The organism is Afipia sp. GW821-FHT14H12, from assembly GCF_058803465.1.
Genome location: NZ_JBXAOZ010000001.1, coordinates 1,337,501 through 1,393,690 on the forward strand (window position 1 = coordinate 1,337,501; position 56,190 = coordinate 1,393,690).

Annotated in this window: 52 protein-coding genes and 1 tRNA gene (2 of these 53 only partly in view); 32 read left to right on the forward strand and 21 right to left on the reverse strand. The window is 62.4% G+C overall.

Annotated features, from left to right (window positions below; translation table 11 throughout):
- Positions 1 to 77 carry the 5' portion of an HdeD family acid-resistance protein gene (locus AC1RNA_RS06625; protein WP_492950547.1) on the reverse strand. Its footprint begins 487 nt before the window's first position, so 77 of the gene's 564 nt are visible here — the first part of the coding sequence; it begins with the start codon at positions 75 to 77; the stop codon falls past the left edge of the window.
- 485 nt (positions 78 to 562) lie between these two features.
- Here AC1RNA_RS06625 and AC1RNA_RS06630 point away from each other — a divergent pair, with 485 nt between their 5' ends.
- From AC1RNA_RS06630 to AC1RNA_RS06645, 4 genes are all read left to right on the forward strand, one after another.
- Complete coding sequence (locus tag AC1RNA_RS06630) at positions 563 to 1,915, forward strand: substrate-binding protein (RefSeq protein ID WP_009337476.1); 1,353 nt, start codon at positions 563 to 565, stop codon at positions 1,913 to 1,915.
- A gap of 156 nt (positions 1,916 to 2,071) precedes the next feature.
- Complete coding sequence (locus tag AC1RNA_RS06635; RefSeq protein ID WP_009337474.1) at positions 2,072 to 2,947, forward strand: branched-chain amino acid ABC transporter permease; 876 nt, start codon at positions 2,072 to 2,074, stop codon at positions 2,945 to 2,947.
- Between the two features lie 13 nt (positions 2,948 to 2,960).
- Positions 2,961 to 4,829, forward strand: a complete 1,869-nt coding sequence (locus AC1RNA_RS06640) for a branched-chain amino acid ABC transporter ATP-binding protein/permease (protein ID WP_009337471.1) — start codon at positions 2,961 to 2,963, stop codon at positions 4,827 to 4,829.
- Positions 4,826 to 5,524 carry an ABC transporter ATP-binding protein gene (locus AC1RNA_RS06645; protein WP_492950548.1) on the forward strand — a complete coding sequence of 233 codons (699 nt, stop codon included), beginning with the start codon at positions 4,826 to 4,828 and terminating at the stop codon, positions 5,522 to 5,524. The genes AC1RNA_RS06640 and AC1RNA_RS06645 overlap by 4 nt, the downstream gene beginning before the upstream one ends.
- A 74-nt stretch (positions 5,525 to 5,598) precedes the next feature.
- Here AC1RNA_RS06645 and AC1RNA_RS06650 read toward each other — a convergent pair whose 3' ends face one another.
- Both AC1RNA_RS06650 and AC1RNA_RS06655 read right to left on the reverse strand, forming a co-directional pair.
- Entirely contained in the window at positions 5,599 to 6,024 is a 426-nt protein-coding gene (locus AC1RNA_RS06650; protein WP_040297979.1) for an HIT domain-containing protein, read from the reverse strand.
- 31 nt (positions 6,025 to 6,055) lie between these two features.
- Complete coding sequence (locus tag AC1RNA_RS06655) at positions 6,056 to 6,736, reverse strand: substrate-binding domain-containing protein (protein ID WP_009337464.1); 681 nt, start codon at positions 6,734 to 6,736, stop codon at positions 6,056 to 6,058.
- Between the two features lie 279 nt (positions 6,737 to 7,015).
- Here AC1RNA_RS06655 and AC1RNA_RS06660 point away from each other — a divergent pair, with 279 nt between their 5' ends.
- The 7 genes from AC1RNA_RS06660 to AC1RNA_RS06690 all read left to right on the forward strand — a co-directional run bounded on the left by AC1RNA_RS06660 (position 7,016) and on the right by AC1RNA_RS06690 (position 12,753).
- Entirely contained in the window at positions 7,016 to 7,615 is a 600-nt protein-coding gene (locus AC1RNA_RS06660) for a superoxide dismutase (protein ID WP_009337462.1), read from the forward strand.
- Between the two features lie 121 nt (positions 7,616 to 7,736).
- Positions 7,737 to 8,111 (forward strand): fluoride efflux transporter CrcB, encoded by a 375-nt coding sequence (gene crcB, locus AC1RNA_RS06665; protein WP_492950549.1) that lies wholly within the window; start codon positions 7,737 to 7,739, stop codon positions 8,109 to 8,111.
- A gap of 363 nt (positions 8,112 to 8,474) precedes the next feature.
- Complete coding sequence (locus tag AC1RNA_RS06670; protein ID WP_492950550.1) at positions 8,475 to 9,233, forward strand: metal ABC transporter ATP-binding protein; 759 nt, start codon at positions 8,475 to 8,477, stop codon at positions 9,231 to 9,233.
- Positions 9,230 to 10,096, forward strand: a complete 867-nt coding sequence (locus AC1RNA_RS06675; RefSeq protein ID WP_492951186.1) for a metal ABC transporter permease — start codon at positions 9,230 to 9,232, stop codon at positions 10,094 to 10,096. The genes AC1RNA_RS06670 and AC1RNA_RS06675 overlap by 4 nt, the downstream gene beginning before the upstream one ends.
- A gap of 124 nt (positions 10,097 to 10,220) precedes the next feature.
- Entirely contained in the window at positions 10,221 to 11,318 is a 1,098-nt protein-coding gene (locus AC1RNA_RS06680) for a CobW family GTP-binding protein (RefSeq protein ID WP_492950551.1), read from the forward strand.
- Between the two features lie 10 nt (positions 11,319 to 11,328).
- Positions 11,329 to 12,351, forward strand: coding sequence for a WD40 repeat domain-containing protein (locus AC1RNA_RS06685; protein WP_492950552.1), 1,023 nt, complete (start codon positions 11,329 to 11,331; stop codon positions 12,349 to 12,351).
- 75 nt (positions 12,352 to 12,426) lie between these two features.
- Positions 12,427 to 12,753 (forward strand): hypothetical protein, encoded by a 327-nt coding sequence (locus AC1RNA_RS06690; RefSeq protein WP_009337448.1) that lies wholly within the window; start codon positions 12,427 to 12,429, stop codon positions 12,751 to 12,753.
- A 54-nt stretch (positions 12,754 to 12,807) separates the two neighbouring features.
- On the opposite strand, the gene AC1RNA_RS06695 is transcribed toward AC1RNA_RS06690, so the two are convergent.
- From AC1RNA_RS06695 to AC1RNA_RS06720, 6 genes are all read right to left on the reverse strand, one after another.
- Complete coding sequence (locus AC1RNA_RS06695; RefSeq protein WP_492950553.1) at positions 12,808 to 14,253, reverse strand: homospermidine synthase; 1,446 nt, start codon at positions 14,251 to 14,253, stop codon at positions 12,808 to 12,810.
- 145 nt (positions 14,254 to 14,398) lie between these two features.
- Complete coding sequence (locus tag AC1RNA_RS06700; RefSeq protein WP_492950554.1) at positions 14,399 to 15,403, reverse strand: cation diffusion facilitator family transporter; 1,005 nt, start codon at positions 15,401 to 15,403, stop codon at positions 14,399 to 14,401.
- Between the two features lie 92 nt (positions 15,404 to 15,495).
- Positions 15,496 to 15,900, reverse strand: a complete 405-nt coding sequence (rnk, locus tag AC1RNA_RS06705) for a nucleoside diphosphate kinase regulator (RefSeq protein ID WP_492950555.1) — start codon at positions 15,898 to 15,900, stop codon at positions 15,496 to 15,498.
- A gap of 307 nt (positions 15,901 to 16,207) precedes the next feature.
- Entirely contained in the window at positions 16,208 to 16,597 is a 390-nt protein-coding gene (locus tag AC1RNA_RS06710; protein ID WP_492950556.1) for a RidA family protein, read from the reverse strand.
- A 53-nt stretch (positions 16,598 to 16,650) separates the two neighbouring features.
- The gene (locus AC1RNA_RS06715) at positions 16,651 to 17,241 is read right to left on the reverse strand and encodes a GNAT family N-acetyltransferase (protein WP_492950557.1); all 591 of its coding nucleotides are present in this window, start codon (positions 17,239 to 17,241) and stop codon (positions 16,651 to 16,653) included.
- 124 nt (positions 17,242 to 17,365) lie between these two features.
- Positions 17,366 to 18,508 (reverse strand): type III PLP-dependent enzyme, encoded by a 1,143-nt coding sequence (locus AC1RNA_RS06720; protein ID WP_009337439.1) that lies wholly within the window; start codon positions 18,506 to 18,508, stop codon positions 17,366 to 17,368.
- Between the two features lie 105 nt (positions 18,509 to 18,613).
- Between AC1RNA_RS06720 and AC1RNA_RS06725 the strand changes: the two genes are divergently transcribed.
- Complete coding sequence (locus tag AC1RNA_RS06725) at positions 18,614 to 18,784, forward strand: hypothetical protein (protein ID WP_181903288.1); 171 nt, start codon at positions 18,614 to 18,616, stop codon at positions 18,782 to 18,784.
- Positions 18,785 to 19,170: 386 nt separating this feature from the next.
- Here AC1RNA_RS06725 and AC1RNA_RS06730 read toward each other — a convergent pair whose 3' ends face one another.
- Positions 19,171 to 19,431: a hypothetical protein gene (locus AC1RNA_RS06730; protein WP_009337438.1), complete on the reverse strand. Its 261-nt coding sequence runs from the start codon at positions 19,429 to 19,431 to the stop codon at positions 19,171 to 19,173.
- A gap of 128 nt (positions 19,432 to 19,559) precedes the next feature.
- Here AC1RNA_RS06730 and AC1RNA_RS06735 point away from each other — a divergent pair, with 128 nt between their 5' ends.
- From AC1RNA_RS06735 to AC1RNA_RS06750, 4 genes are all read left to right on the forward strand, one after another.
- Positions 19,560 to 21,662 carry a M3 family metallopeptidase gene (locus AC1RNA_RS06735; RefSeq protein WP_492950558.1) on the forward strand — a complete coding sequence of 701 codons (2,103 nt, stop codon included), beginning with the start codon at positions 19,560 to 19,562 and terminating at the stop codon, positions 21,660 to 21,662.
- Positions 21,663 to 21,732: 70 nt separating this feature from the next.
- Positions 21,733 to 22,758 carry a ferrochelatase gene (hemH, locus tag AC1RNA_RS06740; RefSeq protein ID WP_492950559.1) on the forward strand — a complete coding sequence of 342 codons (1,026 nt, stop codon included), beginning with the start codon at positions 21,733 to 21,735 and terminating at the stop codon, positions 22,756 to 22,758.
- 127 nt (positions 22,759 to 22,885) lie between these two features.
- Positions 22,886 to 23,875 carry an SPFH domain-containing protein gene (locus tag AC1RNA_RS06745; protein ID WP_492950560.1) on the forward strand — a complete coding sequence of 330 codons (990 nt, stop codon included), beginning with the start codon at positions 22,886 to 22,888 and terminating at the stop codon, positions 23,873 to 23,875.
- 10 nt (positions 23,876 to 23,885) lie between these two features.
- Positions 23,886 to 24,329, forward strand: a complete 444-nt coding sequence (locus AC1RNA_RS06750) for an NfeD family protein (RefSeq protein ID WP_492950561.1) — start codon at positions 23,886 to 23,888, stop codon at positions 24,327 to 24,329.
- Between the two features lie 3 nt (positions 24,330 to 24,332).
- Here the strand turns inward: AC1RNA_RS06750 and AC1RNA_RS06755 are convergent, their stop codons facing one another.
- On the reverse strand, positions 24,333 to 25,343 hold the full coding sequence (locus AC1RNA_RS06755) for a KpsF/GutQ family sugar-phosphate isomerase (RefSeq protein ID WP_009337433.1): 1,011 nt from the start codon (positions 25,341 to 25,343) through the stop codon (positions 24,333 to 24,335).
- Positions 25,344 to 25,562: 219 nt separating this feature from the next.
- Here AC1RNA_RS06755 and AC1RNA_RS06760 point away from each other — a divergent pair, with 219 nt between their 5' ends.
- The 5 genes from AC1RNA_RS06760 (at position 25,563) to AC1RNA_RS06780 (ending at position 32,201) form a co-directional block, all read left to right on the forward strand.
- On the forward strand, positions 25,563 to 27,185 hold the full coding sequence (locus tag AC1RNA_RS06760; RefSeq protein WP_492950562.1) for an outer membrane beta-barrel protein: 1,623 nt from the start codon (positions 25,563 to 25,565) through the stop codon (positions 27,183 to 27,185).
- Between the two features lie 168 nt (positions 27,186 to 27,353).
- On the forward strand, positions 27,354 to 28,832 hold the full coding sequence (locus AC1RNA_RS06765) for a sensor domain-containing diguanylate cyclase (protein ID WP_492950563.1): 1,479 nt from the start codon (positions 27,354 to 27,356) through the stop codon (positions 28,830 to 28,832).
- A gap of 31 nt (positions 28,833 to 28,863) precedes the next feature.
- The gene (locus AC1RNA_RS06770) at positions 28,864 to 29,622 is read left to right on the forward strand and encodes an SGNH/GDSL hydrolase family protein (RefSeq protein ID WP_492950564.1); all 759 of its coding nucleotides are present in this window, start codon (positions 28,864 to 28,866) and stop codon (positions 29,620 to 29,622) included.
- Between the two features lie 15 nt (positions 29,623 to 29,637).
- Complete coding sequence (locus AC1RNA_RS06775; RefSeq protein WP_492950565.1) at positions 29,638 to 30,660, forward strand: ABC transporter substrate-binding protein; 1,023 nt, start codon at positions 29,638 to 29,640, stop codon at positions 30,658 to 30,660.
- Positions 30,661 to 31,376: 716 nt separating this feature from the next.
- Positions 31,377 to 32,201 (forward strand): three-Cys-motif partner protein TcmP, encoded by an 825-nt coding sequence (locus tag AC1RNA_RS06780; RefSeq protein ID WP_492950566.1) that lies wholly within the window; start codon positions 31,377 to 31,379, stop codon positions 32,199 to 32,201.
- Here AC1RNA_RS06780 and AC1RNA_RS06785 read toward each other — a convergent pair.
- Positions 32,198 to 32,944, reverse strand: coding sequence for a DUF5131 family protein (locus AC1RNA_RS06785; protein WP_492950567.1), 747 nt, complete (start codon positions 32,942 to 32,944; stop codon positions 32,198 to 32,200). The two genes, AC1RNA_RS06780 and AC1RNA_RS06785, sit on opposite strands and share 4 nt — an antisense overlap.
- 66 nt (positions 32,945 to 33,010) lie before the next feature.
- Positions 33,011 to 33,883: a UTP--glucose-1-phosphate uridylyltransferase GalU gene (gene galU / locus AC1RNA_RS06790; RefSeq protein WP_492950568.1), complete on the reverse strand. Its 873-nt coding sequence runs from the start codon at positions 33,881 to 33,883 to the stop codon at positions 33,011 to 33,013.
- Between the two features lie 263 nt (positions 33,884 to 34,146).
- Between galU and AC1RNA_RS06795 the strand changes: the two genes are divergently transcribed.
- From AC1RNA_RS06795 to AC1RNA_RS06805, 3 genes are all read left to right on the forward strand, one after another.
- Positions 34,147 to 35,505 (forward strand): lytic murein transglycosylase, encoded by a 1,359-nt coding sequence (locus AC1RNA_RS06795; RefSeq protein ID WP_492950569.1) that lies wholly within the window; start codon positions 34,147 to 34,149, stop codon positions 35,503 to 35,505.
- 84 nt (positions 35,506 to 35,589) lie between these two features.
- The gene (locus AC1RNA_RS06800; protein WP_492950570.1) at positions 35,590 to 37,155 is read left to right on the forward strand and encodes an SGNH/GDSL hydrolase family protein; all 1,566 of its coding nucleotides are present in this window, start codon (positions 35,590 to 35,592) and stop codon (positions 37,153 to 37,155) included.
- A gap of 195 nt (positions 37,156 to 37,350) precedes the next feature.
- Positions 37,351 to 37,731, forward strand: a complete 381-nt coding sequence (locus AC1RNA_RS06805; protein ID WP_197083236.1) for a DUF1236 domain-containing protein — start codon at positions 37,351 to 37,353, stop codon at positions 37,729 to 37,731.
- A 67-nt stretch (positions 37,732 to 37,798) separates the two neighbouring features.
- On the opposite strand, the gene AC1RNA_RS06810 is transcribed toward AC1RNA_RS06805, so the two are convergent.
- Positions 37,799 to 39,256 carry a glutamate synthase subunit beta gene (locus tag AC1RNA_RS06810; protein ID WP_492950571.1) on the reverse strand — a complete coding sequence of 486 codons (1,458 nt, stop codon included), beginning with the start codon at positions 39,254 to 39,256 and terminating at the stop codon, positions 37,799 to 37,801.
- A gap of 130 nt (positions 39,257 to 39,386) precedes the next feature.
- On the reverse strand, positions 39,387 to 44,156 hold the full coding sequence (gene gltB / locus AC1RNA_RS06815; protein WP_492950572.1) for a glutamate synthase large subunit: 4,770 nt from the start codon (positions 44,154 to 44,156) through the stop codon (positions 39,387 to 39,389).
- A 479-nt stretch (positions 44,157 to 44,635) separates the two neighbouring features.
- Between gltB and AC1RNA_RS06820 the strand changes: the two genes are divergently transcribed.
- Entirely contained in the window at positions 44,636 to 45,433 is a 798-nt protein-coding gene (locus AC1RNA_RS06820; RefSeq protein WP_492950573.1) for a hypothetical protein, read from the forward strand.
- A gap of 42 nt (positions 45,434 to 45,475) precedes the next feature.
- Here AC1RNA_RS06820 and AC1RNA_RS06825 read toward each other — a convergent pair whose 3' ends face one another.
- The gene (locus AC1RNA_RS06825) at positions 45,476 to 45,934 is read right to left on the reverse strand and encodes a carboxymuconolactone decarboxylase family protein (RefSeq protein WP_492950574.1); all 459 of its coding nucleotides are present in this window, start codon (positions 45,932 to 45,934) and stop codon (positions 45,476 to 45,478) included.
- 106 nt (positions 45,935 to 46,040) lie between these two features.
- On the opposite strand from AC1RNA_RS06825, the gene AC1RNA_RS06830 reads away from it, so the two are divergent.
- Positions 46,041 to 46,913 carry a sigma-70 family RNA polymerase sigma factor gene (locus tag AC1RNA_RS06830; RefSeq protein ID WP_009337420.1) on the forward strand — a complete coding sequence of 291 codons (873 nt, stop codon included), beginning with the start codon at positions 46,041 to 46,043 and terminating at the stop codon, positions 46,911 to 46,913.
- A 61-nt stretch (positions 46,914 to 46,974) separates the two neighbouring features.
- Here AC1RNA_RS06830 and AC1RNA_RS06835 read toward each other — a convergent pair whose 3' ends face one another.
- Positions 46,975 to 47,439, reverse strand: a complete 465-nt coding sequence (locus AC1RNA_RS06835) for an Hsp20 family protein (RefSeq protein ID WP_009337419.1) — start codon at positions 47,437 to 47,439, stop codon at positions 46,975 to 46,977.
- Between the two features lie 274 nt (positions 47,440 to 47,713).
- Here AC1RNA_RS06835 and AC1RNA_RS06840 point away from each other — a divergent pair, with 274 nt between their 5' ends.
- Positions 47,714 to 48,658: an alpha/beta fold hydrolase gene (locus AC1RNA_RS06840; RefSeq protein ID WP_040297733.1), complete on the forward strand. Its 945-nt coding sequence runs from the start codon at positions 47,714 to 47,716 to the stop codon at positions 48,656 to 48,658.
- 15 nt (positions 48,659 to 48,673) lie between these two features.
- On the opposite strand, the gene AC1RNA_RS06845 is transcribed toward AC1RNA_RS06840, so the two are convergent.
- Positions 48,674 to 49,429 (reverse strand): sulfite exporter TauE/SafE family protein, encoded by a 756-nt coding sequence (locus tag AC1RNA_RS06845; protein WP_492950575.1) that lies wholly within the window; start codon positions 49,427 to 49,429, stop codon positions 48,674 to 48,676.
- A gap of 96 nt (positions 49,430 to 49,525) precedes the next feature.
- Here AC1RNA_RS06845 and AC1RNA_RS06850 point away from each other — a divergent pair, with 96 nt between their 5' ends.
- Complete coding sequence (locus AC1RNA_RS06850; protein WP_040297975.1) at positions 49,526 to 50,422, forward strand: LysR family transcriptional regulator; 897 nt, start codon at positions 49,526 to 49,528, stop codon at positions 50,420 to 50,422.
- Between the two features lie 4 nt (positions 50,423 to 50,426).
- On the opposite strand, the gene hisN is transcribed toward AC1RNA_RS06850, so the two are convergent.
- Complete coding sequence (gene hisN / locus AC1RNA_RS06855) at positions 50,427 to 51,209, reverse strand: histidinol-phosphatase (RefSeq protein ID WP_009337415.1); 783 nt, start codon at positions 51,207 to 51,209, stop codon at positions 50,427 to 50,429.
- 569 nt (positions 51,210 to 51,778) lie between these two features.
- Positions 51,779 to 52,666, reverse strand: a complete 888-nt coding sequence (locus AC1RNA_RS06860; protein WP_197083237.1) for an N-formylglutamate amidohydrolase — start codon at positions 52,664 to 52,666, stop codon at positions 51,779 to 51,781.
- 187 nt (positions 52,667 to 52,853) lie between these two features.
- Between AC1RNA_RS06860 and cpdR the strand changes: the two genes are divergently transcribed.
- Entirely contained in the window at positions 52,854 to 53,222 is a 369-nt protein-coding gene (cpdR, locus tag AC1RNA_RS06865) for a cell cycle two-component system response regulator CpdR (protein ID WP_002718512.1), read from the forward strand.
- A 3-nt stretch (positions 53,223 to 53,225) separates the two neighbouring features.
- Here the strand turns inward: cpdR and AC1RNA_RS06870 are convergent, their stop codons facing one another.
- Entirely contained in the window at positions 53,226 to 53,678 is a 453-nt protein-coding gene (locus AC1RNA_RS06870; protein WP_492950576.1) for a DMT family transporter, read from the reverse strand.
- Positions 53,679 to 53,825: 147 nt separating this feature from the next.
- Here AC1RNA_RS06870 and AC1RNA_RS06875 point away from each other — a divergent pair.
- From AC1RNA_RS06875 to AC1RNA_RS06885, 3 genes are all read left to right on the forward strand, one after another.
- Positions 53,826 to 53,900: transfer RNA gene (locus tag AC1RNA_RS06875), tRNA-Val, on the forward strand.
- Between the two features lie 520 nt (positions 53,901 to 54,420).
- Positions 54,421 to 55,548: a copper-containing nitrite reductase gene (gene nirK, locus AC1RNA_RS06880; RefSeq protein ID WP_009337412.1), complete on the forward strand. Its 1,128-nt coding sequence runs from the start codon at positions 54,421 to 54,423 to the stop codon at positions 55,546 to 55,548.
- A gap of 7 nt (positions 55,549 to 55,555) precedes the next feature.
- On the forward strand, positions 55,556 to 56,190 hold the 5' portion of the coding sequence (locus tag AC1RNA_RS06885; protein WP_492950577.1) for an SUMF1/EgtB/PvdO family nonheme iron enzyme. Its footprint extends 307 nt past the window's final position; 635 of the gene's 942 nt are visible here — the first part of the coding sequence; it begins with the start codon at positions 55,556 to 55,558; its stop codon lies beyond the right edge, outside the window.

Here is a 56,190-nt window from a genome sequence, read left to right on the forward strand (position 1 = left end):
AGAACCCATCCCCACTTTGCGCGAAGGGAATGCAGAGCGCTGCCAAGACTGTGATGTGATCCGTCTGAAATGCTCATGGTCTGTCTCCCAGGTGAGAGACGCCATGTTACCGCTTGCCTGGGGCGGAACAATATCGGACTCGCTTTCGCGGGACGCACGTTGGTGAGGCATCGGCCGCGAAAATTGCCGCTTCGATCGGGAAGATAATCGCCTTGTCAGGAAGAGAATAATCTTCTGAACGGTCGCAACACGACTAAAAACAGGGGGGAATGCGGCACCGGAGCGCATCATCCTTACGGATAAGCATGAGGTGCGCGGTTTGCATTCAAGTTACAGAAAAATTCTCTGAAGTTGGCTTTTTATGCTGCTTTCTCGAAGTGCATGCAGATACGCGCATATCCTTAACGGCGCCCGGCACAGGACCGTTCGACCAAAGTGACATTGACAGAATTGGGATGAAAGGAATTCAAAGGAACCGGCATAAATATAAACGAGAGCTGCGGAATTTCATCTGCTTTCGCCAGCTCATCATAAGCCGCAACAATGTTTTGGGAGGTTACTGATGACGAAGATCAATGAAATTCTCTATTCTGGGTTGTCGCGCCGTGCATTGTTGCAGGGCAGTGCGGGTCTGATCGGCGGCGCTGCGCTGTCCGGCGGATTGTCGATGCCAGCCTTCGCAGCAGATCATCCGGCGATCGGCACCTATCCGGCAGGTTCGTCCGGCAGCACCATCACCTTCGGCGCCGCAGTGCCGCGCACCGGCACCTACGCCGTGCAGGGCGAAGACGAACTCAAGGGTTGGGAGCTCGCGGTCGAGCACATCAACCAGGGTCACGACCTCGTCAAGAAAATCTCGCCGAAGACCAGCAAGGGCATTCTCGGCAAGGAAGTGAAGCTCGTCGTGGCCGACAGCGGCGCCAAGCCGAACATCGCGGTGCAGGCGGAGCAGCGCTTCATCACCGAGAACAAGGTTGTGCTGATGACCGGCTCGACCTCGTCGGCGGTGGCGGTTGCGCTGAACAAGCTCGCCCAGCGCGAAAAGGTGATGTACCTCGCCGGCATTTCGGGCTCCAACGACACCACCGGCAAGGACTGCGTCCGCTACGGCTTCCGCCAGAACTTCTTCGGCCAGACCGCCGCTGCGGCGATCGGTCCTCAGCTCGTGAAGGTGTTCGGCAAGAACAAGAAGGCGGCGTACATGACGCCGGACTACACCTACGGCCACACCGTCACCAAGTCGATGCAGGACTACCTCGCAACGGCCGGCTGGACCACCGTGACCAACCAGGTTTCGCCGCTCGGCGCGCCTGACTACTCGTCCTACCTGCTGAACGTCGCCAACTCCGGCGCTGACGTGCTGATCAACGTCAACTGGGGCCACGACGCGGTTCTCTCCACCCAGCAGGCCAAGCAGTTCGGCATCTTCGACAAGATGAAGCTCGCCGTGCCGTACCAGATTCCGTTCCTCGCTCCTGAAGTCGGCGGCAATCTGCTCGCCGGCGTCTATGCGGCGACCGACTACTGGTGGACGATCGAAGACAAGTATCCGCTTGCCAAAATGTTCAACGAAGCCTTCAGCAAGAAGTATGGCTACCAGCCCGAGTGGGGCGCGGAAAATGCCTACATCAGCTTCGTTCATTGGGCTCGCATGGCCGAAGAAGCCAAGAGCTTCTATCCGCCGGACATCATCAAGACCTACGAGAAGGAAGAGAAGATTCCTTCGCTCGTGGGTGAGGTCTACTACCGCAAGGAAGACCACCAGTGCATTCGTCCGGTCATCATCGTGCGCGGCAAGAAGTCCGCGGACATGAAGAACAAGGAAGACTACTGGGATGTTGTCGAAATCGTCCCCGGTGAAGGGCTGATGCAGAAGCCGGACGCGTTCGGCTGCAACCTCGGCGATTACACCTGATCGCGTAAGTCTCGTTGAACGCCGGCACCTGATGCGACGTCGTGTCAGGTGCCGGCTTTAACGGTCTCGGTTCATAACTCAACAGGCGCTGATGCCGGGTCGCAGGACGAAAGCTCAGCGGTTGAAAAAAAGAAATTTTTCGCGGGCTGGAAACAAGTGATCAATTGGGCAAATTTCGTTTCACAGCTGTTCAACGGGCTCGTGCTCGGTGCGCTGCTGGCGCTGATCTCATCGGGTCTGACGATCATCTATGGTACCCTCGGCGTTCTGAACCTCGCGCATGGTGCGATGTTTATGCTGGGCGGCTATGCCGGATACGTGGCCTTCACCTATACGGGCTCCTTCATCATCGCGGTTCTGGCTGGTTCGCTGTTCGTCATGCTCGCCGGCGTGGTGATGGAAAGAGTCATCATCCGGTATTTTTACGGGCGTCCCGACGAGGATCAGTTGCTGGTGACGTTCGGTATCGGCATCTGCATCGTTGAAATCGTGCGCTTCTTCTTCGGCAGCCTGTCGCTGACGGTGCCTGCGCCGAAGATTTTCAGCGGCATCACCTCGCTCGGCTTCATGTACTATCCGACCTATCGTCTTGCCCTCGTGGGCATCGTGACGGTCGCGCTTCTTGCTCTGTATCTCGTGCTGTACCGCACGCGCCTCGGCATGATCGTCCGCGCCGGCATCGAAGACTCGATGATGGTGTCCACACTCGGCATCAACGTCTTTCGCGTTTTCATGATCGTGTTCGGTATCGGCGCGATGGCAGCCGGTTTCGCGGGCATCGTCAACGCTCCCGTGGTGTCGCTGACCCCCGACATGGGCGAAGCGATCCTGGTGCAGACCTTCGTCGTCATCGTGATCGGTGGTGTCGGCTCGTTCCCGGGCGCCATTCTCGGCGGCCTGATCGCAGGCGAGATCATCAGCATCACTTCAATGATCAATCCAGGCTACGCCTACGTCATGCTGTTCGCGGCAATGACGCTCGTGCTGGTGCTACGCCCGCACGGGCTGTTTGGCTCGCAAAGCCGGGCATAGGAACGGTTTATTCATGATCAAGCAACGCCCCTTTCTGATCGAGACGCTGACGGCCATCGGCCTGATCATCGCTCCCTTCATTCTGCCGCACCTCGGATTCGCGCCGAACACCGTCAACCGCATTCTGGTGTGGGGCCTGTTCGGAATCGGCTTCGATATCCTGTTCGGATTCACCGGCCTCCTCTCGTTCGGTCAGTCGGCGCTTTACGGCACCGGCGGCTTCGTCGCGGCCTATCTTCTGACCATCGCCGGCTTCCCCCATGTGATAACGGCTTTGTTCATCGGCATGGTTGCCGCCGCCGCGGTTGGCTACCTTGTCGGCCTCGTCGCGCTGCGCAGCACCGGCATCTATTTCGCCATGATCACGGTGGCGATCGCGGAAGTGTTCTTCTTCGTCGAGTTCAATCCGCTGTCGGACTGGACCGGCGGCGAGAACGGCTTGCCGGGCGTGCCGAGCCCCAGCCTCGATCTCGGCTTCATCCATATGCATTTCACGACCGGCTGGTCGCTGTATGGCTTCCTGGCGTTCTGGTTCTTCATCGGCATCGTGCTGGGCCTGCGGATCGTGCGTTCGCCAGTTGGCGCGGTGCTGCGGGCGATCCGCGACAATCCGCTGCGCGCGGCTGCGGTCGGTCACAATGTTCACGGCTACAAGCTCACGGCCTTCGTAGTCGCGGCGGCCTATGCCGGCTTCGCGGGCGGTCTGCTTGGCGTCATGCAGGCATTCATGCCGCCGGATGCCTTCATGTTCGACACGTCGGCGCAACTCGTGATGATGACCGCGATCGGCGGCACCGGCACGCTGTTCGGCCCGCTGCTCGGCGCGACGGTGTGGCTGTTCCTGCAGGACTTCCTGCAGGCGGCGCTCGGTCTTGGTGCGGCATGGAAGCTGGTGCTGGGCGTCATCTTCGTGTTGCTGGTCTGTTTCCTCCGCCGCGGCCTCATCGGCGGCATCTATGATCTCTACAATCTGATCTTCGCGCGCCGTTCTGCGTCGGAGCCGAAAGAGGATGCGCCTGTTCCCGGTATGACGGCCGAACAGGAGCAGGAGATCGCGGAGGCCGAAATCGCGCGTGAGCCGGTTGCGCCGCCGATGCCACCGCGCGATCGCGCCCTTGATGGCTATCAGGGGCCGATCCTGCAGGCGACGGGCCTCACCAAGCGCTATGGCGGTCTGGTTGCCAACAGTGACATCAACTTTACGGTGAACCACGGCGAGTTGCGCGGCATCATCGGCCCCAACGGCGCCGGCAAGTCGACTTTCTTCAAGATGCTGACCTGCGAAGTGACGCCGACCTCCGGCAGCATCGTGTTCGAAGGTCACGACATCACCGGCAAGACCGTGACCGACGTCTGCCAGCTTGGCCTGACCAAGAGCTATCAGGTCAACCAGTTGTTCACGCGCCTTACCGTTCGCGAGAATCTGATCATCGCCGTGCTGGGCGATCTGCGCGGCAAGTTCCGTCTGGATCTTTTCAAACGGATCAGCAGTGTGAAGGGATTGGATGAGCAGGTGGATCACGTGATGGCCATGGTGAACCTCACCGACCGCGCGGATGTGCCGGTGTCGGAACTTGCCTATGGTGAAAAGCGGCGCCTTGAGATCGGCCTCGCGCTGGCCAATTCGCCGAGCCTGCTGCTGCTCGACGAGCCGCTCGCAGGCATGAGCCCGCGCGAGCGCGTGGAGACGGTCAAGCTTCTGAAGTCGATCGCCAAGGGCCGAACCATGATCGTGATCGATCACGATATGGATGCCTTGTTCGAGCTGGCTCAGAAGGTCACGGTTTTGCAGGAGGGTCGTGTGCTGGTTGAAGGCACGCCGGACGAGATCAAGAACAATCCGAAAGTTCAAGAAGCCTATCTCGGGGGAGTTCTCGAATGAGCCTGCTCGAGGTCAAAGGTCTGAATTCGTTTTACGGCGACTCGCACATCCTGTTTGACGTGTCGCTGAATGTGAACCGCAACGAGGTCGTGGCGCTGCTCGGCCGCAATGGCGCGGGCAAGAGCACGACGCTGAAAAGCCTGATGGGCGTGGTGACGCCGCGCTCGGGCAATATCATGTTCAACGGCCATGATGTGGCCGGCAAGAAGAGCCACGTCATCGCCCAGGCCGGCATGCAGCTGGTGCACGAGGATCGCCGCATTTTCGGCAGCCTCAATGTCGAGGAAAACATCATCCTCGCGGGCATCACCGCGCCGAAGCGCTGGCCGCTCGATCGCATCTACGAGATGTTCCCGCGACTCAAGGAACGGCGCGGCAACCGCGGCACCGATCTGTCGGGCGGCGAGCAGCAGATGCTGGCGATCGCGCGTGCGCTGGTGCGTGACCCGGAGATCATCCTGCTCGACGAGCCGTTCGAAGGCCTCGCGCCGGTGATCGTGCGCGATCTTGTCAACGCCTGCCGCGATCTTGCGGCCGCGGGGCAGACCATCGTGTTGGTGGAGCAGAACCTCGCCGCGACGCTGGCGCTCGCGCAGCGCGTCTACATCATCAACAACGGCCACATCGTCCACGAGGGGCCGGCGCTGGAGATCAAGAAACAGCCGGAAGTGCTGCAGCGCTATCTCGGCGTGTAAGCCGGAATTCTCGAACATAAAAAGCGGGACGGCTTGGCCATCCCGCTTTTTTGTTTGTCCGCCTTAAGGGGCGCTTATGCTTTCAGCGCCGCGATCAGCTTTGCCGCGTGGTCTTCCAGCACCTTTGGGTCTTCCTTGCGGGTTTGCGGCGGCAGCAGCGCAACCCCTTCCTTCACCGGCATGATGTGCATGTGCAGGTGGAATACGACCTGACCGCTCGCGGGCTCGCTGAATTGCTGGATGATGATGCCGTCGGCGGCAAACGCCTTCATCGCGGCGCGCGCGATGGTGCGGGTGGTGCGGGCGACCTCCATGAAATCCTCCTCGCGGATGTCCAGGAGGTTGCGCGCACCCGCGCGCGGGATCACGAGCGTGTGGCCCGGAGAGCGCGGCATGATGTCGAGGAAAGCGAACGTGCGATCGTTCTCGTACACTTTCAGGCAGGGCAGTTCGCCGCGCAGGATTTTCGCGAAGATGTTTTGATCGTCGTAAGTTGCCATCTGGATATCCCCCGGATTGACCATTGAAAGGTTAGTGCGGAATTTCGAATCCCTCATGCCGCCAGACGGCGCGGTTCTCGGGAGCTGCGAGAAAGCGGATCAATTCCCGCGCCGGTCCAGGAGCCTTGCTCGTGGCTGCCACCGCGCCGCCGTAAACCAGAGTGAGTTGCAGCGGCTCGGGCAGGGGACCGAGCGAAGTCACACCGTCGACATGGACGACTTCGCTCGCCGGATAGATTCCGATGGCGACGCGGCCGTCGGCCACCATGCTGACGCCGCCTTCCAGCGCTGGGCGATAGGTCACCTTGCGCTCGACGATGTCGGAGATCCCGAGCTCGGAGACCATGCTGGCCATGTGCGCGCCGCTCGGGGTCGAAGCCGGCGTCGAATAGACGACCGAGGGGGCGTCCACCAGGGCGCGGCGAAAGGCATCGACGCTTGAGATGTTCGGGCGAGGCGCGCCGTTTTTGACGATTGCGACAAGTTTGAGAATTCCGTACGCGGCACGATCCTCTGGTCGGATTTTGTGCATCGTCGCGAGATTGTCGAGAGCCGAGGTCGGCATCAGCAGAACGTCGGCACTTTCCCCGGCCAGAATTTTTTGCCGCAATGCGGAAATCAGGACATGCTGTGTGATCACGCGATGGCCGGTCGCTTTTTCAAACTGCGGGATGAGCGTGATCAGCACGTCCTTCGGAGCGCCTCCGCTCATGAGGAGGATGTCCGTGGCATTTGCAGCCAGCGGAAACTGGGAAATACAAACGGCGAGTGCAACCAAGACACGTTTCATGAGCGTTTCGTCGTCCCCAGGGGCCCGTCAGCACGGCGAAAAGAAGCTGTCGAAACAAGGCTATCGCATGATTTGCGCGCGGCGTCATGCCCCGTGGGCGGAGCATCCCCGCGCCCGAAGGTTCTATGTTCCGGAGAGGAAACCTTCTATAGTCCGCGCCGTTAAGTTTCGTACTCTCTCTCACGATCGTGGATGTATCCTATGACCTTTACCCTTCCGGACCTGCCGTATGCTCATGACGCGCTCCAGCCTTACATGTCCAAGGAGACGCTCGAGTATCACCACGACAAGCATCATCAGGCCTACGTCACCAACGGCAACAACCTGCTCAAGGGCACCGAATTCGAGGGCAAGTCGCTCGAAGAGATCGTCAAGGGTTCGTTCGGCAAGAACGCTGGCTTGTTCAACAATGCCGCGCAGCATTACAACCACACCCTTTTCTGGAAAATGATGAAGCCCAAGGGTGGCGGCACCAAGCTGCCGGGCAAGCTCGCCAAGAAGATCGACGAGGATCTCGGCGGCTTCGAGAAGTTCAAGGCCGATTTCGCAGCCGCCGGCGCGGGCCAGTTCGGCTCCGGCTGGGCCTGGCTCTCGGTGAAGAATGGCAAGCTCGAAGTCACCAAGACGCCGAACGGCGAAAACCCGCTGGTTCATGGCGGAAGCCCGATCCTCGGCGTCGACGTATGGGAGCACTCCTACTACATCGACTATCGCAACCGCCGTCCCGATTACCTCAAGGCGTTCATCGAGAACCTTGTGAACTGGGAATACGTGGAAGAGTTGCTCTCGAAGGCCTCGTGAAGGTTGCGGGAAACCTCAAATTCAATAAGCAAGGGGCGGCCATGTGCCGCCCCTTCATTTTGTGCGGCTGTGGTCCTGCCCGAGGCCGGAGGCAGCCGGTTGAGACGGATATGAGGCTCGGATGAACTACCTGCTGGTTTTCATTGGCGGCGGGCTCGGTGCGTCGCTGCGCCACGCTGTCAATCAGCTCTGCGCCCGGCTGTTCGGCACGGGCTTTCCCTTTGGCACCTTCGTCATCAACGTCACAGGCTCGCTGGTGATGGGGTTGATCGCGGGCTACCTCGCCTTCAAGGGGCAGGCGGCGCAGCCCTGGCGGCTGTTCGTGATGGTCGGCATCCTCGGCGGCTACACCACGTTTTCATCGTTCTCGCTCGATGCGGTGACGCTGTACGAGCGCGGTGCCGGGCTGGCGGCCTTGTCCTATGTCGTGGGATCGGTCCTGCTGGGCCTCGCGGGCCTCGTGGCGGGACTTGCTCTCGTGCGTCATTTCTCTTGACGTGGGGCCGGGGCCGGGCGGCGGCCCTTGCTATTCGAAAATATGTTATAATATAACGTTTTAACTGGCCAGCGGTGCTGCCGGATATGAGGCAATTTCCATGGCCCAAGGCTCAGTTGAAGGTTCAGTTCAAGGCTCCATTCATGGTCCGGCCCACGGCCAAACGTGTGGCCATGACCATGCCGGAACGCCCCTGAGAGCGCCCCAGGCGGCCGCAGGGCATCACCATGCGCCCTCCAGGCCCCATCCGACGCAGGCCGTGCCGTGGTCGCTCCTGCGCATGGGGCTGGCTGCCCGGCTGGGCGGGTCGCTCCTGCTGGTGGCGGTGCTCTGGATCTTCGTTATTGTCGCCGTGAGGCCTCTGTGACCGCCCGGATCACCTTTCGCGACCTGACGCTTGGCTACGAGCGCCACCCTGCCGTCCACCATCTCAATGGTACGGTCGAGGAGGGCGCGTTGCTGGCGGTGGTGGGCCCGAATGGTGCGGGCAAATCGACGCTGTTTCGCGGCATCGCCGGCCTTCTCAAGCCGTTGTCCGGCGGCATCGATCTTGGCGGGCTCGATCCGCGCCACATCGCCTATTTGCCGCAGAGCGCCGACATCGACCGGGATTTTCCGATTTCGGTGTTTGATTTCGTCGGCCTGGGATTATGGCGGCGCAAGGGTGCTTTCGGCGGCTTCAAGGAAGCCGACCGGAAGTCCATCGAGGCGGCGATCACGACCGTCGGCCTGAGCGGATTCGAACGCCGGCCTATCGGTACGCTGTCGGGTGGACAGATGCAGCGGATGTTGTTCGCGCGTGTCATTCTGCAAAATGCACAGCTGATTTTGCTCGACGAGCCGTTCAACGCCATCGACCCCGGAACAGCCGCCGATCTCATGATGCTGGTGCGGGAATGGCACAGCGAGCGGCGCACCGTGCTGGCGGCGCTGCACGACTTTGCCGAGGTGCGGGCGAATTTTCCCGAAACGCTGCTGCTGGCGCGCACGCCGGTGGCGTGGGGTGCCACGCATGACGTGCTGACGGCCGAACACCTCTCGCGCGCGCGGCAGATGTGCGAGGCATTCGACGACGCGGCTGCGCCCTGCGCGGACCCGCACACATCGCAGGCCGCCTGCTGATGCTCGATATTTTCGCGGCACCTTTCACCGATGAAACCATGCGCCGCGCGCTGGTCGCGATCGTCGTGCTGTCGTTCGGCAGCGCCCCGATCGGCGTGTTTCTGATGTTGCGGCGGATGAGCCTGATGGGCGATGCGATGTCGCACGCCATCCTGCCGGGCGTGGCGGTCGCGTTCCTGCTGTCGGGGATGAATCGGATCATGATGACGATCGGCGGGTTGATCGCCGGTCTGGTCGTTGCCGTGCTTTCGGGGTTGATGACACGCGTGACGGAGATGAAGGAGGATGCCTCGCTGGCGGTGTTCTATCTCGTCGCGCTCGCGCTCGGCGTCATCCTCGTCGCATCGCACGGATCGAGCCATGAACTCATCGAGATCCTGTTCGGCGATGTCCAGACAATCGACGCAGGCGCGCTCTATCTCATCGCGTTCAACACCACGCTGACGCTGTGCGCCCTCGCCGTGATCTACCGGCCGCTCGTCATGGAATGCGTCGATCCGCTGTTCATCCGCGTTGCCGGACGCGCTGGCGCGCTGGCTCACCTCGTTTTCATGGCTTTTGTCGTGGTGAATCTCGTCAGTGCCTATAACGCGCTCGGCACCTTGCTGGCGGTCGGCATGATGATCCTTCCGGCGGGAATCGCGAAGTTCTGGTCGCGCGACATTTCACGCATCATCCTCGTGGCCATCACCAGCGCCATTGTCTCCGGTTATCTCGGACTTGTGCTGGCGGCGGCTGCCGATGCGCCCGCGGGGCCATCCGTCGTGCTGGCCGCTGGTGCGATCTACTTCCTCTCGATGATTATCGGGCCTGCAGGCGGGCTTGTGCGCCGGTTCGCTCCGGGGCGGCATCTGGAGGCCTGAATCGCCCCGAAATCAGCCCAATAACCACTTACATTGTGGGCCCTCGGCACAATATAAAGGCTCTCATCGACGCGCTGGAAGGCCCGGAAATACCGGCTTCAGGCGCATGTCCCCCGGAGTTTCCATGTCTGACGCTGCTTCCAAAATCCCCGTCACCGTCCTCACCGGCTATCTCGGCGCAGGCAAGACCACGCTGCTCAACCGCATCCTGTCGGAGAACCACGGCCAGAAATATGCCGTGATCGTCAACGAATTCGGCGAGATCGGCATCGACAACGATCTCATCGTCGGCGCCGACGAAGAAGTGTTCGAGATGAACAATGGCTGCGTCTGCTGCACGGTGCGCGGCGATCTCGTTCGCATCATTGATGGGCTGATGAAACGCAAGGGCAAGTTCGACGCCATCATTCTCGAGACGACGGGCCTCGCCGATCCGGCACCTGTGGCGCAGACGTTCTTCGTCGACGAAGAAGTGAGCCAGAAGACCGCGCTCGACGCAGTGGTGACGGTGGCGGATGCCAAGTGGCTCAGTGAGCGGCTGAAGGATGCCCCGGAAGCCAAGAACCAGATCGCCTTCGCCGACGTCATCGTGCTCAATAAGACCGATCTGGTGAACAAGGATGAACTCGCCGAGGTCGAGGGTCGCATCCGCGCGATCAATCCGTACGCCACGCTGCATAAGACCCAGCGTTGCGCGGTGAAGCTGACGGACGTGCTCGGGCGCGGCGCGTTCGATCTCGACCGTATTCTGGAGCTGGAGCCCGCCTTCCTCGAGGAAGACGAGCATGACCATCACCATCATCACGACCATGAGCATGGGCCGGATTGCGGTTGCGGCGAACATGGCCACGATCATGACCATCACGGCCATCATCACCATGACCACGGCCACCATCATGGCCATGGCATGAAGCACTATCACGACGAGGACATGCAGTCTTTGTCGCTGCGCTCCGACAAGCCGCTCGATCCGATGAAGTTCATGCCGTGGTTGCAGGAGCTTGTCGCCAATGACGGCGCGAAGATTTTGCGGTCCAAGGGCATCCTGGCGTTCGCGGGCGATGATGACCGCTACGTGTTCCAGGGCGTGCACATGATGCTCGAAGGCGATCACCAGCGGAAATGGAAGCCGGACGAGAAGCGCGAAAGCCGTGTGGTTTTCATCGGCCGCGAATTGCCCGAGGAGCGGATCCGCGAAGGCTTCGCCAAGACGATCGCGTGACGACGGTTGCATGATGTCGAGTTTTGAGTCTTTCGAACCTTCCGACGCCGCAGTCGCTTCTGTCACCAAGAGCGTTCTCAAGATCGAGCTGCAAGCGCCCGCCACTGCCGTGCATTTTCTTGGCGACGTGGCGGCGTTCGTGAATGGCGAGGAGACCGTGGTTCTCGCTGATAACGAGGGCGAATCCACGCAACTGGGCGTCCATGGCGGCGGTATTCTGTGCGCGACGTCTGACGGCAAGCGCCTCATCACCGGCGGTGACGACGGCAAGGTCGTGTCGGTTGATGCCAAGGGCAAGATCGAAACGCTTGCGGCGGATGCCCGCCATCGCTGGATCGATAGCGTGGCGGTCCATGCGGACGGTACGGTTGCGTGGTCGGCGGGCAAGACTGCATTCGTCAAAACTAAAGATGCGGAAAAGTCTTTTGACGCGCCATCGACCGTCGGCGGCCTTGCGTTTGCGCCGAAAGGCTTGCGTCTGGCGATCGCCCATTACAACGGCGTGACGCTGTGGTTTCCGAACATGGCGGCAACCCCGGAAGTGCTGGAATGGAAGGGCTCGCATCTCGGCGTCATGTTCAGCGCGGATAACCGCTTTCTCGTCACCGCGATGCATGAGCCCGCGTTGCACGGCTGGCGGCTCGCCGATGCCAAGCACATGCGCATGACTGGCTATCCGGGCCGCGTGCGGTCGATGTCGTGGAGTGTAGGCGGAAAACTCCTCGCAACTTCGGGCGCGGACACCGTGATCCTGTGGCCGTTCGGCAGCAAGGATGGGCCGATGGGCAAGGAGCCGGCAATGCTGGCGCCATTGCAGGCGAAGGTCACGGCGGTGGCCTGCCATCCAAAGCACGATATTCTCGCGGCCGGCTACAGCGACGGCACCATTCTGATGGTGCGCATTCAGGACGGCGCGGAGATTCTGGTTCGCCGCAACGGCGGCGAGCCGGTGTCGGCGCTCGCATGGAATGCCAAAGGCTCGCTGCTCGCCTTCGCGACGGAAGACGGCGACGCCGGACTCCTGCCGCTCTAACCCTGTTTACGGTTCCCGCATGGAGGAACCTTAGCTGCGATGTAACCGTTGTCCTTCGCGTGAAAGGAAGCGGTCATGGATTCGCAGCAGAAAAATCCGTTCAGGCTCGACCTTGTGCTTGCCGCTGTCATGGTGGCGATGGGGCTGACGGTGGTTGGGTTGTCATGGTCGCAATTGTCCGGACGCAAAGAGATTGCGCAGGCGACGGCGCCAAATTCCGAAACCCCACAGGTGCCCGCGGGCAAGTCCGATGGACCTGCGGAATCGAAGCCCGGAGGCGCGCGGCCCACGACTCCGCCGCCTGAGCCCGCGCGTCCTGACGCGGATGCGCAGAAACGAGGCGCAACGCCGGCGCTTCCTCCCGCGCCCGCCGAGAAGATGGGCGAGCCGGTGAAGAAATAGCTTTTGAATAAAAAAGAGCCGGCGTGAAGCCGGCTCTTTTTGTGTCGGTCGCGATCAGCGCACTAGGACGTTCCGGAATTGCCACGGATCGCTGGTGTCGATGTCCTCGGGGAAAAGGCCCGGACGATCCTTCAGCGGCGTCCAGTCGGTGTAGTAACCCTTCACCGGCCCAAGATATGGCATCTGGATTTCCAGCAGACGATCGAAATCCATCTCGTCGGTTTCGACGATGCCTTCGTTCGGGTTTTCCAGCGCCCACACCATGCCCGCGACCAGCGCCGACGTGACCTGCAGGCCGGTGGCGTTCTGATAGGGCGCGAGCTTTCTTGTCTCTTCGATGGAGAGCTGCGAGCCGTACCAGTAGGCATTGTTGTCGTGGCCGTAGAGCAGAACGCCGAGTTCATCGATGCCGTCGACGATCTCGTTTTCATCGAGGATGTGATGCTTCTCCTGCGCCCTGGCGGCGCGGCCGAACATCTCGTGCAGCGAGAGCACCGCATCATCCGCTGGGTGATAGGCATAGTGGCAGGTCGGCCGATAGATGGCCGTACCCGATGCGTCGAACACCGTGAAATAGTCGGAGATCGAAATGGATTCGTTGTGGGTGACGAGGAAGCCGTATTGCGCGCCGCGGGTTGGGCACCAGGTGCGTACGCGCGTGTTGGCGCCGGGCTGCATCAGATAGATCGCAGCGCCGCATCCGGCCTGGTGGGTGTGTGCGTTTTCGGGCATCCACTTTTCGTGGGTGCCCCAGCCGAGTTCGGACGGCTGCACGCCCTCCGAGATGAAGCCTTCCACCGACCAGGTGTTGACGAACACGTCCGGTTCTTTCGGCTTCTTCGAGCGCTGGGTATCGCGTTCGGCGATGTGGATGCCTTTGATGCCGGCCTGACGCATCAGGTCCGCCCATTCGGCCCGGCTCTTCGGCTTCGGCGCATTGAGCTTGAGGTCGGCGGCGACATTCATCAGGGCCTGCTTGACGAAGAACGAGACCATGCCGGGGTTGGCGCCGCAGCAGGAGACGGCCGTCGTCGAGCCTGCGGGCCGAGCCTTCTTGAAAGCCAGCGTGTTCTCGCGCAGCGCGTAGTTGGAGCGCGCTTCCGGGCCCTTCGACGCATCGAAATAGAAGCCGAGCCAAGGTTCATTGACTGTGTCGATGTAAAGCGCGCCGAGCTCGTTGCAGAGTTCCATGATGTCGGCGGAGCCGGTGTCGACCGAGACGTTGACGCAGAAGCCTTGTCCGTTGCCTTCGGTGAGCAGCGGGGTCAGCAAGTCGCGATAATTGTCCTTGGTCAGGCCCTGCTGGATGAAGCGCACATTGTGCTTCTCGCAATGGGCCTTGCGGCCTTCATCCTTGGGATCGATCACCGTGATGCGCGACTTGTCGTAATCGAAATGCCGTTCGATCAGCGGCAGCAATCCCTTGCCGATCGACCCGAAGCCGACCATGACGATGGGACCTGTGATGCGTGCATGCACGGACGAAGCATTGGACGACATCATTGAATCTCCAGATTGTCGGGGGAAACAAGCGGCGGCAAAGGCGCGCCAGCGAGAGCCTCTCAAAACGACAAAACGCCGATGAAATCAAGGTCTGAAACGGCTTTTGTGACGTAATGGCGCGCCTGAATCCGTCATCCAGCGTTCATATGACATGATCGGGCGCAAGCGCGCAGTTGCTGTGTTCGGAGATTTCGATCTGGATTGTGGAGTGGTTGATCCGGAAATGTTCCTGCAACAGTTGGCAGGTTTCAACCAGAAAGCCGTCGCCGGGATGTCCGCCGGGCGTGACGAGATGGGCGGTAAGTGCGGTTTCCGTCGTGCTCATCGGCCAGATGTGCAGATCGTGAATCGAGGATACGCCGGGGCGGCTCGCCAGCATCGCGCGCACGGCGGCAGGATCGATCGAGGCCGGTACTGCGGCGAGCGACATCGCGGTGCTTTCGCGTAAGAGACTCCAGGTACTCCAGACGATGACGCCCACGACCGCAAGGCTGGTGAGAGGATCAATCCAGAGCCAGCCGGTCTGCATGATGATGAGGCCCGCGATGACGACGCCCGCGGAGACGCCGGCATCCGCCATCATGTGCAGATAGGCGCCGCGAATGTTGATGTCGCCCTTTTGACCGGAAGCGAACAGCCATGCGGTTGCGCCGTTGACGAGAATTCCGATGGCCGCCACGACAATGATGGTGAGGCTTTTGACCGGCTCCGGTTCGATCAAGCGCTGTACCGCCTCCAATAGGATCGCGCCGGACGCGATCAGGAGCAGCACGGCGTTGGCGAGCGCCGCAAGAATGGACGTGTTCCGCAGACCGTAAGTATAGCGCGCGGTCGGCGCGCGCTTCGACAGCACGGCTGCGATCCATGCCGTGGCGAGACCGAGCACATCGGAGAGGTTGTGACCGGCGTCGGCGAGCAGCGCGGTCGAATTCGCGAGATAGCCATAGAGGCTTTCGATCCCGACAAAGGCCGTGTTGAGCGTGATGCCGATCAGAAACGCGCGGCCGAAATCGACGGGCGCATGATGATGGCCGTGATGCGCGTGGTCGTCGTGCGCGTGGTCGTCATGTGCGTGGCCGTGATCGTGCGCGTGGTCCGCATGGTCATGGTGGTGACCATGATGGCTGTGAGAATGGCTGTGGCTCATTCTCTCTATTTATCATGAGCCGCAGCATGGGCGACATTTTATCGCCCATGCTATTTTATAACGTCACACGAATGTGGATATGCGTGCCGGCGTCAGGCGCGGTGCAAGACCTTGGTAACGGTCAGCGAACGCCAGCCGCCCGCAGGCGTCTGGAATTCGATGGATTTTCCGACCGACATGCCGATCAGCGCAGCGCCGATCGGCGTCAGGACCGAGATCTTGCCCGCTCCGACATCGGCATCCTCCGGATACACCAGCGTCACCGTCCGCGACTGCCCGCCGATGTCGTCCCGGAATGTGACTTCCGACTGCATGGCGACGATGTCCCGCATCGATTGATCGGCGGAACGGATCTCGGCGCGCTCGATTTCCTGTGCGAGGAATTCCGCCGTCTCGGGATATCGGTCCGCGGCAACCTCGGCGAGATGGCGCAACCGGTCGGCATCGCGCACGCTGATGGCGATGGCGGGGAGCCTTGTATGCAAATCGCTATGCATGTCGTTCACCTTGGGTTGGCTGCACGGCTTTAGAGCCCGCAGGAGACAACGGAAACATGCTCGCGACACGTCGCGAGCATTTCAGTCGAGTTTCAGGTTGGAGTTTAAGAGGGAGGTTGACGGGAACCCGGACGGTGCGGACACGCGTCCGTCCGGGTCACTTTCCTGCTTGAAAGTGACCTGCGCGAAGCAACAGACGGTTGGGGCGCACGTTCAACATCATGAAGTTAAGTTAGGATGGCTGGCCGCCAAGTCAAACCGGCGGCTTGCGACATCTTGGCGCGTCGAGTGACTGATGCCTGTGGCGTCAGGCCGAGCGGCGTTTCGCGGTGACTTCGATCTCGATCTTCATCTCCGGCTTGTAGAGCGCGGACACGGCAATGATCGTCGCTGCGGGGCGGATGTCGCCGAGCGTCTCGCCGCAAACCTTGAACACCGCATCGAAGTCTTTCGCGTCGGTGACGTAATAAGTCGCGCGAACAAGGTCGGTCATTTCGAAGCCGCCCTCTTTCAGCGCGCTGGCGATCACCTTGAAGCAGTTGCGCGTCTGCTCGCTCACGTCTTCGGGCAGAACCTTGGTGACGGGATCGTAGCCGGTGGTGCCGGCGACGAAACACATGTCGCCTTCCACAACGGCGCGGCTGTAACCCGCGACCTTCTCGAAGGGGGAACCGGATGAAATCAGACGGCGAGACATGGTGTATCCTCGTTATTGAATGAGAGAGGCAATGCCTCGTCCATCCGGTTTAATCAAGCGGCTGCGGTTGCGATCGCGTGTGTTTTGGCGGCACGGGGCCGCCGTGCCTTGGCCCCGGTGGCGGCGATCATGCCCCATGCACCCATGAGCGCGCCTTCGCGCAGTTCAATGGCAAGCAACCGCTCGCGCTCGAACGGGCCGGGCAGGGCCAATTCGCCAGTCTTTTCGGCGGAGAAGCCGAACCGTTCGTAATAGGCCGGATCGCCGCGCAGGATCACGGCGGTGTGGCCGTGCGCCTTCGCCGCCGCCAGCGCGTGGTTCATCAGGGCTGCGCCGACGCCGAGCGAGCGGCAGGAGGCATCCACGGCCAGCGGGCCGAGCACCAGTGCGGGAATGCCGCCCGCGCTGACGTGCCAGAGCCGCACGGTGCCGATCAGCCTGCCATGCTGAGTGGCCGAGAAGGCGAGGCCTTCCGCGGGCGCGCGTCCGTCGCGCAGGCGCTGGCAGGTGCGGGTATGACGGCCCTCGCCGAAGCTTGCATCGAGCAATGCCTCGCGCGCGGCGACGTCCGCGGCGCGCTCGGCGCGGATCGCGAACGGGGCGGCATCAGCGAAGGGGGCAGCGGTTTTCCGAACAGCAGTCATGGCACATCAGTCCCCACGCCAATGGACCTGCGGTCCACCGCGTGTTGTCAGCAAATCGGTTGTGACGGGATGGACGCCGGCGAACCGGCGTCCGGTTAGTCAGGCGGCGACGCGGGCCGCGACCTTAAATGTGATAGGTCTTCAGCGGCGGGATGCCGTTGAAAGCCACCGACGAGTAGGTCGAGGTGTACGCGCCGGTGCCTTCGATCAGCACCTTGTCGCCGATCTCGAGCGTGACCGGCAGCGGGTACGGCACCTTCTCGTACATCACGTCGGCCGAGTCGCAGGTCGGTCCGGCGAGTACGCACGGCGCCATCTCCGCGCCGTCGTGACGGGTGCGGATCGCGTAGCGGATCGACTCGTCCATCGTCTCGGCGAGGCCGCCGAACTTGCCGATGTCGAGATAGACCCAGCGGTTCTCGTCGTCGTCGCTCTTCTTCGAGATCAGCACGACTTCCGCCTCGATCACGCCGGCGTTGCCGACCATGCCGCGGCCCGGCTCGATGATCGTTTCCGGGATCTGGTTGCCGAAGTGCTTGCGCAGCGCGCGGAAGATCGACCGGCCGTACTGCACGACCGGAGGAACGTCCTTGAGGTACTTCGTCGGGAAGCCGCCGCCCATGTTGACCATGGAGAGGCTGATTCCGCGCTCGGCGCAGTCACGGAACACCTGCGAGGCCATCGCCAGCGCGCGGTCCCATGCCTTCACCTTGCGCTGCTGCGAGCCGACATGGAACGAAATGCCGACCGGCTCCAGACGCAGGCGCTTGGCGAGGTCGAGAACCTCAACCGCCATTTCCGGCTCGCAGCCGAACTTGCGCGACAGCGGCCACTCGGCGCCGGCGCAATCGTAGAGGATGCGGCAGAACACCTTCGCGCCGGGGGCGGAACGGGCGATCTTCTCGACTTCGGCCACGCAGTCCACCGCGAACAGGCGGATGCCGAGCGCGTAGGCGCGCGCGATGTCGCGCTCCTTCTTGATGGTGTTGCCGAAGGAGATGCGGTCCGGGGTTGCACCGGCAGCGAGCGCCATTTCGATTTCGGCCACGGTCGCGGTGTCGAAGCACGAGCCGAGCGAGGCCAAAAGCGAGAGCACTTCCGGCGCAGGATTCGCCTTCACCGCGTAGAACACGCGGCTGTCAGGGAGCGCCTTCGCGAAGGTCTGGTAGTTGTCGCGCACCACCTCGAGGTCGACGACGAGACACGGCTCGGTGTCGAGGCCCTCGCTGCGGCGGTTGCGCAGGAATTCCTGGATACGGTCGGTCATAGCACTTCTCCCAAACGGCCCAGCCAAACGAGTTGGCGCTGAACCGTCCAAAAAATTGCGTCTGAGCCAAGAACCTCAGCCATGTCGCACGATGGAGACGCGACGATGGCCGATCCTCAGATCGGACTGTGCTGCCGTGGATTGGTTGGGAAAATTCCCGACCGCACGCCTGGCAATGAAGGACAAGCCTCTTCGGTATTCGCGCTGGCTGGTGGAAAGCCAACAGAGACCAAAAAAGCCCGCTCCGTCGTTGCTTTAAGTCGCGTCCCCCGTTGAGAGCGGGGTGCGCCGGTTCGCCTCCGGCTGTCAGTCACGGTTGCAAGGAGCAAAGTCACCTTCAACGGCACCTCTTGAGAGAGATGCTGGCCTTTCAGCCTTTCGGCTAAACGACCCTCGGTTCTTCGTCCCCTTGGCGGCTGTCCGGCCTCTTGTCCGGATACCCACCGACTGACACACGACCACAGGCACGTGCGAAATTGGGCACGCGTGAAATATGAGTTTTGACTCGGTGGCGCAAGGACTTTTTCAGCCGTGCGATAGAATTCTCCACGATCGTCGCGCGATGTTGCCGTGAAGCCGCAAAATCGCCGCCGAACATGAACGGCTGTTAAAACTGCTTAACGAAATCACACTCTCGCCGCAGTTCGGAGCGCATCGGCGCCTCAGGCGCGCCGCGTGAACGGCTCGACTTGCCGCGCGCCGCGTACGAAGCCGATCATGATCGCCACGCCGATGGCGAACAGGATGACCTGGAGGATGTGCGCGCCGGTGTCTTCGAGCCCGAACAGGATCGCCAGCGCCCAGCCGCCCGCGAAAGCCGCGCCGAACACCTCTGCGCCGATCAGGATCGCGGCGCTCAGGACGGTGATGACGCTCGGCCAGGCGATGGTCTTGGCTCCGGTTTCGGTCTTTTCGGCGCTCATGAAGGTCTCTTTCCGTTTGCGGCCGCAATGTCTGCGAAATCGGTGCCGCAATCAAGCGTTCCGGGCCTAAAAAAGAGCCTGCGCGATGCTATATGTTCCGGACAGAAATCGCTGAAAACAGGGCCCCCATGACAAAATCGTCCGCTTTGCCGTCCGCCGCCACGCAAACCCCGAGCGGCGGCGGCAACCCCTTGCTTGAGGCCTGGCAGACGCCGTTCGAGACACCGCCCTTCGAGCGAATCCTGCCGGATCACTTCCCGCCAGCCTTCACGGCGGCCTTCGCCGAGCATGATGCCGAGATTGCCGCCATCAAGGCGGACAAGGCCGAGCCGACCTTCGAGAACACCGTGGCGGCGCTGGAGCGCGCGGGGCGGCTTTTGACCCGCGTCGGCGCCGTGTTCAGCGATCTGGTGGGAGCCAATTCGACACCGGAGCTGCTTGAGATCGAGAGCGAGATCGCGCTGGAGGAGGCGCGGCACTGGAATCCGATCATGATGGACGCCCAGATCTACGCGCGGCTTGCGAGGCTGCGCGAGAATGCCGCAGCGCTGAAGCTCACTCCGGAGCAGGCGCGGCTCCTGGAGCGGACCTATACCGACTTCCACCGCGCGGGCGCGGGCCTGAGCGAGACCGCCAAGGCCCGGATGGCGGTCATCAACGAGCAGCTGGCCCATCTCGCCACCACCTTCAGCCATAACCTTCTTGGCGACGAGCAGGACTGGTTCCTTGAACTCGGGGATAACGACCTCGGTGGCCTGTCCGAAAGCTTCGTGGCAGCGGCGCGGGCCGCAGCCGAGGAACGCGGCATGCCCGGTAAGGCGGTGGTGACGCTGTCGCGCTCCTCGGTCGAGCCGTTCCTGCAATCCTCCACCCGGCGCGACCTGCGTGAGAAGGTCTACAAGGCCTTCACCGCGCGGGGCGACAACGCCAACAGCCACGACAACAACGCCACCATTCTGGAAATCCTCAAGCTGCGCGAGGAGGCGGCCAAGCTGCTTGGCGCGCCGAGCTTTGCCGCCTACAGCCTTGAAGATTCCATGGCGAAGACGCCGCAGAATGTCCGCGATTTGCTGGAGCGGGTGTGGAAACCGGCGCGCGCGCAGGCGCTCAAGGACCGCGACGCCCTGCAGGACCTGATCGCGGAAGAGGGCGGCAACTTCAAGCTGGCGGCATGGGACTGGCGCTATTACGCCGAGAAGCTGCGCCAGCGCCGCGCCAATTTCGACGATGCCGCGATCAAGCCCTATCTCGCGCTCGACAACATGATCGACGCCGCCTTCGACGTCGCCCACCGTCTGTTCGGCCTCACCTTCGATGAGCGCAAGGACGTGCCGGTCTGGCACCCCGACGTGCGCGTCTGGGAGGTGAAGGATGCGCAGGGCCGTCACAAGGCGCTGTTCTACGGCGACTACTTCGCGCGTCCCTCGAAGCGCTCCGGCGCATGGATGACCTCGCTGCGCGATCAGGAGCGGCTCGACGGCGAGGTCTATCCGGTGATCCTCAACATCATGAATTTCTCCCGCGGCGCGGAGAACCAGCCATGCCTCTTGTCGCCCGACGACGCCCGCACGCTGTTTCATGAATTCGGCCATGCGCTGCACGGCATGCTCTCGAACGTCACCTATCCGTCGCTGTCGGGCACCAGCGTGTTTACCGATTTCGTCGAACTGCCTTCGCAGCTTTATGAGCACTGGCAGGAGCAGCCGCAGGTGCTTCAGAAGTTCGCCCGCCACTATCAGACCAACGAGCCGTTGCCGGAGGATTTGCTCAAGCGCTTCCTCGCCGCGCGGAAATTCAATCAGGGTTTCGCCACGGTGGAGTTCGTGTCCTCAGCTCTACTTGATCTCGAATTCCACACCCAGCCGGCGTCCTCGATCACCGACGTCCATGCGTTCGAGAAGAAAGAGCTTGAGAAGATCGGCATGCCTGCCGAAATCGCGATGCGTCATCGCCCACAGCAGTTCGGGCACATCTTCTCCGGCGATCATTACGCAGCGGGCTATTACAGCTACATGTGGTCGGAGGTGATGGACGCGGATGCGTTCGGCGCTTTCGAGGAGGCGGGCGACATCTTCGATCCGAAGGTCGCCAAGCGCCTGCACGACGACATCTATTCGTCCGGTGGCTCGCGCGATCCCGAGGAAGCCTACATCGCTTTCCGTGGGCGAAAGCCGGAGCCGGATGCGCTGCTGCGCGGACGCGGCCTGCTCGATGAATCCGAGGCGGCATGAGTTATGCCCGTCGGTGTTGCCGCCGGGCGGCTGACGTGCTTTTGATGACCCGTCTTTTCCGGAAAGTCTGATGTCGAGCGTCGAATCCGTATCCTCTGCACCTATGCCCGCCGGTCGCGTCGGCGTGCTGCTGGTCAATCTCGGCACACCCGACACCGCCGATGCGCGCGGGCTTCGGGTGTACCTGAAGGAATTCCTGTCTGACCCGCGCGTGATCGAGAATCAGGGCCTGTTCTGGAAGCTGGTGCTCAACGGCATCATCCTGCGCGTGCGTCCGGCGCGGAAGGCGAAGGACTACCTCAAGATCTGGAATAACGAACTCAATGAATCCCCGCTCAAGACCATCACTCGCGGGCAGTCTGACAAGCTCGCGGCCGCGATCGCGGATCACGATCATGTCGAGGTCGACTGGGCGATGCGTTACGGCAATCCGTCGATTCAGTCCGGCTTCGATGCGCTGATGGCGAGGGGCTGCGACCGCATTCTGGTGGTGCCGCTGTATCCGCAATATGCCGCCGCGACTACCGCGACGGTATTCGACAAGGTGGCCGAAGTGCTGCTCGCGATGCGCGCACAGCCGACCGTGCGGTTTGTGCCGCCTTATTATGATGAGCCGGCCTATATCGATGCGCTGGCGAATTCGATCGAGGCGCAACTTGCGACGTTGCCGTTCAAGCCGGAGGTGATCGTCGCCTCGTTCCACGGCATGCCGCAGAAATATGTCGACAAGGGCGATCCCTATCAGACGCAATGCGTCGCCACGGTCGAGGCGTTGCGCAATCGTCTCAATCTCGACGACAAGGAATTGATCCTCACCTTCCAGTCGCGCTTCGGCTACGATCCGTGGCTCCAGCCTTATACCGACAAGACCATGGAGCGGCTGGCGAAAGAAGGCGTCAAGCGGATCGCGGTGCTCACGCCGGGCTTTTCGGCCGATTGCCTGGAGACGCTGGAGGAAATCGCGCAGGAGAACGCGGAAATCTTCCGCCATGCCGGCGGCGAGCAGTTTTCCTTCATCCCGTGCCTGAATGACAGCGACGGCGGCATGGATGTGATCCGGCAACTGGTGCTGCGCGAATTGCAGGGCTGGATTTAATCTCCTTCCATTTCTGCTGCCCGGATCGAACCGGACACCCTGCCGCAAAGACAATGTGATAGGCTGCGTGCGATGATATTCCCGCGCCGCCCATGGGATGTGTCACATGCCTGGCCTTGGAGGAACGATGTCCGGATTTGATATTTTCGCCATTGCGCTGTTGCTGCTTGTGGTGGTCACGCTGTTCGCGGGCGTGAAGACCGTCAATCAGGGATATGACTGGACCGTGGAGCGGTTCGGCAAATACACCCGCACGCTCGAACCGGGGCTCAACATCATCGTTCCGTACTTCGACCGGATCGGCCGCAGGGTGAACATGATGGAGCAGGTGATCGACATTCCCGAGCAGGAGGTCATCACCAAGGACAACGCCACCGTGACGGTGGATGGCGTTGCGTTCTTTCAGGTGTTCGATGCCGCCAAGGCGAGCTACGAGGTAGCCAACCTCAATCAGGCGATTATCACACTGACCATGACCAACATCCGTTCGGTGATGGGTGCGATGGATCTCGATCAGGTGCTGTCGCATCGCGACGAGATCAACGAGCGGCTGCTGCGCGTGGTCGATGCCGCGGTGTCGCCGTGGGGACTGAAGGTCAACCGCATCGAGATCAAGGACATCGTACCGCCCGCCGATCTTGTCGAGGCGATGGGCCGGCAGATGAAGGCCGAGCGCGTCAAGCGTGCCGACATTCTGCAGGCGGAAGGTCAGCGGCAGTCCGAAATTCTTCGTGCCGAAGGCGCCAAGCAGGCGCAAATCCTGCAAGCCGAAGGCCGCCGCGAGGCTGCGTTCCGTGACGCGGAAGGGCGTGAGCGCGCGGCGGAAGCCGAAGCGAAAGCAACGCAGATGGTGAGCGAAGCCATCGCCAAGGGCGATGTCGCCTCGCTGAATTATTTTATCGCCGACAAGTACATCAAGGCGTTCGGTCAGTTCGCGGAATCCTCCAACCAGAAGGTGATCATGCTGCCGATGGAGGCGACCAGCCTCTTGAGTTCGCTCGCGGGCATCGGCGAAATCGCCAAGGCGACGTTCGGCGAGAGCGCGGCATCTGCGGCGGCGAAGCGGTCAAGCGTGCCGAACACCGGCACGACACCGCCCGCCAAGCCGTTCGGCTGAGGAATTCACGATGTTCGATACTCTTGTTGCACTCGGAAAATGGAATTGGCTCATTCTCGGCATTCTGCTGATGGGTGTCGAAGCCCTCGTGCCGGGTGTTTTTATGTTCTGGCTTGGCCTCGCCGCACTGATCATGGGCGTGCTGTCGTTCGGCGTTGCAATCTCATGGCCGATGCAGCTTGTCGGGTTCGCATTGCTTGCGATTTCGATGGTGCCGCTGTGGCGGCATTTCGCTGCGCGTGCCTCGGAGCGCGAGGACAATCAATTCCTCAATCGCCGGACACAGGAACTGGTCGGGCAGGTGGCGACGCTCGAAACCCCGATCGTCAATGGGTTCGGCACCATCAAGCTCGGCGATACGGTCTGGCGCGTCGAGGGTCCGGCGCTCGAGGCCGGAACGCGCGTTAAAATTGAAAATGCCGACGGCGCGCGGCTGCGCGTCGGCCCCGCGTAAGCGTCAGGCCACGCCCGCGCGCAGCAGATCGTGCAAATGCAGGATGCCGACCGGCGTTTTGCCCTTGGTGACAATCAGCGCCGTGATCTTCGAGGCATTGAGAATTTCCAGCGCCTCGCTGGCGAGCAGGTCGCCGCTGATGGTTTTCGGATTCGCGGTCATTACCTGATCGACCGTCGCGGTCATCAAATCGGGCCGCATGTGACGGCGCAGGTCGCCGTCGGTAACGATGCCAGCGATCTCGCCACGGCCGTCGACGATGGCGACACAGCCGAAACCCTTCGAAGTCATTTCAAACAGAGCTTCCGACATCGGCGTGCCGAGCGGCTTCATCGGGACCGACTCGTCCTTGTGCATCAGGTCGCGGACGAATTTCAGCATTGCGCCGAGCTTGCCGGACGGATGTAGCACGCTGAAATCGGTCGCGGAGAAGCCGCGGCTTTCCAGGAGCGCGATCGCGAGCGCATCGCCGATCGCGAGTTGCATCAGCGCCGAGGTGGTCGGCGCCAGATTGTTCGGGCAGGCCTCGCGCGCTTTCGGTAGCGCCAGCACCACATCGGCAGCTGCGCCGAGAGTGGATTCGCTTTCCGAGGTCACCGCGATCAACTGGATGCGGAAGCGCCGGGAATAATTGATGAGGCTACGCAGTTCGGCGGTCTCGCCGGACCATGAGAGCGCGATGATCACGTCGTCGGGCGTGATCATGCCGAGATCGCCATGGCTCGCTTCCGCCGCATGCACGAAGAAGGCCGGGGTGCCGGTCGAGGCCAGCGTCGCCGCGATCTTGCGGCCGATATGCCCGGACTTGCCGAGGCCGGTGACGATGACGCGGCCCTTGGCGTTGCGGATCAGGTCGGTGGCGGCAGCGAACGGCGCGCCAAGGCCGTTCTGCAGCGTGGCGATGAGTGCGGCGACGCCATCGGCTTCCGCCGCCAGCGTGCGCAGCGCGGATTCGATAGCGGGAGAAAGAGGAGCCACTGACACGGGAGCTGTCTGCGGTTTGGAAGAAGCCATGCGCAATGTCCGAAAGAGCAGGCGGCGATGGTTGCCTGCTGCGTATTTTCTTTAGCACGCTCAATCACATCCGGCGATCCGGAACAGGCCCTCCTCAACCGCTCATTAACCATAGTTGTTTTAACTCTGTTAACGGCGTTCCACACCGGAGCGCCGCGCCTTTTGTGCTGCAAGCAATTGTAACTGTTGTGTTTTCGGCTCTGCCGGGAAGGTTTGAAGATGCCCTTTGGGCATGGGGCCAGGAAATTCGGGGCCAAGGAGTGGCGAGACCACTCCGCACGACATTCGTGCGGAGTGTTGGCGTGCGCCCTGCTGGGAGCGACCTTTCTGTCCAGCCCCTGTTTCGCGCAGGCGCTGACATCCTCAATGCTGGCACCCTCGATCGGCGGGTTCGCGCCAGCGCAAGATTCACCGCTGCGTCCAGTCAATGACCGCGGGGTGACCGGGAGCGTGCCCGGGGCTTACGGCAATCCACCCGCGTCGGGCGCGGCGGACACCGGCTATGACTCGTTGAACCGCAGGCGCAAGACGAAGCCTTATCCGGGCACGCCGAAACCGAGATTCGTCGGGCGCGGCAATCCGCCGAATCCGCCATTGCAGGCGCCGCGCGTCACAGCGCCGGTGTCGCCTTCATTCGCCGGCACCGCCGAGGGTGCGCCGCCACGCCGTCGCCTGAAAATCGACGACGATCCGTTCGGGCAGGTCGGCAATTATGTCGGCGGCTTTCTGGTGAAGGAAGCGGTCGAAGTCTCGGGCGGCTACGACAGCAATCCCGGCCGTTTCTCGCAGCCGCGAGGTTCGGCGATTTACAGGGTCGCCCCCGAGTTGCAGGCGACATCGGACTGGTCGCGTCACGCGCTCAACCTCGATCTGCGCGGTTCGTTCACCGGCTACGGCACCAGATTTCCCGATCAGACCAGTTCGCCGGTGGATCTCGATCGTCCTGACGTGAATGGAAAACTCTCCGGCCGCATCGATGTCACTCGCGATACCCGCATCACGTCCGCGCTGCGGTTACGGGTTGCGACCGATAATCCCGGTTCGCCGGACGTTCAGGTAGGCCTGTCGAAATATCCGGTTTACGCCAATTTTGGCGGCACGGTCGGTGTCGAGCAGGACTTCAATCGGCTGCAGCTTCAGGTCAACGGCAATGCCGACCGTACCGTGTATCAGTATTCCAAACTGACCGACGGCAGATCGTCGAGCAACGACGATCGCAACTTCAATCAGTATGGTGCGCAGGCGCGGCTCAACTACGATTGGATGCCGGGCGTGAAGCCGTTCACCGAGGTCGAGGCCGATACCCGCGTGCACGATCTGCAATTCGACCGCAACGGCTATCAGCGCGATTCCAACGGTGCTTACGTCAAGGCGGGAACGAGCTTCGAGTTCTCGCGGCTGCTCACCGGTGAGGTCGCCGCCGGTTATTCATGGCGCGACTATCAGGATCCTCGGCTAAAGCAGCTCTCCGGCTTGCTCACGAGCGCTTCGCTGGTGTGGACAGCGACGGGTCTCACCACAGTGAGGCTCGATGCCACCTCTTCGATCAACGAGACAACTTTGGAAGGCGTCTCCGGTTCGCTGGCGCGCGACTACAGCGTTCAGGTCGATCATGCCTTCCGCCGCTGGCTGATCGGCACGGCCAAGTTCGGCTATGGCACCACGGATTATGAGGGAACGCGGTTCGACCGCCGCTACTTCGCGGAAGCCGATCTGGTCTACAAGCTCACCCGCACCTTTGCGATCAAGGGCACCGTGCGGCGCGACTGGCTGAAGAGCGATGCCCCGGGCGTGAATTCGGCGGAGACGGTGGTGATGCTGGGCGTGCGGGTGCAGCGCTAGCGTCTCATTCAGTGATCCCGGCTGCGGGTTCCTAGTTTAATTCTGAACGAAACCCGATATCCTGAAACCCGGTATTAACCGCCTCCGAGGGCGGTAAGTCACGTAAGGATTCCGGCAAGAGTTTGCAGCGTACCACCGGTTTTCAACGCTGGGATAGGCGCGGGCGTAATGTATCGATCGGACTCAAAGCTATGGCAGGTCTCGCCACGCGCTCTGACGATCGTGTCCGTGCTTGCCACGCTGGCGTTCATGACGATCTGCGCCAGCGTGCTGCTCGACATCCGCACCAGCAAGGAGGAGCTTGCCAGGCAGTCCTCCGAGAACCTGGCCGCGACCATCGACGCCGATCTCAGCCGCAACCTCGAGATCTATGATCTGTCGCTGCGCAACGTCGTCACCAACATGCTGGAGCTTGATACCCAGCGCATCGGCCTGCCGATCCTGCATCTGATCCTGTTCGATCACGCGGCGACCGCAAAGTACTACGGCCCGATCCGGGTGTACGATGCCGACGGCAATCTGAAGCTCGACTCGAGTGCCTTGCACCCGGCGCCAGAAAACCGCGCCAACGAGGAATACTTCAAGGTTCATCGCGACAATCCGAATGTCGGCCTCTATATCGGCGACCCCGCGGTTTACCGGGATGCGTTCGCGGTGGTGTTGAGCCGCCGCATCACCGGTTACGACGGGAAGTTTCTCGGCGTCGTCGTCGGCTCGCTGCGCTATAGTTATTTCCATGACCTGTTCGGCAAGCTGACATTCGCTCCCGAGGACAGCGTCACCATCTTCCGCCATGACGGCGTGGTGATGATGCGCCGGCCATTCGATCTTGCCGTGATCGGCAAGAATCTCGGCGCCAAGGAAGGTGTCCGCCGCATTCTCGAAGCGCCGCGCGGTTTCGAGAAGACTCGCAGCGGTGTCGATTTCATCGAGCGGCTGTATGTCTGGCAGAACAGCGAACGGCCGCTGGTGGTGGTTGTCGGAAAATCGCTGGACAGCATTTACGGGACATGGTGGCGGCAGACGCTGATCATCGGCGGCCTGATGCTGATGCTGTCGATCTTCACCATCGGCGCGACGCTGTTTCTCACCCGCGAGATTTCGCGGCGTGCGGCAGCCGAGAAGCGGCTGTCGCAGCTTGCGACCACCGACGCGCTGACCGGTATCGATAACCGCCGCAGGTTCGACGAGCGGATTCTCGACGAGTGGCGGCGCGGCTGGCAGAAACTGCCCTTGTCGCTGCTGATGATCGACGCCGATCATTTCAAGGCGTTCAACGATCTGTTCGGCCACCAGGCGGGAGATCAACTGCTGGCGCGGATCGCGGCGTGCATTGTCGAATCCGCGAAACGCCCCTCGGATTGCGCCGCGCGCTACGGCGGCGAGGAGTTCGCGCTGCTGCTGCCGAATACCGATCTTGCCGGTGCGCTCAAGCTCGCCGAGGAAGTACGTGACCGTGTCGCGCATCTGTCGGCGGATAAATGGGCGACAACGGTGTCGATCGGCGTTGCCTGCCTGATCCCGGACATGGCCGGTTCGCCGAAGGCCCTGATCGCGGCAGCCGACAAGGCGCTGTATCAGGCCAAGGAGCAGGGCCGGAATCGCTGCGTGGCGATAAACGAAGATCTGGTGACGGAAGCCGCCTGACTGGCCTGGCGTCCGCTGCTACACTCCCCGGATGGGTGCTGCTGTCCGATTCCCGAGACTCCTCCAGTGCTGTGTTGCGCTCGCGCTGGCCGCATGGCCGGTCGCGAGCGATGCCCGCGACCTGTCGCCTGCGGAAACTTGCCTCGCCGTGAACGAGGGGCTTTCGCTCGGCGCGCCGTTGCCGCACACCGCCGAAGCTCTCAAGGCACGCCGGCCATTGAGGATTGTCGCCATCGGCTCGTCGTCCACCGTGGGATTGTGGATGATACGCAAGGAAAAAACCTATCCCGGCGTGATGCGCAGCGAGTTGCTGCGGCTCGATCCCACGATGCAGATCGAGATCGTCAATTCCGGACGCAACGGCGATACCATTCCCGGCAACATCGCGCGTTTTCCGCGCGACGTGTTCGCGTATCAGCCGGACCTTGTGATCTGGCAGATGGGCGGCAATGATTTCACCTGGGGCGAGGGGGCCGACAGCCTCGAGCACAAGATCGCCGCGGGTGTCGCGATGCTGCGCGCTCACGGCGCCGACGTCATCCTGATGGACCAGCAATACACGCCGGTCATTCTCACCACGGACTACGCCAAGATGCAGGAAGCGATCGCAGCCGTCGCGCGCGACCAGCAGGTGGCATATCTGCCGCGTTTCGATATGCTGCATAAAACGGTGGAGGCGGGCGTCTCCATCGTCAGCCTGTCGGCGTTCGACGGGCTGCACATGTCGGGCGACGCCTATGACTGCACCGGCCGGGTGCTCGCGCGCGCGATCATGGCGGCGGTGCGATAAGCGGGAGGATTTCCGATGAGCTTTGTCTGGTGCCGTTCCCTCATGACCGCGCTGGCCGTCGCCTTCGCCTCGGCATGGATCGCGTCGCCCGCGCGCGCCGAAGTCTCGGAGGTCGCGATCTCGAAGGGCTACGGCATCCTGTATCTGCCGCTGATCGTGATGGAAGACCGGAAGCTCCTTGAAAAGCAGGCGGAGAAGGCGGGCCTCGGCAAGGTGACGGTGAAATGGCGGGTGCTCGACGGCGGCAATAACATCAACGATGCGATGATGGCCGGCTCGCTCGACTTCGCCGGTACCGGCGCGCCCGCGTTCGTCGCGTTGTGGTCGAAGGCCAGAGCCATTCCGAAGTCCGCGGTGATCGGCATCAGCGCCCTGAGCGCGACCTCGCTGTATCTGAACTCCAACAACCCGCAGATCAAGGGTCTTGCCGACTTCAAGAGCGGCGACAAGATCGCGCTGCCGGGCATCAAGACATCGCTGTCGGCGGTGGTGCTGCAGATGATGGCGGCGAAACAATTCGGCTTCGAGAATTACGCCAGGCTCGATCACCTCACCGTCGGCCTGCCGCACCCCGATGGCCTGATTGCGCTGACCTCCGGCCGCTCGGAGGTGAGCGCGCATTTCACCTCGCCGCCGTTCTCCTACCTCGAGCTCAAGGACCCGAAGGTGCACAAGGTCGCGAGCTCGGTGGATTACATCGGCAACATTACCCTCGATGTCGTGTACGCGCCGAAGAAATTCGTCGACGCCAACCCGAAGATCACCGGGGCGATGCTGGCGGCGCTGGACGAGGCCGACGCCTTCATTCACGATCACCGCGAGGAAGCGGCGGATATCTTCGTCCGCTCCTCCAAGACCAAAGTGTCCAAGGAGGATGTGATGACCATCCTCGGCGATCCGGACACGCGGTTCACGACCACGCCGGACAAGGTGAAGAACTTCGCCGATTTCATGCAGGCCGCCGGCATTATCAAGACCGCGCCGGAAAAATGGTCCGACATGTTCATCCCGCAGCTCGGCAGCCGGAACGGCAGTTGATGGCGGGCGTCACCCGTCGTCCCCGCGAAGGCGGGGACCCAGCGCCCTCGATTCCGATTCAGTTTTCAAACAGCCACGCGGAATTCTCTCACCGCGCGAAAGCGCGTGAGTGTCGCAAAGTCCCTCGCGCTTGACACGCGCGCGAGGCGGTCCTCGTTCGCGTCTTAAGAAAGGCGAGGGGAGATGGAGCGCCGCAAGGCGCAACATCGTTGTCGTCGCGCTCCGCATGGCCTTGCGAGGGCCATGGTCTCGAAGCGCGCACCGCCTTGCGGCGCTCCACCAACGTCGCGGGCCAGCGCCGACGCTCCGCCCGCAACGCGCGGACATGCATCGGGCGGCGAACCGCCGAATGCCATCCGCTGCGGCGTTCTCCTTAAGGCCGAGGATCCGCGCAGGCTTGGAACGGGATGCGGAGATTGGCGATAAAGCCAAAGCGGCGCATCGTCGGCGCTTTCGCGCCGCGTCCTCCGTTCCGCCCCACGCCGCAAGCGGCATCTCCCCTTAGTGGGAGCGGGCGGGTCAACCTCAGCCTCCCGGGTGGCCGTGTGCGTCACGAGCCGCGCGGGCGCCGCGCTTCACTCCGCTCTCAAGAACGCCTCCGGACAGCGCCCCTCACGAATGAAGCTGTAGGAATATAAACCTAGATCGATAAATTGTCAAGCGTAGCCAAATGTTCCATTACTCAACATTGGAGTCGATGCTGGGGCTAGTAAAGCATGGGCGATTTGGTTGATGGGGACGATGGTTGGGAAGTTGAAGAAGTTGGTATCTGGGCAAAGGACAAGCTGTCGTCACTTTGCAGATATTTAGACATTTCACGTGGAGTTAGATCGAAGTGGATTGGTCCAACAAAAGGCGGCGCAACCTATATTGATTTATTCTGTGGAACGGGCCGTTCAAAAGTTCGCAGTACGGGTGAGTTTATTGATGGCTCGTGTGTTGCGGCGTGGAAGGAAAGTCAGAAGTCGACGCCATTCTCGCAAGTCTATATTGCTGACCTCGATCCCCAACGCAGACGCTTGGCTGCAGAACGCCTTAGGAAAGAAGGCGCTCCTGTCATAGAAATCGATGGTGATGCAATCACCGCAGCGCGCAGCATCCGATCTTACCTAAGCCCGCGCGGGCTTCATTTTTGCTTTGTGGATCCATACAGTTTGGGCGCTTTCGATTTTGACATCTTAAAGTCATTTGCGGGACTTAAATACATCGACATCCTTGTCCATGTCAGCAAAATGGATCTGCAGCGCAACGCGAAAATGAATATTCGCGCCCAACAGGATGACTTCGACAGATTTGCGCCTGGGTGGCGAGAAGCCATAGACACTTCCCAAAACCACTCAACTGTCCGGCGGCTCGTTTTTGATTATTGGCGAACTAGGGTTGAGGAATTAGGTATCTCGGCGTCTGCCGTTATGGAGTTGATCACTGGTGAGCAAGGACAGCACCTTTACTGGCTCACATTGATCGCAAAGAACGACCTAGCACACAAATTTTGGAAAACGGCCGTAAACAAAACCGGACAAGGCTCGCTATTTGATTAAGCCGTGGCGTTTGGCATTTCGTCGTAAGTGCGACCATGTAGAGTTCGCCCAGTCGCTTTCTTGTTTTTCCCGCCCCACTGCTTAAAGAAAAATGCTGTCCCGGCATGGCGGCATAGCGATTCTATTTCTTCAACCCAGACAGGTTCCATATTGCGCGCGTTCGGCCCACTCTCGCCGCCGACTATCGCCCAGTGAATATCCGCCAAATCGGCATCGGCAACTGAGCCGATCAGCGGTTCGAACGATATAAAACGCACAAAGGCCGGGATTTTTCGCAGTTCATCGATGCGGTGAAGCACGCGATTGTCCTCAACGCTTGTCCCGAGCCAGACGTTTGCCAGCCTTTCTAGGTTAGGAACAACCTGCGCCATGCGATCAGGACGCTTGGTGAGAATTTGATATGTGTGTCGTGGCGTATTGGCCATCACTTTCCAGACTTCTCCAATAAAATCGGCAGGTACGTCTGGGTGGAATAAATCCGACATGGAGTTTACGAAGACGCGGCGTGGCTTCGACCATGTTGCTGGAATAGAGAGTGCTTTGTGGTCGAGCGTAATTTTTCCGGTCCATTTCGCTCTGCCGCCGCTCTTGCGCGTGAGGCCGCGATATTTATCCGTTCCCATTGCTTCGAGGCGCGCTGCCATTCGCATGGCATAGCAGTTCGTGCACCCTGCAGTGAGTACCGTACAACCAGCTACCGGATTCCAGGTAGCGTCGGTCCATTCGATTGACGTTTCAGCCATGGTGCCTCCATCGACGGCTATGGTGGCAAATGCTGGTTAATTTAGGACTCCCAGCATTATATCTTATCACACATACTTCTTCATCTCATTCAGCAGATCGCCGCGCAGGTCTTCGCGGTCCATCGCGTAGGCGATGTTGGCGGCCAAAAATCCTGACTTCGAGCCGCAATCGTAGCTCTTGCCTTTGAACTTGAAGCCGTAGAATGGCTGCTTGGCCGCGAGCGCGAGCATCGCGTCGGTCAACTGGATTTCGCCGCCCGCGCCTCGCTCCTGCGTCTCCAGGATGTTGAAGATTTCCGGCTGCAGGATGTAGCGCCCGGTGATCGAGAGGTTCGAGGGCGCGACTTCCTTCTTCGGCTTCTCGACCATGCCGTTGAGTTCAAACAGGTCGCCCTTGCTTGGGCCTACGCCGACCACGCCGTACATGTGGACGTGCTCCATCGGCACCTCTTCCACCGCGATGATGTTGGCCTTCTCCGCGCCCGCCGCGTTGGCGGCGTCGATCATCTGCTTCAGGCCGCTCGGCTTGTTCTTCACCAGCACGTCCGGCAGCAGAACCGCGAACGGCTCGTTGCCGACGATCTCGCGCGCGCACCACACCGCATGGCCAAGGCCGAGCGGCTGCTGCTGACGCGTGAACGAGGTGGTGCCGGCTTCCGGCTGGTCGCGCTCGAGGATCGCCAGTTCCTTCTTCTTCTGGCGCTCTTCCAGCGTGTCTTCGAGTTCGTAGGGGCGGTCGAAGTGATCCTCGATCACGCCCTTGTTGCGGCCCGTGACGAACACGAGGTGTTCGATGCCGGCTTCCAGCGCCTCGTCCACCACATGCTGGATCAGCGGGCGGTCCACCACGGTCAGCATTTCCTTCGGCATCGCCTTGGTGGCGGGAAGAAAGCGGGTTCCAAGACCGGCGACGGGAAATACGGCTTTACGAATTTTCATGTGGTTCTTCGGGCTCACTGATGGGACACGATGAAAAGGCGGCAGGCGCGAGGGCTCGCGCCCGGAACAACGTCACCGCCTCACTATCCTGTTTGCAGCCGATAACAAAGGCAGCAAATGGGCAAGTGCTTAAAGTGGATCGGCTTTCGCGCATGCGGGTTAATGGCGCAGGCGCCCCTGAAACATCATGAAAATGGCCCTATGTTAAGGGTGTGGAAACCGTCTCGGGGCCTGATAGCCTTGACGGGACGGGAAGGAATTTCATGGCATTGCCGGTGACAATGAAGCGCGGTTTGGCGGGTGGTCTGGCGTTGGGCGCGCTCGCTCTGCCTTTGTCTGCCTGCATCCCGGACGGCTCGCCGGGGCCCCGCGCCGAACTCACCGGTTCGATCCCGCAATCCGCGCCGCCGATGCGCCGCGCCTCGACCAAGGAATGGAGCGGAGAGGACGGCGCCTCCGGTTCGCCCGAGATGACCGCATCCGCGATCCGCGCCGCTGCCGCCAATTTCAAATCCTGCGTCGCGTCGATGGGACCCGAGGCCGCGCGCCGTGGCGTCACGCAGGCGAATTTCCAGCGTTTCACCGCCAATCTCGAGCCTGATCTGAAGATCATGGACTTCATGGATTCGCAGCCCGAATTCACCAAGGCGGTGTGGGATTATCTCGACGTGCTGGTGACGGATGCGCGCATCGCGCGCGGCCGCGAGATCCTTGCGCAGTACAAGCCGCAGTTCGATGCGGTGGAGCGCGCCTATGGCGTGGACCGCTACATCATCGCCTCCATCTGGGGCGTGGAGTCGAACTACTCGACGCAGGGCGGCGACCGCAGCGTGCTGAATTCCACCGCGACGCTCGCCTGCATCGGCCGCCGCCAGAATTATTTCCGCGGCGAGTTTCTGGCCGCGCTGGAAATTCTCAGTCGCGGCGATCTCACGCCGGACGAGATGGTCGGCTCATGGGCCGGCGCGTTCGGGCCGACGCAGTTCATGCCGACGGTCTACAAGCGCTTCGCGGTCGATTTCGACGGCGACGGGCGGCGCGATGCGGTCAAGGATGTCGCCGACCTGATCGCCTCCACCGCCAACAAGCTCAAGACCGACGGCTGGCAGGCGGGGCAGGGCTGGGGCTACGAGGTCGCGGTGCCGCAGGGCTTCGACTACATGATGGCCGACCGCTCCAAGATGCTTTCGCTCGCGCAATGGGAGCGGCTCGGCGTGCGCCGCGCCAACGGGCAGGCGTTCCCGCGCCCGGGCGATCACGCGTTCCTCTTGATGCCTGCGGGCGCGCAGGGACCGGGCTTCCTGATGCTGCAAAACTTCCGCGCCATCCTGCGTTACAACCCGGCGGAATCCTACGCGCTCGCCATCGGTCATTTCGCCGACCGGCTGCGCGGTGGCGGGCCGTTTGTGCAGTCCTGGCCGCGTTCCGAGCGGGTGCTGAGCCGCGCCGAGCGGCTTGAACTGCAGCAATTGCTGGCGCGGCGCGGCTTCTATCAGGGCGAACCGGATGGCCAGCTCGGCAGCGCGACCCGCAAGGCATTGCGCTCGTATCAGGCCTCGATCGGCGCGCCCGCGGACGGCTTTGCCTCCTCCGACGCGCTCGACCGGCTGCGGACCCGCTGAGGTAAATAACGCCCCAAACGCCCCTTTTCGGGCCGGATTCAGCTAGTATAAAGGCGTTCCCGACGGAGCCGGCTGAAAGGCGCGATGCGACATTGGTGGCGATATATCCGGCGCGAAAGCGCGGGGCTTGCGGCGTTCGCGGTCGCGGGCGTGCTGGCGTTCGCCATGGTCGCGCCTGCCTCGGCGCAACTGTTCGATTTCGGCTTCGGGCGCAGCAGGCCGGTGCCTCCGCGCGAAGTGCCGCGGGGCGGCGGCGGGTTCTTCCCGTCCTTCCGCGATGGCTTCTTCGGCGACCGGGCGCCCGCGCCGCAGCCGCAACAGCCGCGCGTGGACTATTCGCATCCGCCCGCGCCCGAGAAGCGCGACACCGTGGCCGAGCAGAACGTGCTGGTGATCGGCGATGCGATGGCCGACTGGCTGGCCTACGGCCTCGAGGACGCGCTGGCCGAGACGCCGGAGCTTGGCGTCATCCGCAAGGCCAAGACGGTCTCCGGTCTGATCCGCTACCAGCCCAAGGGCGAGCCGTCGGACTGGGCGGCCGCCGCGAAGGAGATTCTCGCCAGCGAGCATCCCGACGTGATCGTGGTGATGCTCGGCCTGCACGACCGAATTCCGATCCACGAGAAGGTCGAGAAGACCGACAAGGATAAGAAGAAGGGCAAGAAGGGCGCGAAGGAGAAGGACGGCAAACCTGACGCCAACAAGGCCGACGCGAGCAAGCCCGGCGAGGCTGAAGCCGCGCCGCCCGATACGGCCAGCTCCGATGACGAGGAAGACGCAGCGCCCCCGGAGAGGACCGCGCCCGCTGCCAACGGCATCGCCAATTTCCGCGATCCGCGCTGGGTCGAACTCTACAACCGCAAGATCGAGGAATTGATCGGTATCCTGAAAGCCAAGGGCGTGCCGGTGTTGTGGGTCGGCCTGCCCGCCGTGCGCGGCACCAAATCGACATCCGACATGCTGTTCCTCGATGCGCTGTATCGTGACGCCGCCGGCAAGGCCGGCATCACCTATGTCGATGTGTGGGACGGCTTCGTCGATGACGCGGGCCGCTATTTGCAGCAGGGCCCGGACTTCGAGGGCCAGATCCGCCGCCTGCGTTCCTATGACGGCGTGTTCTTCACCAAGGCGGGTGCGCGCAAGCTCGCCCATTACACCGAACGCGAGATCCGTCGCGTGCTGGCCGCACGCTCCTCGCCGCTGTCGCTGCCGAGCGAAGCGCCGGACAACAGCGTCAACGTCAAGCCGGGCGTGGCCGGTCCGCGTCCGATGGCGGGGCCGGTGGTGCCGCTGGTGGCATCGTCCGTCAGCGCGGATCAGTTGCTCGGCGGCGTGGGCTCCCGGCCTGCGGCGGTCGATGCGCTGGCTGCGCGCACGCTGGTGAAGGGCGAGCCGCTCTCGCCGCCTGCGGGACGCGCCGATGATTTCAGTTGGCCGCGCCACGAAATCGGCAAGCTCGAAGCGCCTCCGACGCCGGCAGGCAGTGTCGCCACGCTCGATGGCGAGAAGCCAGCCGCGCCGAAGCCGAAGAAGCGGGCGCCGCAAGCCACATCGAACAACGGCTTCTTCGATCCCAGCCGTCCGCAGCAGCAGCGGCCGCGCACGATCGCGCCTTCGGCGGCAAGCTCCGGATTCTTTTTCTTCCGCTAAAAAATATATCGCTCGTCGCGGAACTTGCTCGCGCGAACGACAGCGCCTTGCGGGACAAGCCGTGTTTCAACTTGCGCCTTGTTCCCGGCATGTTTCTCACATTTTGGCCCCGGAATCGGGACCGTCATTTCCGGAACGCCCGCTCGCCTTGCCGGTTAACATGCGTCAATCGATCAAGGGAGACAGGTCATGAAGATGAAGACAACGATTGCAGTCGCGGCCCTGGTTCTGGCGCCTGCTTTGGCCCACGCGCAGAACGTCGTTCGCGACAGTGCGCGCGGCGGCGCGGAGGCGGGCGGTGCGGTTCTCGGCGCGCCGGGCGCGATCGTGGGTGGTACGGTTGGTGCCGCGGTCGGCACGGCTGCCGCGATTCCGGATGCCGTGATCAGCTCGGTGCGCGGCGAGCGCGTGCCGTCGGTCGTGGTGCATGAGCGTGTCGCCGTGGGCGAGCCGCTGCCGGAGACGGTGGTGCTGCATGAGGTGCCGCGTTATCGCGAGTACCGTTATGCCGTGGTCAACGACCAGCGTGTGATCGTCGATCCGCGCACCCGCCGGATCATCCGCGTCGTTGAGTAAGTCGGCGCAAGCAAAAACCCCGCCGTGTTCGCACGGCGGGGTTTTTGTTGTGAGTATGGATTGGGGCTTAACGCGGCAGCGTGGTCGATCCCATCAAATGCTGGTCGATCGAGGCGGCGCACTGGCGGCCTTCGCGGATCGCCCACACCACGAGCGACTGGCCGCGGCGCATGTCGCCCGAGGCGAATACTTTCGCGACCGAGGTCTTGTAGTCGCTGGTCGCGGCGTGGACATTGCCTCGCTGATCAAGGTCGACGCCGAGCGACTTCAGCAGCCCCTCGTGCACCGGATGCACGAAACCCATCGCCAGCAGAACGAGGTCAGCAGGGAGTTCGAATTCGGTGCCGGGCACCGGCTGGAATTTGGCGTCGACATGGATGCCGTGCAGCTTCGCCACCTTGCCGTTCTCGCCGGAGAACTTCTGCGTCATCACGGCGTAGTCGCGCACAGCGCCTTCCGCCTGGCTCGACGAGATGCGCAGCTTCAACGGCCAGTAAGGCCAGACCAGCGGCTTGTTCTCGCGCGCGGGCGGCTCGGGGAGGATTTCAAGCTGCGTCACGGACTTCGCGCCCTGACGCACCGAGGTGCCGATGCAGTCCGAACCGGTGTCGCCACCGCCGATCACGATGACATGCTTGCCGGTGGCCAGAATCTCGCTCACGCCGTCGAGCGATTCCTTGCCGACGCGGCGGTTCTGCTGCGGCAGGAAATCCATCGCGTAATGGATGCCGGCGAGTTCGCGGCCGGGCACCGGCAGGTCGCGCGGGGCTTCGGCGCCGCCGGTCAGCGCGATGGCGTCATAGGTCTTGAGCAGTTCCTTCGGGTCGATCGCGCCGGGCGAAGTGCCGCCGACCGCCTTGCCGTAGTGAAACACGACGCCTTCCGCTTCCATCTGCTTGATGCGGCGGTCGATGGTCCACTTCTCCATCTTGAAGTCGGGAATGCCGTAGCGGAGCAGGCCACCGGCCTTGGCGTGCTTCTCGAAGACATGCACCTCATGGCCGACGCGCGCGAGCTGCTGCGCGCAGGCGAGGCCCGCGGGACCCGAGCCGACGACGGCGATCTTCTTGCCGGTCTTCTCGGCGGCGATTTCCGGCGGCAGCCAGCCGTTTTCCCACGCGCGCTCGACGATGGCGTGCTCGATGCTCTTGATGGTGACCGGGCTGTCGATGATGTTCAGCGTGCAGGAGGCCTCGCAGGGCGCGGGGCAGATGCGGCCGGTGAATTCGGGGAAGTTGTTAGTCGAGTGCAGGTTGCGCGAGGCTTCCTGCCAGTTGCCCCTGTAGACGAGATCGTTCCAGTCCGGGATCTGGTTGTTGACCGGGCAGCCGGGCGTGCCGGGTGCGACCGAACCGGTGCCATGGCAAAACGGCACGCCGCAGTTCATGCACCGCGCGGCCTGATCGCGCAGCTCTTTCTCCGACAGCGGAACGACGAACTCGTTGAAATTCTTCACACGCTCCGCGACCGGCTGATAGCTGCGGTCGTGACGATCGAATTCGAGAAACCCCGTGATCTTACCCATAGTAACCTAACGCCCCGATCCATTCAGTCATTCCGGGATGTGCCAACGGCGCAGACCCGGAATCTTGATCCTACGTTTGCGAGATTCCGGATCGGCCGCCGTGCGGCCGCTCGGAATGACGCGTTGAACCCTATGCACCGATCGCGATGGGGCGCTCGGCTTCCCTCTTTGCCTTGATCTCGCGCAGGGCGCGGCGGTACTCGACCGGCATCACCTTGCGGAACATCGGCAGGTACTTCTTCCAGTTCGCCAGAATCTCGGCGGCGCGCTTCGATCCGGCATACTTGGCGTGACGCTCGATCAGCACGCGCAGGCGCTTGATGTCGTCGGCGAGAAGGTCCTCGAACACATCGACGCGACCGTGCGCTTCGAGATCCTCGTGCATGTGGTACTCGCTCTCGGCGATCATCTCCTCGGAGAGCACCGGCTCGAGCTCGACCATCGCCATGTTGCAGCGCTTGGCGAAGGTGTTGTCCTCGTCGAGCACATAGGCGACGCCGCCGGACATGCCCGCCGCGAAGTTGCGGCCGGTCTTGCCCAGCACGACGACGATGCCGCCGGTCATGTATTCGCAGCCATGGTCGCCCACGCCCTCGATCACCGCGATCGCACCGGAGTTACGCACGGCGAAACGCTCGCCGGCGATGCCGCGCAGGTAAGCCTCGCCCTGAATCGCGCCGTACAGCACCGTGTTGCCGACGATGATCGACTCTTCCGGCACGATGGCGGAGTTCTGCGGCGGGCGCACGATGAGGCGGCCGCCCGACAGGCCCTTGCCGACATAGTCGTTGCCTTCGCCTTCGAGGTCGAAGGTGATGCCGTTGCAGAGCCACGCGCCGAACGCCTGACCGGCGGTGCCCTTGAGGTGCACATGCACGGTGTCGTGCGGCAGGCCGGCGTGGCCGTAACGCTTGGCGAGCGCGCCCGCGAGCATCGCGCCCGCGCTGCGGTCGGTATTGTGGATTTCGGTCTCGATCTTCACTGGCGCGCCACGGTCGAGGGCTGCCTGCGCTTCCTTGATGAGCTTGCGGTCCAGCACCTCTTCGAGGTGATGGTTCTGCGGCTCGTTGTGATAGATGACCTGACCCTTTTCTTCCTTCTGCTTGTAGAACAGCTTGGAGAAGTCGAGGCCCTTGGCCTTCCAGTGCGCGACGAGGCGGGTCTGGTCGAGCATCTGGCTCTGGCCCACCATCTCGTTGAAGGTGCGGTAGCCGAGGCCCGCCATGATCTCGCGCACTTCTTCGGCGACGAAGAAGAAGAAGTTGATGACGTGCTCGGGCTGGCCGGTGAAACGCTTGCGCAGTACCGGGTCCTGCGTCGCAACGCCGACCGGGCAGGTGTTGAGGTGGCACTTGCGCATCATGATGCAGCCCGCCGCGATCAGCGGCGCGGTGGCGAAGCCGAATTCGTCAGCTCCGAGCAGCGCGCCGATCACGACGTCGCGGCCGGTGCGGAAACCGCCGTCGACCTGCACGGCGATGCGCGAGCGCAGCCGTTCGCGCACCAGCGTCTGGTGGGTTTCGGCGATGCCGACTTCCCACGGCGAGCCCGCGTGCTTGATCGAGGTCAGCGGCGACGCGCCGGTGCCGCCCTCGAAGCCCGAAATGGTGACGTGGTCGGCGCGCGCCTTGGCGACGCCTGCGGCGACCGTGCCGACGCCGATCTCGGAGACGAGCTTCACCGACACCTGACCTTCGGGGTTGACGTTCTTCAGGTCGTAGATGAGCTGCGCGAGATCTTCGATCGAATAGATGTCGTGGTGCGGCGGCGGCGAAATCAGGCCGACGCCCGGCGTCGAGTGGCGCACCTTGGCAATCGTGGCGTCGACCTTGTGGCCGGGCAACTGGCCGCCTTCGCCGGGCTTTGCGCCCTGCGCCATCTTGATCTGCATCATGTCGGAGTTGACGAGGTATTCCGTCGTCACGCCGAAGCGGCCGGAGGCGACCTGCTTGATCGCCGAGCGCATCGAATCGCCGTTCGGCATCGGCTTGAAGCGGTCGGATTCCTCGCCGCCTTCGCCGGTGTTCGACTTGCCGCCGATCCGGTTCATCGCGATCGCGAGCGTGGTGTGCGCCTCGCGGGAAATCGAGCCGTACGACATCGCGCCGGTGGCGAAACGCTTGACGATATCCTTGGCGGGCTCGACCTCGTCGAGCGGCACAGGCTTGCGCTTGTCGTCCTCGGCGGTCTTGAGGCGGAACAGGCCGCGCAGCGTCAGCAGCTTCTCGGCCTGCTCGTTGATCTGCTTGGCGAAGGCGCGATAGCGGTCCTGCGAATTGCCGCGCACCGCATGTTGCAGCGTGGCGACCGAGTCCGCGGTCCATGCATGGTCCTCGCCGCGGGTGCGCAGCGCGTATTCGCCGCCGAAATCGAGGAAGCTCTTGTAGATCTGGTCATCGCCGAACGCCATGGTGTGGCGGCGCACGGTTTCCTCGGCGATCTCGGCGAGGCCTACGCCCTCGATGCGGGAGTGGGTGCCGGTGAAGTATTTCGCGATGAAGTCGGTCTTCAGGCCGATGGCGTCGAAAATCTGCGCGCCGCAATAGGACTGATAAGTCGAGATGCCCATCTTCGACATGACCTTCAAAAGGCCCTTGCCGATCGCCTTGATGTAACGCTTGACCGCTTCCTTGCCGTCCGGCGTGCCGGGCAACTGGTCCCGCATCGCGACGATGCTCTCGAACGCGAGGTAGGGGTTGATGGCTTCGGCGCCGTAGCCCGCGAGACAGGCGAAGTGATGCACTTCGCGCGGCTCGCCCGATTGCACGACGAGGCCGACCGAGGTGCGCAGGCCGGTGCGGATCAAGTGGTGATGCACGGCGGCGCAGGCGAGCAGCGAGGGAATCGGGATCCGGTCGCTGCCGGTGGCGCGGTCGGACAGGATGATGATGTTGTGGCCTTCGCGCACGGCGGCTTCGGCGCGCGCGCAAAGCTCATCGAGCACCTGCTCCATTCCGGCGGCGCCGAGCCCCGCATGGAAGGTGGTGTCGAGCGTACGCGACTTGAACTGCGATTCCGCGATCTCGGAGATCGAGCAGATCTTCTCGAGGTCCTCATTGGTGAGGATAGGCTGGCGCACTTCGAGGCGCTTGTTCTTCGACATGCCTTCGAGATCGAACAGGTTCGGGCGCGGACCGATGATGGAGACGAGGCTCATCACCGCTTCCTCGCGGATCGGATCGATCGGCGGGTTCGTCACCTGCGCGAAGTTCTGCTTGAAATAGGTGAACAGCGGCTTCGGCTTGTCGGACAGCGCCGACAGCGGCGTATCGGTGCCCATCGCGCCGATCGCTTCCTCGCCCAAGGTCGCCATCGGCGTCATCAGCACCGCGAGGTCTTCCTGCGTGTAGCCGAATGCCTGCTGGCGATCGAGCAGCGACAGGTTCGACTTCTGCGCGCTCTTGGCGGCGGGCGCCTGCAATTCTTCGAGCACGATCTGGGTGTTGTCGAGCCACGCACGATAAGGATGGCTCGCCGCGAGTTGCGCCTTGATCTCGTCGTCGGGGATGAGACGGCCCTGTTCGAGATCGACCAGCAGCATCTTGCCCGGCTGCAGCCGCCACTTGGTGACGATCTGGTCTTCGGGAATCGGCAGTACGCCCATTTCGGACGCCATCAGGATGCGGTCGTCCTTGGTGACGAGATAGCGCGCCGGACGCAGGCCGTTGCGGTCGAGCGTCGCGCCGATCTGGCGGCCGTCGGTAAAGGCGAGCGCGGCGGGGCCGTCCCACGGCTCCATCAGCGCGGCGTGATATTCGTAGAAGGCGCGGCGCTCCTCATCCATCAGCGGATTGCCGGCCCATGCTTCGGGCACCAGCATCATCATGGCATGCGCCATCGAGTAGCCGCCCTGCACCAGGAATTCGAGCGCGTTGTCGAAGCAGGCGGTGTCGGACTGGCCTTCGTAGGAGATCGGCCACAGCCGCTCGATATCCTTGCCGAACAGGTCGGACTTCACCGAGGCCTGACGCGCGGCCATCCAGTTGACGTTGCCGCGCAGCGTGTTGATTTCGCCGTTGTGGGCGATCATGCGGTATGGGTGCGCGAGCGACCAGGCCGGGAACGTGTTGGTCGAGAAGCGCTGATGCACCAGTGCGAGCGCGCTGATGAAGTCGCTCTCGTGCAGGTCGGGATAGTACTTGCCGAGTTGGTCGGCGAGGAACATGCCCTTGTAGACGATGGTGCGCGTCGAGATCGACACCGGGTAGTAGCCGGAGAGGCCGCGTTCGCGGCGCTGATAGATCGCGTTCGAAATCGACTTGCGCAGGATGTAGAGCTTGCGCTCGAATTCTTCCTCGCTGCCGGTGAGGGTGCCGCGGCCGATGAAGACCTGCATGTGCGCGGGTTCGGTCGGCTTCACGGTGACGCCGAGCGAGGAATTGTCGCTCGGCACGTCGCGCCAGCCGAGCAGCTTCATGCCCTCGGCGGCCACCTGATCGGCGATGATGCTCTGGATGACGGTGCGCCAGGAATCGTCGCGCGGCATGAACAGCGCGCCGACGGCGTAATCGCCGGGCTTCGGCAGGGAGAAGCCAAGTTCCTTGGTCTTGCGAACGAAGAAATCGTGCGGGATCTGAACCAGGATGCCCGCGCCGTCGCCGGCGCGCGGGTCGGCGCCGACGGCGCCACGGTGTTCGAGATTGCACAGGATGCTGATCGCGTCGGTGACGATCTGGTGGGACTTCTTGCCCTTGATGTTGGCAATGAAGCCGACGCCGCAGGAGTCCTTTTCAAGGGAGGGGTCGTACAGACCCTCGGCCGGCGGACGCCAAGTATGCTCGCGAGCATGTTCGACGGCGTGAGCGCTGGCGCCATGTTGTGTCCGTTCAGGCCGGCCATCGCCAACCTGAACCATCCCTGGTGCTTGGGCACCGCCTGCGTCGCGCTCGAACTTGCTCATCTTGTGCCTCGAACCCTCTCAAGGGCCTTCTTTACTCGTCGTCCAGCCGCACCCACGGCGTTGGCGGTTTGCTCGGACTCCCATGGACCGAAGTCCTGGGCCGAGAACCGCCCACCAATGGGACGAGCTCGTGTCAAAAGTGCAGGCTCGCGGGCACCTGTCCGGCGCGAGCGAGCGGTCTTTTCGGGCAGGAGCCGGAATCGGACCCGTCATCCTGCCTGAAATCCCGGCAAAATATGGGACAGTATTACTGTCCTACCTCCGAGATTGCCAAACTTTTTTCTATCACACAAGCACATCGGAGTCCCTGCCGGGATGCATGACTCACAACGTGAGAGATTGCCTTGTTTTCCCCGAGATCTTTGGCCGCAAAGAATCTCGTTCCGGCCCAAGCCCGGCCCATTCCTCGCCGGAATCCCCGGCAAGATAGGTCCCGAAACTGTCGAAGTTCGGGGCTGTGGATGACAGGGAGGCGGTCGATGAAGCTGTTTGCTTCGATTTGCGTGGGAACGGTCATGGCGGCGGGCATCGCCACCGTGCCTGCGCGCGCTCAGGTCATTCAGATTGTGCAGGCCAAGATTATTCAGGTCGCCGACGTCCTTAGAAGCGATGACGGTGCATATGACCGTGGCGCGTATGTCGGGCCGCCGGAGCCGGTGCCGATGGGAGACGACACCGTTATTCTCGCTCCGGATGAAATTCCGGGAATCCTGCGCCAGCAGGGCTTTTCCCAACTCGGCCCGGTGTTCCGGCGCGGCTGGGTCTACACCGTCGCGGTGCTGAACCAGAACGGCGACGACGGGCGCCTGATCGTCGATGCGCGCACCGGGGAGCCGATCCGCTTCGTCCCGGCCATGCGGATGGATTCGCGGCTGCGCGACGAACTCGACCGCATGTATGGGCCGCCGGGTCCGCCGCCCGCGCGGTTCGCGCAGCCTTATGGCAATCCGCCGCCGCGCCGGGATTATCCGTCGCGCACGGCAAGCCATGGCGTGCCGGCTGCTTCGGCGCATCACGCGGCGCCGCTCAAGCGCGCGGCGAAGGCGATCGCGAAGACGGCTCCGAAGCCCAATCCGACGACGACTGCGATTGCGCCAGCCAAGCCGTCGGCACCATCGTCTGCTGCACAAACGGCTCAATTGTCCGGAACGTCCGGCTCGGCCCCCAAGGATACGCCTAAGCCCGAGACAAAGGTTGAGGCCAAGCCTGCGCCGGATGCGGACACGATCGAGCTGAAGCCGACCGGGCCGATGCCGCCGGTACAGCCGATGGATTGAGACATCAAAAAGGGCGGCCGATGACCGGCCGCCTTTTTTGTTTCAAGGCTTCCAGAAGCCCGCCTGCTGCCTGGTCGCGATGTTGAGGCGATTCCAGACATTGATGCTGGCGATCGTCAGCAGCAGAGAGGCGATATCGGTCTCGTTGTAATGGCGTATCAGTTCGTCCCAGATTTTGTCGGGAACGGGATCGGCCCTGTCGCTGAGCCGCGTCATGGCCTCGGTGAGGGCGAGGGCTGCGCGTTCGGCGGCCGTGAAGTAGGGCGTGTCGCGCCAGGCCGCGACGGCAAAGAGCCGCTCATCGGTTTCGCCGGCTTTCTTCGCGATCCGCCAATGGCCGTCGATACAGACGCTGCATCCGTTGATCTGGCTGGCGCGCAGGCACAGCAGTTCATGGAATGTCACGGGGATATTGCCTTTCTTCGCCGCTTCATTGAGGGCGCCGAGCGCCTTCATGGCGTCGGGATTGAGCAAGGCCGGGTTGTTCATACGTGCTTGCATCGGAAATCTCCTTCTGACTTTTTGACGCTGTGGTTCCCGCCGATGTCACATTCGGCTGGATCGGTTCGTCAGGCAGGTGACGAAGCAGGCTGCGGAGATGTGACCGATGAGCGAACAAAATTTTCTGGCGGAGAGGTTCGAGGCCAACCGCGCGCATTTGCGGGCCGTCGCTTACCGGATGCTGGGCTCGCGCAGCGAGGCGGAGGACGCGGTTCAGGAAGCGTGGCTGCGGCTCGGCCGCGCCGACACCAATGAGATCAAAAATCTTGGCGGCTGGCTGACGACCGTGGTGGCGCGGATCTGTCTCGACATGCTGCGCGCGCGCAAGTCGCGGCGCGAGGAGCAGCTGGGGCCGCATGTTCCGGAACCCGCCGATAATGAAAACGGCGAACAGGAAATTGCGGATTCCATCGGGGCTGCACTGCTGATCGTGCTCGATACGCTGTCACCGGCCGAGCGTCTGGCCTTCGTGCTGCATGACATGTTCGCTGTGCCGTTCGAGGACATCGCGCCGATTGTCGGGCGTCAGCCTGCCGCCGCGCGGCAACTGGCGAGCCGCGCTCGCCGCCGCGTGCAAGGCGCTTCGGCAAAACCCGAGGTCGAGACGCCCGAGGCCGATCTCAGCCGTCAGCGCGTAATCGTCGATGCATTTCTTGCGGCCTCCAAGAATGGCGACTTCGAAGCGCTGTTGTCGGTGCTCGATCCGGAGGTCGTGTTCAGGTCGGATGCGGTGGCGGCGAAAATGGGCGGCGCGGTCGAATTGCGCGGTGCCGAGGCGGTGGCCAACACCTTCAAGGGGCGCGCGCAGGCGGCGCAGCCTGCGGTGGTCGATGGTGCAATGGCGATTGCGGTGGTGTTCGGCGGCCGGCTCCGCCTCGTGCTGGAGCTTCGCATCGTGGGCGACCGCATTGCCGGCATTCAGGCCGTCGCCGACCCGGACCGCATAAAGGGGTTCGACGTCGCGATCCTCAACACATGAAAAACGCCCCGGCGGATGCCGGGGCGCAGTTGCGGGAGAAGTATGTCGTCGTGACGGGCGATCAGGCCGCCTGTTTGCCGTCCGTCGTGACGGGCTTCGGCGCCGGACCGTTGCTGATCGGAATCTGGCGCGGTTTGGCGGCTTCCGGAATCTCGCGAACGAGATCGACGTGAAGCAGGCCGTTCTCGAGCGAGGCGTTCTTCACCTGCACGAAATCGGCAAGCTGGAAGCTGCGCTCGAATGCGCGCGAGGCGATGCCGCGATACAGCACTTCGTTCTGGCTGTTCTCGTTCGCGACCTTCTCGCCCTTGATCGTCAGCGTGTTCTCCTTCGCGACGATGGAGATGTCATTTTGCGAGAAGCCGGAGACGGCGACCGTAATCCGGAAGTCGTTCTCGCCGGTCCGTTCGATGTTGTAGGGCGGATAGCCGTTGCCGCCATCACCCGCGGCCTGATCGAGCAGCGAGAACAGCCGGTCGAAGCCGACGGTGGAACGATAGAAGGGGGTGAGATCGAAAGTACGCATGTTAGTCCTCCATTGAGCGACCGGCGCGTATGACACGAGAGGGATTCCGGCTGTCGGCCGGAAGGTTTGTCTCGCAAGCACAACGCGCGGCTCTTTTTCCAAAGAGCAGACAACCCGCCGGATTGGCCGGGTTTTCGTTCTGCGTGCAGCCTTAACTGGCCTGCACGAAACTGATATGGGTGAAGCAGAAAACGTGTTCAAGAGGGGCTGCGGCGAGTTTTCCGGCGCGTTCCGACCCGTTAACATTCGTGCCATCCCGTCTGGTTTTCCCTTCATGACGCTGCTTTCCATTCCTGCCAATCCGGTGCCGGACGATGTCGTTTCCGGCACCATCAAGGCCCGCGACGGCGTGGAGTTGCGTTTCGCGCGATGGGCGCCGCCCGCCGGGCGCAAGGGCACGGTCTGTGTCTTCACCGGGCGCGGCGAGTGCATCGAGAAATATTTCGAGACGGTGCGCGATCTGCGCGCGCGGGGCTTTGCGGTTGCGATGATCGACTGGCGGGGCCAAGGCCATTCGGCGCGGCAGTTGAGCGACTACCGCAAGGGCTATGTCCGCAGCTTCAGGGATTATGAGGCCGACGTCGCCGCTTTCGTGCAGCAGGTGGTGATGCCGGACTGCCCGCCGCCTTATTTCGCGCTGGCGCATTCGATGGGCGGCGCGGTGCTGTTGCGGGTGCTGCATGGCGGTTCGCGCTGGTTCGACCGTATCGTGATGACCGCGCCGATGATCGACCTGCCGGGCCGCACGACTGGCTGGCCGATCCGCACTTTGATCCGCACCATGCGGTTTGCCGGGATGGGCGGAAACTACATTCCGGGCGGCAGCAGCAAGCTGGTCGGCACCGGGCCGTTCGCGGAGAATCCGGTGACGAGCGATCCGGTGCGCTATGCGCGCAATGCTTCCATTCTGGAGGAAGACCCGACGCTCGGCATCGCCTCGCCGACGGTCGGGTGGACCGATGCCGCGTTCCGCACCATCCTCGGCTTCCGCGCGACGACCTATCCCTCGCGCATTCGCCAGCCGTTGCTGCTGATTGCGGCGAGCCATGACACCGTGGTGTCCACGGCGGCGATCGAGGAGTTCGCCTATCACCTGCGAACCGGATCGCATCTCGTGATCGCGGGGGCGAAACACGAGATCCTGCAGGAGCAGGATCGCTACCGCGCCCAGTTCTGGGCCGCGTTCGACGCCTTCGTTCCCGGCACGCCGCTGTTCTAGGATACGCCAGCCGATCTACAGCAGGTGCAACTGCACGATCTTGTTGATCGCCAGATAGGCGCCAAGGGTAATCATCGAATACAGGAACCAGCGCCGGAAGGTTTCGGGCGGCAATCGCCGCCGCAGCGTTTGGCCGAGATACATGCCGATCAGCGCCGTCGCGAGGCCGAGGGCTGACGGCAGGGCCACGTCGCGCGTGAGAAAGCCCGCGTGCGACAGGTTGAACAGCATCGCGGTGGTCGAGGTGGTGAAGAACACGCCGAGCGCCTGAATGAACTCGTCGCGTTCCATGCCGAGCGCCTGCAGGTAGGGCATGGTCGGGATCGCCTGCACGCCGGTCGCGGCGGCGATCAGTCCCGAGACGTAGCCGCAGACCGCGCCGATCCACGTCTCTTTCCCCTTCGGCAGATAGAACTGGGCGCGCGCCAGGGCGACGATGGAATACACCACGAGCAGGATGCCGAGCAGGATGGTGCCGTAAGGCGCATAGGGGCCGGACAAGAAACCCATGCCCGACCAGACGCCGAGGCAGGTGCAGAGCAGGAGCGGCCACAGCCTCCTGACGATGTCCTTCAGATAGGGGCCGCTGAAGGTTTGCCAGATGTTGGTCAGGATCGCCGGAACGATGACGATGGCGATCGCGTGGGCCGGCGGCATGCTGGTCGCGAGCAGGCCGATGACGATGGTCGGCAACGCCATGCCGATCACGCCTTTCACGAATCCGGCAAGCATGAAGACGAAAGCGATGGCGAAGAGAATCGGGTCAAGCATGGCGCGCACATTGACCGGGACGGCGGCTCCGCACAATCTGGAGGTTACGGAGAAAGCCTTCGGATAGGCCGAAGGCTGGTGGAAAAGCTGGTGCCGGTGCGGCCGTTCGATCTCATCGACCTCAATCTGTTCGTCGCGGTGGCCGAGGCGGGCAATATCACCCGCGCCGCGAGCCGCGCAGGCCTCGCGCTCGCCTCCGCCAGCGCGCGGATCAGGCATCTGGAGGAGGCGCTTGGCGTCACCCTGCTGGAGCGGCAGCGGCTCGGCGTGAAGCTGACGCCGGCCGGAGAAAAGCTGCTCGATCATGCGCGGCTGGTGCTGCATCAGGTGGCCGAGATGCGCAGCGAGGCCGCGTCCTATACCGGCGGCGTCAGGGGCCATATCCACGTCCTCGCCAACACCTCGGCGGCCAGCGAGCATCTGCCGCGAACGCTTGCGCCGTTTCTGGCGAAGCATCCCGCGATCAGCATCGATGTCGAGGAGCGCAAGAGCGCGGATATCGCGTTGGCGCTGGCCTCGGGCATCGGCGATATCGGCGTCGCCGTCGAAAGCGCGATGGGCGAAGGACTCGATCATTTCCGCTTCTGCGGCGACCGGCTGGTGCTGATCTGCGCGCGCACCGACGAACTGGCGCGGCGGCGGCAGATCGGGTTTGCCGGGATCGCGGATCGCCCTTTTGTCGGCCTCTCGGAAGGCTCCGCGCTGCAGGATCATCTCGCCGCCCATGCGGCGCGGCTCGGACGGCGGCTCAACATGCGCGCGCGGATCAAGACGTTCGACGCGATCGGGCGGCTGGTGGAGGCGGGCGCGGGTGTTGCGATCATTCCCGAGATCGCCGCGCGGCGTTGCGCGCAGGCCATGAAGATCAAGGCGGTGCGGATCAGCGATCCGTGGGCAGACCGGCAGTTGGCGATTGCGACGCGCGCCGGCCACGCCCTGCCGAAGGCGGCGCGGCAGCTTCTGGATTATCTGAAAACGGTCGCGCAGGCGTGAAGCGTCAGCCCTGCAGCATCTTCAGCACGGTGTCGTGCAGCCGCTTGTCGCCGGAGGCGACGATACGCCCGCCGTGTTCGGCACCTTCACCTTCCCACGTGGTCATGATGCCGCCCGCGCCGTGCACGATCGGAATCAGCGCCGCGACATCGTGCGGCTTCAGCTCGGTCTCGATGACGATATCGAGATGACCGGCCGCGAGCATGCAATAGGAGTAGCAATCGCCGCCGTAGCGCGACAGCCGCACTTCCTGCTCGACATGTGAGAACTGCGCGCGGTCGGCGTCGTTCATCAGGCGGGGGCTCGTTGTGAACAACGTCGCCTCAGCCAGTGAGGCGCAGCGGCGGGTGGAGAGTTTTCGCTTGCCGGTGCGGCCTTGATAGAGTGCCGCGCCGTTGTCGCCGGAAAACCGCTCGCCGATATAGGGCTGATGCATCATGCCGTAAGCGGGCTGACCGCGATGGGTGAGCGCGATCAGCGTGCCCCAGATCGGCATACCGGAAATGAACGATTTGGTGCCGTCGATCGGATCCAGCACCCAGACATATTCGGCGTCGGGGCGCTCGGTGCCGAATTCCTCGCCGATGATGCCGTGCTGGGGAAAGCTCTCCTTGATCATCCGCCGCATCACCGCTTCGGCGCCGCGGTCCGCCTCGGTGACGGGGTCGAGGTCGCGTCCGGCATTCTTGTTGTCGATGCCGAGAGAGGTGCGGAAGAACGGCAGGATGGTGTCGCCGGAGGCCGAAGCCAAGCGTTCGATGAAGGCAGTAAAATCGATGACCGTCACGGAGAACCTTTTTGTTGTTTGCTGCTTTGGCCTGTGCGGCGCGTCGCTGCCTTGCCTGGAAGACCTGGTTCAGCGTCCTGGAATTCGACGCGCTGAAAAAGAGTGTAGCCCGGAGCAAACGCCGGACAGCAAAAGAATACGCAACGCGCACAATTTCTGAGCAAAGATTCTATTCAAGCGCCGCAACATGAATGGCCGTCATAAGACTGACTTCATAATTCATAACTTGGTCTAAGATTTTGCTGTCTTGCCATGCGGTTAACATTATAACTGATTGAAATCACAGAGTCGTTATTGCGAACCGTCGTGCAGTTTTGCCGTTTCGGCATGTTCTGAACGCATGGCTAATTGAACGATTGGACTTGAATTTGGGTGCGGTGCAATGCATATTGATGCAACGCGATAGCGCGATGCGCTGTTGCTGCCCTCCTTGGGCGTTTCCTCCCTAGACTTAGGCCACTCGCTTGCGAGTGGCCTTTTTTCTTGCCCGCATGTTTTTTATCGGGCCCGCTGCCAGCCACGCAGAATTATGCGCTTCGAGCCGCGCCGAGCGTCGGGATGGATCGGCTTTATTCCGCCGCTGCCTCGAACGGGCCGGATGCATCGAAACGCAATGCCGTCAGTTCTTCCGCCAATGCGGAGAAATCGGCCGCCACTTTCCGGAATTGCGGGCCACGCTCGCGCCGCCGCTCGTCCATGTAGATCGCGCGGTTGAGCTCGATCTGGATCGCATGCAGGCCGCTTGCGGGATTGCCGTAATGCTCGGTGATGAAGCCGCCGGCATAGGGCTTGTTGCGCCCGACGCTGTAGCCGAGGTTGGTGAAGATGTCCTCGACCGTATCGGCGAGCGCCGCCGCGCATGAGGTGCCGTAGCGGTCGCCGAGCACGACGTCGGGGCGGCGCTTGTCCTCGCGCGACACGCCGACGGACGGCATCGAGTGGCAATCCGCGACGATGGCGTAGCCGAACAATTGCTGTGCCTTGGTCGCGAGCCGCCGCAATGCGCGGTGATAGGGCTTGTAGAGCAGGTCGATCCGCGCCAGCGCCTCGTTCACCGACAGCCGCTCGCGATAGATTTCCTGCCCGTCGCCGATGACGCGGGGAATGGTCCCGAGCCCGCCCGCGACCCGCATCGAGCGGGTGTTGGCGAAGCTCGGCAGCCGGTCGTCGAACATCCGGGGATCGAGTTCATAGGGTTCGCGGTTGACGTCGACATAGCAGCGCGGAAAGTGCACCCGCATCACCGGAAAGCCCTCGTCGGCGAGGTGGCCGACGATCTCGTCCATGAAGGAATCCTCCGACCGGCGCAGCATGTCGTGGTCGATGCGCGTCGCGGCGAGGAATTCTGCCGGGTAGACCGAGCCCGAATGGGGTGAGTTGAAGATGATCGGGGCGCGCCACGTTTCCGGTTCGTGAATCTCGAACGGAGGAGAAATTGCGTCGTCAAACTCGTCGATCATTGGGCTCCTTCGGGTAGCCACGCCTCGGCACGGTGGCCGGGTGTGACACCCTTTTCTACAGCATCCCGATTGTCCATAAAGGCTTCCATTCGGGCAAGAGCGAGGGCACCTTCACCCGAAATTTACCCTCTGTCGGTCAGATGGGGGAACCAACCGAAATTCCCAACCCGGATTCCCGACTGCCATGAATATCCAGCATAAAATTCTCCTGGCCGAAGACGATAACGACATGCGCCGCTTTCTGGTGAAAGCGCTGGAGAATGCCGGTTTTCAGGTCTCGTCCTACGACAACGGACTGTCAGCCTATCAGAGGTTGCGGGAAGAACCCTTTGAAATGCTTCTAACCGATATCGTGATGCCGGAAATGGACGGCATCGAGCTCGCCCGCCGGGCCTCGGAACTCGATCCCGACATCAAAATCATGTTCATCACCGGCTTCGCTGCGGTGGCGCTGAATTCCGATTCGGAAGCCCCCAAGAACGCCAAGGTGCTGGCCAAGCCTGTGCATCTGCGCGAATTGGTGAGCGAAGTGAACAAGATGCTGGCCGCCTGAGATTCAGGCCCGGATCAGCACCACCCCGAGCACCAAGAGGGCGCAACCGGCCAGCCGCGGCAGGTCGATGCTGTGCTGGGGCACGCCGAGAATGCCGTAATGGTCGAGCGCGATCGACATCAGCATCTGGCCGGTGACGAACAGCGCCAGCAGCGTGGCCGCGCCGAGCCGCGGCAAAAGCAGGATCGCGGCCACCACATAGACCGCGCCGAACAGGCCGCCGAACCATGACAGCCACGAGGTTTTGGCGATATCGGCGCCCGTCAGCCAGGACGAGCCGCTGATGAAAACGTACACCGCCATCGCGATCGCGCCGCCGACATAGCTGATGAAAGCCGCCCACGAGGCGGAATGGAGGGCCGCGCGCAGGTCGGCATTGACGGCGGCCTGGAAAACGATCGACGCCCCGGCGACGATGGCGAATGCCGCCAGAGTGAGAAATTCCAGAATCCCCATGCTGATACCCCACGAATCCCGCTTGATGGCCAATAGTGGCCTTCCGTGGCGGTCAGGGACTAGGCGACTTTCGGACATCGCGGCTTGCGCCGCTGGGACCAAATCGATATAGGGTCGGCTTCCCGAACAGATGGACCGGGTTGGACCGGGCGCGTAGCTCAGCGGGAGAGCACTTCCTTGACATGGAAGGGGTCACAGGTTCGATCCCTGTCGCGCCCACCATCTTTCCCTGCTAAGCGCCGGGACTTTTCGCAACATCCCGATTGCCTCCAGGTCGTCGGGTCATTCGGCCCTCGTCGTGGCCGAGCCATAAGTCCCGCCGTTTCCCCGAAACCGGCGTTTTCCTCGACCTGCGAACGTGCGTTGCCATGAGGTGGCGGATCGTGTGTTGCGTAAACCGATCCATGTCACAGGTGAGCGCGAGCCGTTGAACGCTCCTTTTTATGGTGGCGATTGTCTGTTGGTCTTAGACCATCCGCGATCCTGTCGTTGACGAGGATCAAGCCGCAATTGCAGGCGTTGATCGTTCTCAATTTTTGATGATGGTCCGGCGTGCCCTGTCGGGAATGCAGCCGTGCAGTCATTGATTCAAATTCATGTTCGCGCGGCGATCGGGGCTTTCGGTAAAATTATATCGTACGAATGATTGTTTTAGTTTGCTTGAGTTTGTCGCTCCACAAAGAGGAGCGAGGCTTTACGGCAGATTGTCCATTACGGAATTCAAGCCGTGATGGAGGTTATCATGCTTACCCGCCGTACAATGCTCGCTTGCGCCGCCGTTTCAGCACTGTTGGTCACAGCTCCGGCATTGGCGGACGAACTGTCATCCCTGCCACACGTCAAGGTCAATCTGGTCGCGCCGCCTTTCATTCATCCGCATGAACAGGCCACCAAGGCTCCTCCCAGCGTCATCCAGTTCAGGATGGAGGTTCAGGAGAAGGAGCTGGTCATCGACAATGACGGCACCAAAATTCATGCCATGACCTTCAATGGCTCGGTGCCGGGCCCGATGATGGTGGTGCATCAGGGCGACTATGTCGAGTTGACGCTGATCAATCCCAGCACCAACACCTTGGCGCACAATATCGACTTCCATTCGTCCACTGGCGCGCTCGGCGGCGGTGCGTTGACGTTGATCAACCCCGGCGAACAGGTGGTGTTGCGATGGAAAGCAACTCGTGCCGGCGTGTTCGTCTATCACTGCGCGCCGGGCGGCTCGATGATTCCCTGGCATGTCGTCTCCGGCATGAACGGTGCCGTCATGGTGCTGCCGCGCGATGGACTGAAGGACGAGACCGGGAAGCCGCTGCACTACGACAAGGCGTACTACATCGGTGAGCAGGACTTCTACGTGCCGCGCGATGACAAGGGTAAGTACAAGACCTATGCATCGGCGGGGGATTCCTATCCCGACACGGTCGAAGTGATGCGGAAGCTCATTCCCACCCATGAAGTGTTCAACGGCCGGGTCGATTCGCTCACCGGCAAGAACGCCCTTCAGGCCAAAGTCGGGGAGAGGGTGCTGATCATCCATTCCCAGGCAAACCGGGACACGCGGCCTCATCTGATCGGCGGGCACGGCGACTATGTGTGGGAGACGGGCAAGTTCGCCAATCCGCCTGAGAAGGATCTCGAGACGTGGTTCATTCGTGGAGGCTCTGCGGGAGCTGCGCTCTACACGTTCCGCCAGCCGGGCATCTACGCATATGTGAATCACAACCTGATCGAGGCTGTGGAGCTTGGCGCGACCGCGCAATTCAAGGTCGATGGCAAGTGGGATGACGATCTGATGAAGCAGGTTCAGCCGCCGTCTCCGATCAAGCCGGCCGACAAGCTTGGTGCCTTGCAAAGGCCTCAAGGGAACATCTGATAGCGCAATGAAGGCAGGCAGTTTCCCGCTTCGGGAAACTGCCGATGGGGCCGATATCATGCTGACGCTGTTTTCGACGAAAGCCCTTCTCAAAATCACACTGGTCTCGTTTTTGCCGTTGGCTGCGGCCGGAGCGCCTTTCGCTTTTCATCGCGCTCCGGGTCAGGCGGTGACCGCGATTGAAACCGTCACGCTCGCGCCTGCGGAATTCTCCTATCGCGTCGCAGGCGATTTCAGCCGCGACCGGATGCCGGTGAACGCGCCGCTGGTTCGATCGCGACTTCCGGATTCACTGGTCGTCATGAAAGCAGAAGTCAGCGAAGCGGACTTCGGCCGTTGTGTGCAGGATGGAGCTTGCCGGGTGATCGCACAGGCGGGTTCGCTGCGATCCGACGTTCCGGTGACCGGCGTAAGCTGGGAGGATGCCATCGCCTATGCGCAATGGCTGTCCGGGAAGACCGGCGAAGTGTGGCGCTTGCCGACAGACGAAGAATGGGTCTTTGCCGCGGGATCGCGCGCCAAAGACGATGCGATCGAAACCGATACGACGGATTTCAGCCAGCGCTGGCTTGCCAAATACGAGCAGGAAGCCGCGCGCGAGCGCAATGGTGACCGCAGGCCGCGTACGACCGGAAGTTTTGG

Excerpts from the sequence above, each read along its gene's own strand:
- AC1RNA_RS06630 (WP_009337476.1), top strand. The coding sequence starts at position 563 with ATGACGAAGATCAATGAAATTCTCTATTCTGGGTTGTCGCGCCGTGCA.
- AC1RNA_RS06640 (WP_009337471.1), top strand. The coding sequence starts at position 2,961 with ATGATCAAGCAACGCCCCTTTCTGATCGAGACGCTGACGGCCATCGGC.
- AC1RNA_RS06645 (WP_492950548.1), top strand. The coding sequence starts at position 4,826 with ATGAGCCTGCTCGAGGTCAAAGGTCTGAATTCGTTTTACGGCGACTCG.
- AC1RNA_RS06650 (WP_040297979.1), bottom strand. The coding sequence starts at position 6,024 with ATGGCAACTTACGACGATCAAAACATCTTCGCGAAAATCCTGCGCGGC.
- AC1RNA_RS06655 (WP_009337464.1), bottom strand. The coding sequence starts at position 6,736 with ATGAGCGGAGGCGCTCCGAAGGACGTGCTGATCACGCTCATCCCGCAG.
- AC1RNA_RS06660 (WP_009337462.1), top strand. The coding sequence starts at position 7,016 with ATGACCTTTACCCTTCCGGACCTGCCGTATGCTCATGACGCGCTCCAG.
- crcB (WP_492950549.1), top strand. The coding sequence starts at position 7,737 with ATGAACTACCTGCTGGTTTTCATTGGCGGCGGGCTCGGTGCGTCGCTG.
- AC1RNA_RS06680 (WP_492950551.1), top strand. The coding sequence starts at position 10,221 with ATGTCTGACGCTGCTTCCAAAATCCCCGTCACCGTCCTCACCGGCTAT.
- AC1RNA_RS06685 (WP_492950552.1), top strand. The coding sequence starts at position 11,329 with ATGATGTCGAGTTTTGAGTCTTTCGAACCTTCCGACGCCGCAGTCGCT.
- AC1RNA_RS06690 (WP_009337448.1), top strand. The coding sequence starts at position 12,427 with ATGGATTCGCAGCAGAAAAATCCGTTCAGGCTCGACCTTGTGCTTGCC.
- AC1RNA_RS06695 (WP_492950553.1), bottom strand. The coding sequence starts at position 14,253 with ATGTCGTCCAATGCTTCGTCCGTGCATGCACGCATCACAGGTCCCATC.
- AC1RNA_RS06700 (WP_492950554.1), bottom strand. The coding sequence starts at position 15,403 with ATGAGCCACAGCCATTCTCACAGCCATCATGGTCACCACCATGACCAT.
- rnk (WP_492950555.1), bottom strand. The coding sequence starts at position 15,900 with ATGCATAGCGATTTGCATACAAGGCTCCCCGCCATCGCCATCAGCGTG.
- AC1RNA_RS06710 (WP_492950556.1), bottom strand. The coding sequence starts at position 16,597 with ATGTCTCGCCGTCTGATTTCATCCGGTTCCCCCTTCGAGAAGGTCGCG.
- AC1RNA_RS06715 (WP_492950557.1), bottom strand. The coding sequence starts at position 17,241 with ATGACTGCTGTTCGGAAAACCGCTGCCCCCTTCGCTGATGCCGCCCCG.
- AC1RNA_RS06720 (WP_009337439.1), bottom strand. The coding sequence starts at position 18,508 with ATGACCGACCGTATCCAGGAATTCCTGCGCAACCGCCGCAGCGAGGGC.
- AC1RNA_RS06725 (WP_181903288.1), top strand. The coding sequence starts at position 18,614 with ATGGCCGATCCTCAGATCGGACTGTGCTGCCGTGGATTGGTTGGGAAA.
- AC1RNA_RS06730 (WP_009337438.1), bottom strand. The coding sequence starts at position 19,431 with ATGAGCGCCGAAAAGACCGAAACCGGAGCCAAGACCATCGCCTGGCCG.
- AC1RNA_RS06735 (WP_492950558.1), top strand. The coding sequence starts at position 19,560 with ATGACAAAATCGTCCGCTTTGCCGTCCGCCGCCACGCAAACCCCGAGC.
- hemH (WP_492950559.1), top strand. The coding sequence starts at position 21,733 with ATGTCGAGCGTCGAATCCGTATCCTCTGCACCTATGCCCGCCGGTCGC.
- AC1RNA_RS06745 (WP_492950560.1), top strand. The coding sequence starts at position 22,886 with ATGTCCGGATTTGATATTTTCGCCATTGCGCTGTTGCTGCTTGTGGTG.
- AC1RNA_RS06750 (WP_492950561.1), top strand. The coding sequence starts at position 23,886 with ATGTTCGATACTCTTGTTGCACTCGGAAAATGGAATTGGCTCATTCTC.
- AC1RNA_RS06755 (WP_009337433.1), bottom strand. The coding sequence starts at position 25,343 with ATGGCTTCTTCCAAACCGCAGACAGCTCCCGTGTCAGTGGCTCCTCTT.
- AC1RNA_RS06760 (WP_492950562.1), top strand. The coding sequence starts at position 25,563 with ATGCCCTTTGGGCATGGGGCCAGGAAATTCGGGGCCAAGGAGTGGCGA.
- AC1RNA_RS06765 (WP_492950563.1), top strand. The coding sequence starts at position 27,354 with ATGTATCGATCGGACTCAAAGCTATGGCAGGTCTCGCCACGCGCTCTG.
- AC1RNA_RS06770 (WP_492950564.1), top strand. The coding sequence starts at position 28,864 with ATGGGTGCTGCTGTCCGATTCCCGAGACTCCTCCAGTGCTGTGTTGCG.
- AC1RNA_RS06775 (WP_492950565.1), top strand. The coding sequence starts at position 29,638 with ATGAGCTTTGTCTGGTGCCGTTCCCTCATGACCGCGCTGGCCGTCGCC.
- AC1RNA_RS06780 (WP_492950566.1), top strand. The coding sequence starts at position 31,377 with ATGGGCGATTTGGTTGATGGGGACGATGGTTGGGAAGTTGAAGAAGTT.
- AC1RNA_RS06785 (WP_492950567.1), bottom strand. The coding sequence starts at position 32,944 with ATGGCTGAAACGTCAATCGAATGGACCGACGCTACCTGGAATCCGGTA.
- galU (WP_492950568.1), bottom strand. The coding sequence starts at position 33,883 with ATGAAAATTCGTAAAGCCGTATTTCCCGTCGCCGGTCTTGGAACCCGC.
- AC1RNA_RS06795 (WP_492950569.1), top strand. The coding sequence starts at position 34,147 with ATGGCATTGCCGGTGACAATGAAGCGCGGTTTGGCGGGTGGTCTGGCG.
- AC1RNA_RS06800 (WP_492950570.1), top strand. The coding sequence starts at position 35,590 with ATGCGACATTGGTGGCGATATATCCGGCGCGAAAGCGCGGGGCTTGCG.
- AC1RNA_RS06805 (WP_197083236.1), top strand. The coding sequence starts at position 37,351 with ATGAAGACAACGATTGCAGTCGCGGCCCTGGTTCTGGCGCCTGCTTTG.
- AC1RNA_RS06810 (WP_492950571.1), bottom strand. The coding sequence starts at position 39,256 with ATGGGTAAGATCACGGGGTTTCTCGAATTCGATCGTCACGACCGCAGC.
- gltB (WP_492950572.1), bottom strand. The coding sequence starts at position 44,156 with ATGAGCAAGTTCGAGCGCGACGCAGGCGGTGCCCAAGCACCAGGGATG.
- AC1RNA_RS06820 (WP_492950573.1), top strand. The coding sequence starts at position 44,636 with ATGAAGCTGTTTGCTTCGATTTGCGTGGGAACGGTCATGGCGGCGGGC.
- AC1RNA_RS06825 (WP_492950574.1), bottom strand. The coding sequence starts at position 45,934 with ATGCAAGCACGTATGAACAACCCGGCCTTGCTCAATCCCGACGCCATG.
- AC1RNA_RS06830 (WP_009337420.1), top strand. The coding sequence starts at position 46,041 with ATGAGCGAACAAAATTTTCTGGCGGAGAGGTTCGAGGCCAACCGCGCG.
- AC1RNA_RS06835 (WP_009337419.1), bottom strand. The coding sequence starts at position 47,439 with ATGCGTACTTTCGATCTCACCCCCTTCTATCGTTCCACCGTCGGCTTC.
- AC1RNA_RS06840 (WP_040297733.1), top strand. The coding sequence starts at position 47,714 with ATGACGCTGCTTTCCATTCCTGCCAATCCGGTGCCGGACGATGTCGTT.
- AC1RNA_RS06845 (WP_492950575.1), bottom strand. The coding sequence starts at position 49,429 with ATGCTTGACCCGATTCTCTTCGCCATCGCTTTCGTCTTCATGCTTGCC.
- cpdR (WP_002718512.1), top strand. The coding sequence starts at position 52,854 with ATGAATATCCAGCATAAAATTCTCCTGGCCGAAGACGATAACGACATG.
- AC1RNA_RS06870 (WP_492950576.1), bottom strand. The coding sequence starts at position 53,678 with ATGGGGATTCTGGAATTTCTCACTCTGGCGGCATTCGCCATCGTCGCC.
- nirK (WP_009337412.1), top strand. The coding sequence starts at position 54,421 with ATGCTTACCCGCCGTACAATGCTCGCTTGCGCCGCCGTTTCAGCACTG.